The organism is Fictibacillus sp. UD, assembly GCF_043558025.1.
Lineage (GTDB): Bacteria > Bacillota > Bacilli > Bacillales > Fictibacillaceae > Fictibacillus.
Genome location: NZ_JARUHH010000002.1, coordinates 402508 through 460178 on the forward strand (window position 1 = coordinate 402508; position 57671 = coordinate 460178).

At 40.3% G+C, this 57671-nt stretch carries 59 protein-coding genes (2 of these 59 only partly in view); 16 read left to right on the forward strand and 43 right to left on the reverse strand.

All coding sequences use genetic code 11. From position 1 onward, the window contains the following. From P8610_RS05770 to P8610_RS05785, 4 genes are all read right to left on the reverse strand, one after another. On the reverse strand, nucleotides 1-410 hold the 5' portion of the coding sequence (locus P8610_RS05770) for an NUDIX domain-containing protein (protein ID WP_394603492.1). 73 nt of this gene lie to the left of the window's left edge; the window shows 410 of its 483 coding nt (coding positions 1-410); its start codon is at nucleotides 408-410; its stop codon lies off the left edge, out of view. A gap of 310 nt (nucleotides 411-720) precedes the next feature. Next, nucleotides 721-1938, reverse strand: a complete 1218-nt coding sequence (gene pepT, locus P8610_RS05775; protein ID WP_394603608.1) for a peptidase T — start codon at nucleotides 1936-1938, stop codon at nucleotides 721-723. A gap of 364 nt (nucleotides 1939-2302) precedes the next feature. Further along, on the reverse strand, nucleotides 2303-2725 hold the full coding sequence (locus P8610_RS05780) for a DUF1801 domain-containing protein (RefSeq protein WP_394603493.1): 423 nt from the start codon (nucleotides 2723-2725) through the stop codon (nucleotides 2303-2305). Between the two features lie 221 nt (nucleotides 2726-2946). Beyond that, nucleotides 2947-3471 (reverse strand): hypothetical protein, encoded by a 525-nt coding sequence (locus P8610_RS05785; protein ID WP_289496471.1) that lies wholly within the window; start codon nucleotides 3469-3471, stop codon nucleotides 2947-2949. A gap of 190 nt (nucleotides 3472-3661) precedes the next feature. On the opposite strand from P8610_RS05785, the gene P8610_RS05790 reads away from it, so the two are divergent. Further along, on the forward strand, nucleotides 3662-4786 hold the full coding sequence (locus P8610_RS05790) for a glycosyltransferase family 4 protein (protein WP_394603494.1): 1125 nt from the start codon (nucleotides 3662-3664) through the stop codon (nucleotides 4784-4786). Continuing rightward, a complete protein-coding gene (locus P8610_RS05795) occupies nucleotides 4783-5955 on the forward strand; it encodes a glycosyltransferase family 4 protein (RefSeq protein WP_394603495.1) in 1173 nt (390 codons plus the stop codon). Before P8610_RS05790 ends, P8610_RS05795 begins: the two co-directional genes overlap by 4 nt. Here P8610_RS05795 and P8610_RS05800 read toward each other — a convergent pair. From P8610_RS05800 to P8610_RS05820, 5 genes are all read right to left on the reverse strand, one after another. After that, nucleotides 5952-7100 (reverse strand): glycosyltransferase, encoded by a 1149-nt coding sequence (locus P8610_RS05800; protein WP_394603496.1) that lies wholly within the window; start codon nucleotides 7098-7100, stop codon nucleotides 5952-5954. The two genes, P8610_RS05795 and P8610_RS05800, sit on opposite strands and share 4 nt — an antisense overlap. A gap of 33 nt (nucleotides 7101-7133) precedes the next feature. Next, a complete protein-coding gene (locus P8610_RS05805; protein WP_394603497.1) occupies nucleotides 7134-7820 on the reverse strand; it encodes a glycosyltransferase family 2 protein in 687 nt (228 codons plus the stop codon). A gap of 12 nt (nucleotides 7821-7832) precedes the next feature. Beyond that, nucleotides 7833-9194, reverse strand: a complete 1362-nt coding sequence (locus tag P8610_RS05810) for a sugar phosphate nucleotidyltransferase (RefSeq protein ID WP_394603498.1) — start codon at nucleotides 9192-9194, stop codon at nucleotides 7833-7835. A gap of 156 nt (nucleotides 9195-9350) precedes the next feature. After that, the gene (locus P8610_RS05815; protein ID WP_394603499.1) at nucleotides 9351-10652 is read right to left on the reverse strand and encodes an Nramp family divalent metal transporter; all 1302 of its coding nucleotides are present in this window, start codon (nucleotides 10650-10652) and stop codon (nucleotides 9351-9353) included. A 138-nt stretch (nucleotides 10653-10790) separates the two neighbouring features. After that, on the reverse strand, nucleotides 10791-11360 hold the full coding sequence (locus tag P8610_RS05820) for a nitroreductase family protein (RefSeq protein ID WP_394603500.1): 570 nt from the start codon (nucleotides 11358-11360) through the stop codon (nucleotides 10791-10793). 185 nt (nucleotides 11361-11545) lie between these two features. Here P8610_RS05820 and P8610_RS05825 point away from each other — a divergent pair, with 185 nt between their 5' ends. Then, nucleotides 11546-11860, forward strand: a complete 315-nt coding sequence (locus P8610_RS05825; RefSeq protein WP_289496484.1) for a MerR family transcriptional regulator — start codon at nucleotides 11546-11548, stop codon at nucleotides 11858-11860. A gap of 36 nt (nucleotides 11861-11896) precedes the next feature. Here the strand turns inward: P8610_RS05825 and P8610_RS05830 are convergent, their stop codons facing one another. The 3 genes from P8610_RS05830 to P8610_RS05840 are packed head-to-tail and all read right to left on the reverse strand — an operon-like array spanning nucleotide 11897 to nucleotide 14934. Then, nucleotides 11897-12565, reverse strand: coding sequence for an exonuclease domain-containing protein (locus P8610_RS05830; RefSeq protein ID WP_394603501.1), 669 nt, complete (start codon nucleotides 12563-12565; stop codon nucleotides 11897-11899). Between the two features lie 56 nt (nucleotides 12566-12621). Further along, nucleotides 12622-13599, reverse strand: coding sequence for a DUF294 nucleotidyltransferase-like domain-containing protein (locus tag P8610_RS05835; RefSeq protein ID WP_394603502.1), 978 nt, complete (start codon nucleotides 13597-13599; stop codon nucleotides 12622-12624). Nucleotides 13600-13659: 60 nt separating this feature from the next. Next, complete coding sequence (locus tag P8610_RS05840) at nucleotides 13660-14934, reverse strand: ammonium transporter (protein ID WP_394603503.1); 1275 nt, start codon at nucleotides 14932-14934, stop codon at nucleotides 13660-13662. 306 nt (nucleotides 14935-15240) lie between these two features. Here P8610_RS05840 and P8610_RS05845 point away from each other — a divergent pair, with 306 nt between their 5' ends. Further along, entirely contained in the window at nucleotides 15241-16320 is a 1080-nt protein-coding gene (locus P8610_RS05845; RefSeq protein WP_394603504.1) for a peptidyl-alpha-hydroxyglycine alpha-amidating lyase family protein, read from the forward strand. Nucleotides 16321-16536: 216 nt separating this feature from the next. On the opposite strand, the gene P8610_RS05850 is transcribed toward P8610_RS05845, so the two are convergent. The 5 genes from P8610_RS05850 to P8610_RS05870 all read right to left on the reverse strand — a co-directional run bounded on the left by P8610_RS05850 (nucleotide 16537) and on the right by P8610_RS05870 (nucleotide 23540). Further along, nucleotides 16537-17511, reverse strand: coding sequence for a bile acid:sodium symporter family protein (locus P8610_RS05850; RefSeq protein ID WP_394603505.1), 975 nt, complete (start codon nucleotides 17509-17511; stop codon nucleotides 16537-16539). A 168-nt stretch (nucleotides 17512-17679) separates the two neighbouring features. Further along, on the reverse strand, nucleotides 17680-18552 hold the full coding sequence (locus tag P8610_RS05855; protein ID WP_394603506.1) for a hypothetical protein: 873 nt from the start codon (nucleotides 18550-18552) through the stop codon (nucleotides 17680-17682). Between the two features lie 175 nt (nucleotides 18553-18727). Beyond that, nucleotides 18728-20458: a ribosomal protection-like ABC-F family protein gene (abc-f, locus tag P8610_RS05860; RefSeq protein WP_394603507.1), complete on the reverse strand. Its 1731-nt coding sequence runs from the start codon at nucleotides 20456-20458 to the stop codon at nucleotides 18728-18730. Between the two features lie 336 nt (nucleotides 20459-20794). Beyond that, complete coding sequence (locus tag P8610_RS05865; protein ID WP_394603508.1) at nucleotides 20795-21079, reverse strand: hypothetical protein; 285 nt, start codon at nucleotides 21077-21079, stop codon at nucleotides 20795-20797. A 67-nt stretch (nucleotides 21080-21146) separates the two neighbouring features. Further along, nucleotides 21147-23540 carry a M14 family metallopeptidase gene (locus tag P8610_RS05870; protein WP_394603509.1) on the reverse strand — a complete coding sequence of 798 codons (2394 nt, stop codon included), beginning with the start codon at nucleotides 23538-23540 and terminating at the stop codon, nucleotides 21147-21149. A 318-nt stretch (nucleotides 23541-23858) separates the two neighbouring features. Between P8610_RS05870 and P8610_RS05875 the strand changes: the two genes are divergently transcribed. Both P8610_RS05875 and P8610_RS05880 read left to right on the forward strand, forming a co-directional pair. Then, on the forward strand, nucleotides 23859-25427 hold the full coding sequence (locus tag P8610_RS05875) for a hypothetical protein (RefSeq protein ID WP_394603510.1): 1569 nt from the start codon (nucleotides 23859-23861) through the stop codon (nucleotides 25425-25427). Nucleotides 25428-25445: 18 nt separating this feature from the next. Beyond that, a complete protein-coding gene (locus P8610_RS05880) occupies nucleotides 25446-26210 on the forward strand; it encodes a hypothetical protein (protein ID WP_394603511.1) in 765 nt (254 codons plus the stop codon). 238 nt (nucleotides 26211-26448) lie between these two features. Here the strand turns inward: P8610_RS05880 and P8610_RS05885 are convergent, their stop codons facing one another. Further along, complete coding sequence (locus P8610_RS05885; RefSeq protein WP_394603512.1) at nucleotides 26449-27357, reverse strand: SDR family oxidoreductase; 909 nt, start codon at nucleotides 27355-27357, stop codon at nucleotides 26449-26451. Nucleotides 27358-27442: 85 nt separating this feature from the next. On the opposite strand from P8610_RS05885, the gene P8610_RS05890 reads away from it, so the two are divergent. Together P8610_RS05890 and P8610_RS05895 are read left to right on the forward strand one after the other, a co-directional pair. Then, nucleotides 27443-28399 carry a helix-turn-helix transcriptional regulator gene (locus P8610_RS05890; RefSeq protein ID WP_394603513.1) on the forward strand — a complete coding sequence of 319 codons (957 nt, stop codon included), beginning with the start codon at nucleotides 27443-27445 and terminating at the stop codon, nucleotides 28397-28399. 113 nt (nucleotides 28400-28512) lie between these two features. Then, entirely contained in the window at nucleotides 28513-28767 is a 255-nt protein-coding gene (locus tag P8610_RS05895) for a YiaA/YiaB family inner membrane protein (RefSeq protein WP_066392185.1), read from the forward strand. Nucleotides 28768-28815: 48 nt separating this feature from the next. On the opposite strand, the gene P8610_RS05900 is transcribed toward P8610_RS05895, so the two are convergent. The 8 genes from P8610_RS05900 to P8610_RS05935 form a co-directional block, all read right to left on the reverse strand. Next, nucleotides 28816-29112: a putative quinol monooxygenase gene (locus P8610_RS05900; RefSeq protein WP_394603514.1), complete on the reverse strand. Its 297-nt coding sequence runs from the start codon at nucleotides 29110-29112 to the stop codon at nucleotides 28816-28818. 18 nt (nucleotides 29113-29130) lie between these two features. Continuing rightward, the gene (locus P8610_RS05905; protein WP_394603515.1) at nucleotides 29131-29766 is read right to left on the reverse strand and encodes a nitroreductase family protein; all 636 of its coding nucleotides are present in this window, start codon (nucleotides 29764-29766) and stop codon (nucleotides 29131-29133) included. Nucleotides 29767-29807: 41 nt separating this feature from the next. Beyond that, entirely contained in the window at nucleotides 29808-30239 is a 432-nt protein-coding gene (locus P8610_RS05910) for a MarR family winged helix-turn-helix transcriptional regulator (protein ID WP_394603516.1), read from the reverse strand. 157 nt (nucleotides 30240-30396) lie between these two features. Continuing rightward, nucleotides 30397-30579 (reverse strand): alpha/beta-type small acid-soluble spore protein, encoded by a 183-nt coding sequence (locus P8610_RS05915; RefSeq protein WP_066392178.1) that lies wholly within the window; start codon nucleotides 30577-30579, stop codon nucleotides 30397-30399. Nucleotides 30580-31020: 441 nt separating this feature from the next. Continuing rightward, on the reverse strand, nucleotides 31021-31917 hold the full coding sequence (locus tag P8610_RS05920; RefSeq protein WP_394603609.1) for an AraC family transcriptional regulator: 897 nt from the start codon (nucleotides 31915-31917) through the stop codon (nucleotides 31021-31023). Between the two features lie 291 nt (nucleotides 31918-32208). Then, on the reverse strand, nucleotides 32209-33840 hold the full coding sequence (locus P8610_RS05925; RefSeq protein ID WP_394603517.1) for a M4 family metallopeptidase: 1632 nt from the start codon (nucleotides 33838-33840) through the stop codon (nucleotides 32209-32211). Nucleotides 33841-34060: 220 nt separating this feature from the next. Beyond that, on the reverse strand, nucleotides 34061-34750 hold the full coding sequence (locus tag P8610_RS05930; protein ID WP_394603518.1) for an HAD family hydrolase: 690 nt from the start codon (nucleotides 34748-34750) through the stop codon (nucleotides 34061-34063). A gap of 15 nt (nucleotides 34751-34765) precedes the next feature. Beyond that, nucleotides 34766-35332 (reverse strand): GNAT family N-acetyltransferase, encoded by a 567-nt coding sequence (locus P8610_RS05935; protein ID WP_394603519.1) that lies wholly within the window; start codon nucleotides 35330-35332, stop codon nucleotides 34766-34768. A gap of 164 nt (nucleotides 35333-35496) precedes the next feature. On the opposite strand from P8610_RS05935, the gene P8610_RS05940 reads away from it, so the two are divergent. Further along, nucleotides 35497-35949: a universal stress protein gene (locus tag P8610_RS05940; RefSeq protein WP_394603520.1), complete on the forward strand. Its 453-nt coding sequence runs from the start codon at nucleotides 35497-35499 to the stop codon at nucleotides 35947-35949. A gap of 47 nt (nucleotides 35950-35996) precedes the next feature. Here the strand turns inward: P8610_RS05940 and P8610_RS05945 are convergent, their stop codons facing one another. Both P8610_RS05945 and P8610_RS05950 read right to left on the reverse strand, forming a co-directional pair. Next, a complete protein-coding gene (locus tag P8610_RS05945; RefSeq protein ID WP_394603521.1) occupies nucleotides 35997-36701 on the reverse strand; it encodes a polysaccharide deacetylase family protein in 705 nt (234 codons plus the stop codon). Nucleotides 36702-36748: 47 nt separating this feature from the next. Continuing rightward, nucleotides 36749-37243: a DinB family protein gene (locus P8610_RS05950; RefSeq protein ID WP_394603522.1), complete on the reverse strand. Its 495-nt coding sequence runs from the start codon at nucleotides 37241-37243 to the stop codon at nucleotides 36749-36751. 245 nt (nucleotides 37244-37488) lie between these two features. On the opposite strand from P8610_RS05950, the gene P8610_RS05955 reads away from it, so the two are divergent. Continuing rightward, nucleotides 37489-38250, forward strand: coding sequence for a class I SAM-dependent methyltransferase (locus P8610_RS05955; protein ID WP_394603523.1), 762 nt, complete (start codon nucleotides 37489-37491; stop codon nucleotides 38248-38250). Nucleotides 38251-38417: 167 nt separating this feature from the next. On the opposite strand, the gene P8610_RS05960 is transcribed toward P8610_RS05955, so the two are convergent. The 9 genes from P8610_RS05960 to P8610_RS06000 all read right to left on the reverse strand — a co-directional run bounded on the left by P8610_RS05960 (nucleotide 38418) and on the right by P8610_RS06000 (nucleotide 47189). Continuing rightward, nucleotides 38418-39065, reverse strand: coding sequence for a YrrS family protein (locus P8610_RS05960; protein WP_394603524.1), 648 nt, complete (start codon nucleotides 39063-39065; stop codon nucleotides 38418-38420). Between the two features lie 194 nt (nucleotides 39066-39259). Beyond that, the gene (locus P8610_RS05965; protein ID WP_394603526.1) at nucleotides 39260-39709 is read right to left on the reverse strand and encodes a GNAT family N-acetyltransferase; all 450 of its coding nucleotides are present in this window, start codon (nucleotides 39707-39709) and stop codon (nucleotides 39260-39262) included. 108 nt (nucleotides 39710-39817) lie between these two features. Further along, the gene (locus tag P8610_RS05970; protein WP_394603527.1) at nucleotides 39818-41071 is read right to left on the reverse strand and encodes an L-lactate MFS transporter; all 1254 of its coding nucleotides are present in this window, start codon (nucleotides 41069-41071) and stop codon (nucleotides 39818-39820) included. 246 nt (nucleotides 41072-41317) lie between these two features. Then, nucleotides 41318-41656 (reverse strand): RNA polymerase sigma factor, encoded by a 339-nt coding sequence (locus tag P8610_RS05975; RefSeq protein WP_394603528.1) that lies wholly within the window; start codon nucleotides 41654-41656, stop codon nucleotides 41318-41320. A gap of 144 nt (nucleotides 41657-41800) precedes the next feature. Next, nucleotides 41801-42049 (reverse strand): hypothetical protein, encoded by a 249-nt coding sequence (locus P8610_RS05980; RefSeq protein ID WP_394603529.1) that lies wholly within the window; start codon nucleotides 42047-42049, stop codon nucleotides 41801-41803. A 233-nt stretch (nucleotides 42050-42282) separates the two neighbouring features. Then, nucleotides 42283-43356 carry an NAD(P)H-dependent flavin oxidoreductase gene (locus tag P8610_RS05985; protein WP_394603530.1) on the reverse strand — a complete coding sequence of 358 codons (1074 nt, stop codon included), beginning with the start codon at nucleotides 43354-43356 and terminating at the stop codon, nucleotides 42283-42285. A gap of 84 nt (nucleotides 43357-43440) precedes the next feature. Next, nucleotides 43441-44712, reverse strand: a complete 1272-nt coding sequence (gene dctP, locus P8610_RS05990; RefSeq protein WP_394603531.1) for a C4-dicarboxylate transporter DctP — start codon at nucleotides 44710-44712, stop codon at nucleotides 43441-43443. A 202-nt stretch (nucleotides 44713-44914) separates the two neighbouring features. Next, nucleotides 44915-45598 (reverse strand): response regulator, encoded by a 684-nt coding sequence (locus tag P8610_RS05995; RefSeq protein ID WP_394603532.1) that lies wholly within the window; start codon nucleotides 45596-45598, stop codon nucleotides 44915-44917. Beyond that, entirely contained in the window at nucleotides 45591-47189 is a 1599-nt protein-coding gene (locus P8610_RS06000; RefSeq protein WP_394603533.1) for an ATP-binding protein, read from the reverse strand. Before P8610_RS06000 ends, P8610_RS05995 begins: the two co-directional genes overlap by 8 nt. A 99-nt stretch (nucleotides 47190-47288) precedes the next feature. Here P8610_RS06000 and P8610_RS06005 point away from each other — a divergent pair, with 99 nt between their 5' ends. Next, nucleotides 47289-48350: a DctP family TRAP transporter solute-binding subunit gene (locus P8610_RS06005; RefSeq protein WP_394603610.1), complete on the forward strand. Its 1062-nt coding sequence runs from the start codon at nucleotides 47289-47291 to the stop codon at nucleotides 48348-48350. A gap of 24 nt (nucleotides 48351-48374) precedes the next feature. Here the strand turns inward: P8610_RS06005 and P8610_RS06010 are convergent, their stop codons facing one another. Further along, nucleotides 48375-48560: a cysteine-rich CWC family protein gene (locus P8610_RS06010; protein ID WP_394603534.1), complete on the reverse strand. Its 186-nt coding sequence runs from the start codon at nucleotides 48558-48560 to the stop codon at nucleotides 48375-48377. Then, nucleotides 48553-48897: a winged helix-turn-helix transcriptional regulator gene (locus P8610_RS06015; protein ID WP_394603535.1), complete on the reverse strand. Its 345-nt coding sequence runs from the start codon at nucleotides 48895-48897 to the stop codon at nucleotides 48553-48555. Before P8610_RS06015 ends, P8610_RS06010 begins: the two co-directional genes overlap by 8 nt. 115 nt (nucleotides 48898-49012) lie before the next feature. Here P8610_RS06015 and P8610_RS06020 point away from each other — a divergent pair, with 115 nt between their 5' ends. Beyond that, on the forward strand, nucleotides 49013-49564 hold the full coding sequence (locus tag P8610_RS06020) for a GNAT family N-acetyltransferase (RefSeq protein ID WP_394603536.1): 552 nt from the start codon (nucleotides 49013-49015) through the stop codon (nucleotides 49562-49564). 192 nt (nucleotides 49565-49756) lie between these two features. Then, nucleotides 49757-50935, forward strand: coding sequence for an endonuclease (locus P8610_RS06025; RefSeq protein ID WP_394603538.1), 1179 nt, complete (start codon nucleotides 49757-49759; stop codon nucleotides 50933-50935). Between the two features lie 349 nt (nucleotides 50936-51284). Here P8610_RS06025 and mraY read toward each other — a convergent pair whose 3' ends face one another. Continuing rightward, nucleotides 51285-52235: a phospho-N-acetylmuramoyl-pentapeptide-transferase gene (mraY, locus tag P8610_RS06030; protein ID WP_394603539.1), complete on the reverse strand. Its 951-nt coding sequence runs from the start codon at nucleotides 52233-52235 to the stop codon at nucleotides 51285-51287. A 230-nt stretch (nucleotides 52236-52465) separates the two neighbouring features. On the opposite strand from mraY, the gene P8610_RS06035 reads away from it, so the two are divergent. Both P8610_RS06035 and P8610_RS06040 read left to right on the forward strand, forming a co-directional pair. After that, nucleotides 52466-54127 (forward strand): serine hydrolase domain-containing protein, encoded by a 1662-nt coding sequence (locus tag P8610_RS06035; protein ID WP_394603540.1) that lies wholly within the window; start codon nucleotides 52466-52468, stop codon nucleotides 54125-54127. Between the two features lie 86 nt (nucleotides 54128-54213). After that, nucleotides 54214-54582, forward strand: coding sequence for a VOC family protein (locus P8610_RS06040; RefSeq protein ID WP_394603541.1), 369 nt, complete (start codon nucleotides 54214-54216; stop codon nucleotides 54580-54582). Between the two features lie 88 nt (nucleotides 54583-54670). Here the strand turns inward: P8610_RS06040 and P8610_RS06045 are convergent, their stop codons facing one another. The 3 genes from P8610_RS06045 to P8610_RS06055 form a co-directional block, all read right to left on the reverse strand. Continuing rightward, nucleotides 54671-55126, reverse strand: a complete 456-nt coding sequence (locus P8610_RS06045) for a GNAT family N-acetyltransferase (protein ID WP_394603542.1) — start codon at nucleotides 55124-55126, stop codon at nucleotides 54671-54673. A 198-nt stretch (nucleotides 55127-55324) separates the two neighbouring features. After that, a complete protein-coding gene (gene fdhD / locus P8610_RS06050) occupies nucleotides 55325-56119 on the reverse strand; it encodes a formate dehydrogenase accessory sulfurtransferase FdhD (RefSeq protein WP_394603543.1) in 795 nt (264 codons plus the stop codon). Between the two features lie 18 nt (nucleotides 56120-56137). After that, nucleotides 56138-56482, reverse strand: coding sequence for a DUF2294 domain-containing protein (locus P8610_RS06055; RefSeq protein ID WP_289497675.1), 345 nt, complete (start codon nucleotides 56480-56482; stop codon nucleotides 56138-56140). Between the two features lie 346 nt (nucleotides 56483-56828). Here P8610_RS06055 and fdhF point away from each other — a divergent pair, with 346 nt between their 5' ends. Continuing rightward, nucleotides 56829-57671: the 5' end (the start) of a formate dehydrogenase subunit alpha gene (gene fdhF / locus P8610_RS06060; RefSeq protein ID WP_394603611.1), read on the forward strand. It continues 2085 nt past the right edge of the window; 843 of the gene's 2928 nt are visible here — the first part of the coding sequence; its start codon is at nucleotides 56829-56831; the stop codon falls past the right edge of the window.

Sequence of the window (57671 nt, forward strand, 5' to 3'; positions counted from 1 at the left end):
GCCAAAATCTGTTTCTGTACTCTTGGATATAACACGATACTATCCAGCTCACGTAACGGAATCCATTTCACTCCCGTTTGGTTCGGATCTGGCTGACAAGGCAAAGAAGGTTCTGTGTCCTCATCTCGCGTGCATTCAAACATGAGCCCTAACGAGTGTGTCTCTCCATATCGGTAATCCGCCAAGTGTGGCGCATATTCATAAACAAATGCGAGTGAACCGACAGTTACATCAATAGATGCCTCTTCTTTCGCTTCTCGTTTTACCGCTTCCTTCACGGATTCATGTGCTTCAACACCACCCGCAGGCAGGTTGTAATGAAGTCCATTTTGATCATCAAACTCAATCAACAAAATCGCGTCGTTTTCGATAATCAACGCGCCCGCTCTTACTCGGATAGGATAGCTCATCTACAGCGCCTCCTCATTCTTTCTTATAAGTTCAACAGTAGGTGTTGATACGCTCTTAAAACGCTCACCTCTTATACTAGGTGGGGTATATACTTCAATAATTCTAGAAATTTTTGAATGAATTCTAGAAATTTTGAAGTTTTTCCGGCGAGTTTCAGCTATAATCCGGCGACTTTTGCCCATATATCGGCGAGTCGACATTACTCGACAAGCATGAACCTGCCCTTTCCCCTCATCTCAGCTATTCGCTACCCAACACCCAGCAAAAACAACAGGAAAAGCTAACCTGAATCGGCTAGCTTTGTATCGTTTATGCTTCCTGCTCAAACAACTGCACAAGTTCAATAATAACGTGTGTTGCTTTGATCATGTTATCGACTGAGATGTATTCGTGGCGGCCGTGGTAATTTTCCCCGCCTGTAAAGATATTCGGCGTCGGCAGCCCCATGAATGATAACTGCGAACCGTCTGTACCACCGCGAATCGGTTTGATGTTTGGCTCGATATCAAGCTTTTTCATTGCTTTTGAAGCAAGATCAACAATTTCTTTTACCGGCTCAATCTTCTCTTTCATGTTGTAATAGGTGTCGTTCATTTCTAACGTAATCTTATCCTGACCATATTTTCCGCGCAGTTCATCTACAATCGCTTGAATCGTGTTCTTTCTTTTTTGAAAAAGTTCTTTGTCATGGTCACGGATGATGTAGTACATTTCCGTTTGTTCCACGCCGCCTTTTAATCCAGTCAGGTGATAAAACCCTTCGTATCCTTCTGTATGTTCTGGAGCTTCTTCGGCTGGCAATTTGCTTTGCAGTTCCATCGCAATTTTCGCTGAGTTCACCATCTTGTTCTTAGCTGATCCTGGGTGAATATTCTTACCCAAAATCCGAATTCTCGCACTAGCCGCGTTAAAGCTTTCATACTCAAGCTCACCTAGTGGCCCGCCGTCCATCGTGTACGCATACTTCGCTCCGAACGCTTCAACATCGAACTTATGCGGACCACGGCCGATCTCTTCGTCAGGTGTGAACGCTACTCTTAATTTTCCATGCTTGATTTCTGGATGTTGAATTATGTACTTCATCGCCGTCATGATTTCAGCGATTCCTGCTTTGTTATCTGCACCAAGCAGTGTTGTGCCATCTGTTGTGATTAAAGTGTGTCCCTTGTAATCTTTTAAGCTCGGAAAATCGCTTGGAGATAGTTCAATATGTAAGTCTTTGTTTAATGTGATCGTTTCCCCGTCATAGTTTTCGACGATCTGCGGCTTTACGTTCGTTCCTGTAAAATCCGTCGCTGTGTCGACATGGGCAAGGAATCCGATGACAGGGACGTCTTTTTCCGTATTGGATGGAAGAGTTGCCATTACATAGCCGTTTTCATCGACTGTAACTTCTTGCATGCCGATTTCCTTTAGTTCTTCCACCAGCATGTTTGCTAGCGTCCACTGCCCTTCCGTTGAAGGAGTCGTTTCACTTCTTCCGTTAGATTGTGTATCTACTTTTACATATGTGATAAATCGTTCCATAATCTCTTGTTTCAATATTCACTCAACTCCTATTGTTTTGTTTAATGATAGCATGTTTTTAAAATTCTATTGTTGAATTTTCATAAAAAACAAATGACTTGTTCATGCGTCTAAACAACTTGTCCACTCCGTGCATATGATGTAGTACCAGCACAGGTTAATCGTGTTGTGAAAATAAACGGGGTGATTTTGATGGGTTGTTGGAAAAAACACAAATGTGAATCTTCTTCTTCAAGCTATATCTATTTAAAATGTAAGAAATGCAAGAAAAAGAAGAAAAAAAGCTGCGGCTGCAAGAAAAAACACAAATAATAATTCCACTTAAAAAGGAGTCCATTTCGGGCTCCTTTCCTTCTTTTCTACACTACTCTTGGGGGTATGTTCTTAGCAAAAAGTCTACGGATTGCTGAATCATCGCTTTTAACACATCAACATCAACATCTGCCAGCTTATTTATGTACACACATGCCGCACCTGTTGTGTGTTTACCAAACTTACTCAGCAACTCTTCACGATTAGGATCTCCTGGTGCAAAGTAGAGGCTGATCTTCGCCTTTCTTGGCGAGAACCCGACTAGTGGCGCGTCCCCTTCATGCCCGGTTTTGTACTTATAATGGTACGAGCCAAACCCAATAATACTTGGCCCCCACATCTTAGCTTCAAAACCTGTTGTTTCCGTAAAGATATCAAGAAGCTTATAGGCATCTTCTCTCTTTTTCGGACTATCTACATTTTCAATAAACTCTACAACACTATGATTGGTTTCTTTTGTTTTTTGTTCGTACATACATAGCACTCCCTTTATTAAACGATTGACTTCTTTATTTTCTATTTTCTGCAAATCATTCTTATCCCCTCTAATGGAATTACCTTAATTGATTAAATAAATAAAGACAACTCCTGATTAGGAGCTGCCTGATTTATTTACATAGACTATTTTTCATACATTGTTGCTAAGTATGTGATTTCCGTTTCAGGATTCTCGCGCAATACGAAAAGAGCTTTATATTAATCGTAACTTTTGCATACTACAAAATTTCTGAAAGGAAAGAACAGCGCTGCATCTGCTTGCTCAAGTCCTGGCTCTTGAAAATTAAAAACACTTCCGCCGATTACAGAAATTTCAGCTAGACCACAAAGCACTGTATCCCCACGAGAGCAAACATTGAAATCACCTTTAGCTGTTATACGAAAAACGGCATTCCGCTCATCTTTACCTGCACCAAGATCTCGGGGTTTGTTTCTTTCAATTCTTGTGCACGAATGTGGTTTTAAATTGAACCACCCTAAACTTACTTCTTTTTCTTCAATGTCTTTATATACATTAAATAAGCCGTTGGGACTTTTTTTAGGTTCTAAGCAAATACCCAGTTTTACTTTTACTTTTAAGTATTCGTCTGTTGGGTTCTTAAGAATAATAATAATTCTGTCGTTTTCCCTGCCCCCTTGTAGTTCCGAATCCACTTCTTCTGGAACAAGAAAAGGTCCTGTTGTAATTTTAACTTTCCTTCTTTCTACTTTCTTATCACTCATCCATGTTCACTCCTTTATTTATTCTGCACCGACTGTCTTAACCTTCAACCATGATTAATGAGTGTGCTGATTAGAATGAATGGGCGCAATGTATTTTACGTTCTTAACAATGTATGCACACGTCATCGTATTCTTGAACATATAATTAGTTTGAAATTGAATAGGCAAATATGTAATGAGGAGGATACATATGAGAATAGGTGTGAACTTGTTATCACTTACCAATGACAGATTTGGCGGGGTTGAACAATATGTAACCCATCTTATTTCACAATTATTAACGATGGACAAGAATATAAAGTTATTCTTATTTCTTACAAGACCATGCAGAGACCTGTTTCCTGATTATCAGGATCGATTAAAAAAATTGATGATAAAAGAATACAAAGTTCATGACTCGATTTATCCATTAATTGCTGAGTGTCAACTCGATCTTTGGTTTTCACCTATACACAAATCGTACATTCCAAACGTACCAGTTCCTTCAATAGCAACTATTCATGATGTTCTCCATACTGCTTATCCACAATTCGTTCAGGGTGAGCTCATTGAAAACAATCGGTATTATCAACATTTTGCACCTTCGTTCGATGCCGTTTTAACTGTTTCGGAGTTTTCTAGAAATGCAATTGCAAAGAACCTTCACATCCCAAAGGAAAAAATTTATGCAGTATATCAAGATGCTCCAATGGTATTCCGTAATTTCCCTACTGATGTTCTTAAAGAGAAAATAATGAAAAAATACTCACTTGAAGAAGGATACGCGATCTACCCTTCCAGCTATAATCCACATAAAAATCACATCAGCCTGCTTAAAGCACTAGTTGTTCTCAGAGATACCTTTAAAAAGCGTATACCTCTAGTTCTTACGGGATATGCATCTAGCGATAACCGTGTTTATCAATCTGTACTAGATTTCCTGCAAGAAAATGAACTGAAAGAGCAAGTAAATATCTTAGGATACGTCCCACGAGAGGATATGCCATCTCTTTATTCCAACGCATCGTTCATGATCTTTCCCTCTCTTTATGAAGGTTTCGGTATTCCTTTAGTGGAAGCCATGAAAGCACAGTGTCCTATTGTTTGTTCCGATAGAGGAAGTATTCCAGAAATAGCAGGTCATGCAGCCATCAAATTTAATCCAGAAGATCCTGAAGATATTGCTTTAAAAGTGTTGAAAATTTCAGGTCCAGAGATCAGAAAAAAAATGATTATACAAGGAATCGAGCGCTCAAAGATTTTTTCGTGGGAAAACTGTGCAAAAGAGACACTGAATGTTTTTCGGCGTGTTGTGAAAAGGAATGAAAAACGATGAAAAGACTTTTGGTTTTAAATCATTTTCCAACTGTCACACCTCCGACGAGTGGCGGCACACTAAGGTATTTCCACATTTATGAAGAACTCAGCAAACATTTCGATATTACACTTCTTTCACAAACATTTGGCCACAAGCAGGGAGTTTTCCATCATTCTCCCACTTTTAGAGAATATAAAGTCCCTAAAGACCCTTACTACAATAAGGTTGTCCAAAAGCTACAACATAACGAATTAACGTATGAATTTGCAATGATTATACAAACCGAACTTTCAAAATACCCCACATTGTTCAAAAAGCATTTTGATACACTCTATCCTTCAAGTCATTTAATTGTTCATGAGTCACCATTTTTATTAGGCGTTGATTCGTATATCGGAAAAGACCATAAGCCAAGGATGTATAACAGCCACAATCACGAATATAGGCTAGCTGAACAAATTTGGAAAAATGAGAAGGCACGAAACTATCTACCCACCCTTTTCGACCTGGAAAAGAAATTGGTTACGGGTGCCGATCTTGTTTTCTCAACTTCTGAAAATGAAAAAAATCATTTCACTAAAATGTATCAAGCCAACCCTGCTAAAGTTAAAATCGCTCCTAATGGGATAAATCCTTATGGATGGCTTCCGCGAAAAGAAGAGTTCGATAAAAAACCTGTTGCATTCTTTATTGGAGCAGATTATCCGCCAAACATTGAATCTGTAGATTTTATCGTGCATCACCTTGCTGAAAGGTGTACACAAATTAACTTTGTAATTGCTGGAGGATGCTGTGCTCCTTTTTCAAACTCAACTGCCAAACACAACATTAAACTTTTAGGAAGGGTTCGGCACAAACAAAAAATAAAACTCTTTTCAGAGTCTGATATAGCGATTAATCCCATGTTTACAGGAGCTGGCGTAAACATAAAGACACTAGAGTACTTATCTGCAGGAATACCTCTGTTCTCTACTCTTTGCGGTGTGCGAGGTTTAAATCTGACTAACATGAAACACTATATTCATACAGAAAGAGAAGACTTTGCTTATAAACTGAATCGTTATTCAAATGATCCAAACTTATTAAAAATAGTGGCTGCACAAGGACAGCACTATATTAACAAGAACTATTCTTGGAACAGCATTGTAGAAAATATGAAGACCGAAATTGATAAGCTCATACATTAGGAACCTATTATCTTCTCAACCATTTGTTTTAGTGAGATGCCTGCTCGATCCCATGTCATTTGTTGCATATCTCTCCTGCCTTGTCTTCCTTTTTGTCTGCAAAGATCGGGGTTTTCATAGGCGAATCTCATTTGCTTTTTAATATGCTCAACATTTGCTTCAGCCCAAAGCTGTCCGTCTTCTGCAAATTCTCTGTAGATGGTGGAGATGGCGTGATCACTATTCATGCTGGTGGAAGGATTCATTAGCTCGTAGTCAATTAAAAACGAGTTGTGTTTGTTTAAGAAATCCATCTGTCCGCCCCACCCAGTTGCAATAACAGGTATGCCGCTTGATAATGCTTCAATAAAAGGCAGTCCTACACCTTCCCCTCTTGTTGGGAGGACAAACGCATTTGCTGCGGTGTAAATTCCTTTTAGTTCAGTCTCGCTGCATATTCCAGTTATTATATAAATCGGTGCAGTTTCAACAAGCCCCAATTTCCTTTTATAGTTCATAATGGCTGTTCTTATTTTTTTACGTGAACTGCCATATGTTTTGATCACTAGCAGTACACGGTCGTTCGCTGTGAACTCTTCCCAATAAGCACGCAGTAAACTTTCAGGATTCTTTCGATGCTGAAAATCAAAGATGGATACAAAAACAAATTTGTCATCTGCTTCATTCAGCGTAATTCTATTATTGTCTGGGTTAAACAACTTCGTGTCCGCTCCATGCGGCACCAGGAATATCGGAATACGAACACCGCTGTTCTTCAGAGCATGTACATTATGCGTACACGGAACAGAAATGGCATCAAATGTGGAGAGGATAGGCAGCCATGTATCAGGTATCCGAGTGGTTTCCCAAACGGTATTAAGAATGCAGAAGTCAAATTCCTTTTTTTCTTTTTTACAAATAACTGCGGGTGGAGAATGATAGATTAATATTTTTTGTTTTTGGTTTGAAATTGGTTTATCAATGAGTTGCTGCAGCCTTTTCTTTTTCTTTTCATCTTGCATGTTATAAGGAAAATTCCAAGTATAGGTTTCAATTTTCACATCTATTCCCTGCCTGTCTAAAGCGAGGGCGTATTCCCTGCTTGCCGTTCCATAACCTGTGGCATCCAGCACTGGTCCTCTCCACACCACTTGATAGCTTTTCATCGCAATCTCCTTTTTAGTAGATTCGTTTACTTGTTATTCGTGAATGATGGACTTGTAATCTTCCGTAAAGCAAACGCTTGATGATTTTCTTTTGAGTGCGGTATTGCTGACATTCCAGGTGTGATGATTTGAATTTGAAGAACGTAAACAAACATAATGTCTTTTGTCACCAGAATACAATTTAAGATTTTTATTCACACACTGATTCAAAAAAACAGTATCTTCACCAAGGTTTAATTTGGGAAACTCGATACTCTCGCATATCTTTTTATGAAAAAAAAGAGTTGCTCCTTTCAAGCCTTGTCTAACGAACATGTTCTCCCGATTCGGGTTGTTTACGACGAGTAGCTTTTCATTTTTGAAATACATATAAACTGTTCTTTTTCCCACAACATCAGCTTTTGTCTCATGCAATGTTTCCATGGCGTGATTGAGGTAAAGCGGAGCATAATAATCATCATCATCAAATTTTGCCACGTAATCATACTTTGCTTTTTGAATGGCTGCATTTAAGCATTCACCTAATGTGTGAGATTCAGGCAGCTGATAGACTGAGACATGTTTGTAGGATTCTGCTTCCTTTTTCCATTTATTTATATTTAAATGATCTTTGTTTAAAATAATGATAAGTTCTTTTTCACTCCACTTTTGATTGCTATAGTTTTGAAACACATTGTCCATAAATTGTGGTCTCATCGTGCAGCATATCACTGAAATCATAAACAACCCGCCTTAATTACAGAGTTGTACTGCCTCTTCCCATGAATAAGTAATTCGTGTAATGTCCTCTTCGGATAGCAAGGAACCGAGTTGAACTTCTATGATTTGTAGAGGTGTAACAGCCTTAACAGCATGTTTGGAACCTTGAGCAATTTGAAGAACATCTCCAGCTTTGATGCTAGTTAATTGATTATTTAATATAAATTCCCCTGTTCCAGAAACGATTGTCCAAATCTCTTGTCTTTCCTTATGCCATTGATAGCTTATGTTGCAGCCTGGCAGGATGTTTATCATTTTCGTTATAGACTGTTTGCCTTCATTCGTTATCGACTTTTCTAAAACTCTATAATTTCCCCACCGTTTTTCTACATAACGTGGAGGTTCATCAGTTATGAACTTCTTAACATCAGAACTTCGTTTTTTTGGGGCAACAAGAATTCCATCAGGTCCTGCTACGACCATACTATCTGATATACCGATAACACAGATGGGTTGGTGCAGCTCGTTAATAATATGTGTATTTACCGAGTCTTGTGATAGTTTGCATGGACCTATTTCATGTGACTTCATATGTCTACTTAATGCACCCCATGTTCCAATATCATCCCATTGTCCTTGATAAGGAATAACTATTGAACGCTTGCTTTGTTGTGCGACCATTTGATCAAAACTTACATCAGGCAGTTCACGATAAATCTTTAGCATTTGGTCGTAGTCTGTAGGAAAACTTAGATGTTTTAAAAATTGAATCATATACCTGATTGAAAAAACATAGACCCCGCAATTCCACAAGGCATTCTTTTTAATCAGTTGTAACGCTATATTGGTACTTGGCTTTTCAATAAAATGACTAATTTGATAATTGTCATCCGTCTTATTCGTATTACGATCAGGAACAATATAACCGAATTGATCAGAAGGAAATTGTGGCTCTACACCTAAATGTGCAAGGTCAGCTTGTGATTTCTGGAGAATATGAGGTATTCTTTTTAACAAATGATAAAAAGATACTTCCGCAAAAGTATCAACAGGTAGTACACAAACCAAGTCTTCAACATTGGTTTTCGGCAGTGAGTTAAAAGAAGTGATTGCTAGTGAGATTGCAGAAAACGTTCCTTTTTGTACAGGTTCAATAATTAGCGGCACCTTATTTTCAAGCTGATTATAAATCATATCCACTTGATCTTGACACGTAATAATGGAAGTAGACGAAAGAAGCCCAACAGAATCCAAGTGTCTGCATACTCTTTGGAGCATGGATTCATATTTGTTGTTCTTTGTACTTAAGAGTTTCAGAAACTGCTTGGATCTGATCTGATTCGATAATGGCCATAGTCTTTTTCCAGAACCGCCAGATAACAGAAGAATTTTCATACGTCTCCTCCGCACACTATATAATAATCAGGCCTCTGCTATTCTATGAAGGTTTGAATGTTGATATGCAGTATCCACTTAACCATAACTACTTGTGAATAAAGAGGTTCTTGAAAGCAAAAAGCCCACCGTTTAGTACGAGGGGCTTTCTTCCATTTAAAACAGCTTTTGGAGTTCTGTTATTCCAAGATAAGCGAACATTACGAGACAACCAATTAACACAGCGTTTGTTACCAACTTGTTGCGGTATTCTGCTTCCACTTTTTTAGAGTTCAATAAAATAATAAGGGAGAGCGCTAGAAAAGGCATGAACAATGCACCTAATACTCCGTAAATGATGATAAGCTGAACAGGTTTTCCCAAAAAGAAAATTAGCATAGGAGGGAATGTCAGCCAAGCCAGATAAGCACGGTACGACTTATCTTTTTCCGTTACAGGTTTAACGTTATTTAAGTCTGCCTTTTTTGTCCGAATGGTTCTTAAGAAATCAGCAAACAAATAAGGTACCCCGTTCCAAACACCGAGAAGTGAAGTAAAGGCCGCTGACCAAAAAGCTACTAAGAAGAGCCATCGTAAAGGTGTTCCGAACTCTTGACCTAGCAGATCTGCTAAATTAAGAAGTCCTTGGTCCCCCTCAAGTTTCACATCGGTTCCGAATAAAAACTTAGCTCCAATTACAAGAGCAGCCATCGTGAAAATCCCCGTAATGACATAAGCCGCTTTAGTATCCAGTCTCATAATCGGAATAAAGCCATTTCCTTTCCAGTTCTTTTCTCTAAGCCAATATCCATATGAGGCCATCGTAATTGTTCCGCCAACTCCCCCAATCAATCCAAGAGCAAGCATGAGTGAACCCTCTGGCATTCGAGGCACAAATCCACCCGCAAACTCACCGATTGAAGGTAAAAAGAGCAATGATGTCCCAATAATCGTAATAAACATTACGCCGATCAAGACAGTCATAATTCGTTCAAAAAGTAAGTAACGGCCTGTCCACACTAGCGCAAAGCCTAATAATGAATGTACGATGGCCCACGCCCAAATCGGCATAATCGGAAGCATCGCATGCATGCCTAAACCGCATGTCATGGCTGCCGTCGCACCGTATATGTAACCCCATATAACGGAGTAAACACCGAAGTAACCAGTTGCCCATTTTCCTATAGAATGCCACCCTTGCAGGATGGTTTGTCCTGTTGCAAGGTACCAGCGGCCAACTCCTTCGTTCAAGTAATATTTTAGAATAGCCCCAAGTATGATTGCCCAAACAAACGTCATACCAAATGAAGTACCGATTACGATCGCTGTAATCATATCTGCTGTCCCTACTCCAGTAGCAGCTACCACGAAACCTGGTCCAATCATTTTTAATTTTTGTCCGAGTGATTGCGGAGGTGACACATTGTTACCTATTGATGCGTGTTTAAGTTCGTTGTTTAATTTCAGTTCATTGTTCAATTGCAGCTCCTCCTTCTCCCTTACATAAAACGCTTTCAAAATAATATTTGTCTATTATGTCATAGTTCAGAATATTTATTCAACTCTATTTTTACCTATTAACCTTAAAAAGAGAGAGCAGCTTTAATAGCTGCCCTCTCAATCCATCCACACCGTATGAGGCTCAAATCCTGTTTTCTTCACTGGTTTCATACTCATATCCGGATAACCAACATAGATAAATCCCGCAATTGCGCCGTTCGTACTCAATCCAAAGAATTCTTTTACCTTTGTATGATACGTTACAGCACCTGTTCTCCAAATTGTACCTAAACCTAACTCATGCGCGGTGAGCAGCATATTTTGGATACCGCTATGAACTGCAGCATACTCTTCTATTTCAATCACGTTTTTCTTATCACTCGGCTCCACCCCTACTGCGATAATGACAGGTGCTCGCAGTGGATTGTTTCGTGCTCTCTCCGCTTTCTTTTCTAATTCATCAGGTTCTAAACCAGTGTTATCTGCTCTCGTAATTCCCTCTAACACTTCACCCAGTTTCTTTCTGCTATCACCAGTTAACACAAAAAAGCGCCACGGCTCTGTTCGGTAGTGGTTGGGAGCATAAGTTGCGGCTTTTAACATTTTTTCAATGAAGGATTTTGGGACGGAATCATCTTTTACTTTCCCGATACTTCTTCTGTTAATGATGGCCTCGAAAGTCTCCATTTCTCGCCCCCCTTTCTTAACAGATATTCTAGGACAGTGATGAATAGAATAAAGTTGTGCTCACCATCATTTTAAACTGGAATAAAATATATGTAAGAAAACCTAACATAAATATGATACAATAAATAACAATATTTCATAATCGTCCGGTTAGGTTCTTTATTCACATGTTTAGGAGGAGCGGTATGTCTGTTGATAAAACATCCTATAAAGATAAAAAAGTCATGTCGATCGGCATCATTAGTGAGCTGACCGGATTATCCGAGCGTAAGATCCGGTACTACGAAGAGAGAAAGCTTATTTTTCCCGAAAGAACAGGAAAAGGAACCCGTAAGTATTCGTTTTCCGACGTCGAACGGCTTATGGAGATTGCCGATCAGATTGAAGATGGTGTACAAACCTATGAAATCAAAAAGGAATTGACGAAGAAACAGAAACGTGACGAACGAAACAAGATGATTCGCGGTCAGATTAACGCACAATTTAATATGAGAAACTAAAACAGCTGGCTCCTTAGCGATAAGGTACCAGCTGTTTTATCGAGATAGCCGTTCATAGACTTCTCTTAAGTTTTTCATACCTAATGTTTGTATTCTCTCAACATAAATACTCCATAGCTCCGCCGTCATCTTCGCATCTCCTAATGCATGATGCCGATCAACAACCTGAATTCCGCAGTGATCACAGCAATCTTCTAAACGAACAAGGCTCACATTTGGTTCTGCGAGTTTTAATAAAAATGACGTGTCTACGATCCGATGTTTGAACTGACTTCGGAAAAGCTTCCAGTTGTAGTGCTGCAGAAACTTCTTTTCGTGACTGGCGTGGTGCGCTACTAACACGGCTCCTTTTACAAAATTATAAAAATCGACCAGTACCTTTGAAAGCTCAGGTGCTGATTCAAGATCGCTTTCTTCTATTCCCGTAAGCTCTTTAATTTCTGGAGTGAGTTCACGGGTACAACGAACAAGAGAATAGAAGGTATCCTCTTGCTGGACCTTACCACCTCTCACCTTTATTGCTCCGATTGATAGAATTTCATCACCTTGTTCCGGAAAAAAGCCAGTCGTTTCAAAATCGAACACGACGACGTTCAATTCTTTTAGCGGAACAACTAAGCTCTCTTCCACTTTTAACTCTTTTTCAAGCTGTCTCAAAAAAGCGACATGCTGCGGACTCGATTGTCCTTGTAACGATGCATACACGCTTGAGTTTATTTTCCCCTGAACTTGTTTCATAAATTGTATGAGCGGATTCATCCTCATCTGTGCATCGTTCCTTTAATGACAGACTGTGTATAGTCTTGTAGTTTTTGACCGTTTAACAAAATATGTTTCACGTCTTTTCGTTCTTCTTTGCTGAGTTCTTTTATATTTAGATAGTGAATATCATCATAGTTTTCCGTCATTTTCTTATGATACTGAAGTCTGTAGTGAAGAAGCTTTTTAAATTCTGCGGCGCACCAACTGAGCTCTTGCTGATATTTCGGAAGCTTTGTAAGCTCCTCAATTCTTGAGAGCGTTGAAGTGGCATCGACACTTTCTTTCATCGCTAAGAGCCGGACATTGTTTACGTACGGAAAAAAGCCTGATTGTTTCAAATCGATGCTGCCTGCATGCGAGCCGTGTGTTTCTGTTAAAAATTGATGAAAAAATCCTACTGCCTTCTTTACATGCTGGGTGTTTTCTAGCAGCCTCTCCAGAAAAGACGGATTACTTCTGATATAGTCGTGTACCGTCTGTTTAAGTTCAGCAATATATTCCTTCTCTCCTCTGAGCATACGCGCATCATAAAAAATCAATAGGAATCGTATGCTTTCAAAGCTTTCTTCTCTTAACCACTTTGAGAGCTGCTCGTTCCACTTTGTTTTCGATTTGCACCACACTGAATTGGAACTCATCACATTGCCATCACAATACGGATAGCCGACTTCGTTCAAGCCATCTGCCAGCTCTTTTCCGAACTTCATAAAATATTGAAACGCTTCTTCGGTATCTTTTTCATAGATTAACCCGTGGTCTTGGTCACTGATGATCGCTTGCTCGGAACGGCCTGCACTACCCATAACAAACCAAGAATAGCTGCAAGGCGGCGGTCCACATGTACTTGACTGTTTTTCTAGTGCTGCATCAAATACTTTTTTCATGATCTCATCGTGAAACTCATTTAACTCTTGTGACGATTGATCATGATTATCCCACTCACTGTCACGCCATTTTTTTATTGATGAATAAGTCATTTCCACACACCCTATGTGACAAAAGCATTGAGGAATGATCCCCAATGCTGTTTATCACGATTAATTTGCAATTCTGTTTTTCTCTTCATTCGTAATGAACGCTTCTGGATATCCGTAGTTTCCGTGTTCACTAACATCCAGGCCGATAATCTCTTCTTCCTCAGATACACGAAGTCCTTTCATCACTTTTTTCATCGCGTATAATAGAACGAAAGAAACGACAAACGCGTAAAGCGCTGATACGGAAACACCCATCGCTTGAACACCGAGCTGTGAGAAGCCGCCGCCATAGAACAAGCCTGGCTTACCAACCGTTGCAAGTTCTGGTGTTGCAAAAAGCCCCGTTGATAACGTTCCCCAAATACCTGCTGCTCCATGAACACTTAGCGCATAGATCGGATCATCCACTTTTAATTTATCGAATAACTTCACAGAGTAGAATACAAGAATGCCTGCAACGAACCCGATGAGAACTGCCGCCCACGTTTCAACAAAAGCGCATGATGCTGTGATCGCAACAAGTCCTGCTAAAGCACCGTTTAGAATCGTAGGGATATCTGATTTACCTAAAACCATCCACGAAATAATAAGTGCAGCAACCGCTCCTGCTCCAGCAGCAAGGTTCGTGTTTAACGCAACAAATCCGAAGAAACCATCATCTACAACAAACGTACTTCCTCCATTAAAGCCAAACCAGCCTACCCAAAGAACGATAACACCCAATGCCGTATATACTTGGTTGTGACCAAAGATATTGTTCGATGTTCCATTTTTATTGAATTTCCCTATACGCGGCTTCAGTAAAATGGTTGCCGCTAAAGCAGCCATCGCACCTGTTAAGTGAACAACCGTCGAACCAGCAAAATCTTGTTTGCCGTGTTCCGCTAACCATCCGCCGCCCCATATCCAGTGAGCAACAACCGGATAAACGATCACTGAAAATAGAATCGCAAACACAAGGTATGCAGATAATTTCGCACGTTCCGCAAATCCGCCGAACGCGATCGTTAACGAGATGCCTGCAAATGCAAGCTGGAATAAGAAAAATGCAGCCGTTGAATACGGCATACCATCAGCTTGATCACCTGAATAGAAAAAGTCAGACAAACCAATAAAGAAATTAGAATTCCCTCCAAAAATAAACCCATAACCGACAGCCCAGAATACGATGGATGCCAATCCAAACGTAAAGACCGTTTTACCTGCAATATGCCCGGCATTCTTCATTCGTGTCGAACCTGCTTCAAGTAAGATAAACCCACCTTGCATCAAAATGACGAGAAGTGCACCTAGCACAAGCCAGACACTGTTTAACGAAAACATAATTTCTTCCATAAAGAACGCCCCCTGCTTAACTGTTTCTTTTCATTCTATACAGTTTCGGCGCAGATTCTACACCCATGTTAGATTTTCTGACATGGTTTTTAAGTGAGGGTGGCGGATGAGAAAAAGCTAACCCTTTTTTCTTAAAGGTTAGCTTTCACGTCTACTCCGTTTAGGTCGCTCGCTCGGCTCACCTCCGCACTCACATGCAGTATACGTCTTAGGTTGTATACCGAATATATCTAGAGTCTATTTTAGCTTAAGTTCAATGGAGGTAAGATTAAACACGCAACTTAATTTAATCAGGAGGATTTTAGTGTGAAAAAATTTAAAATTATATTTTTGGTTCTATTATTAACATTTTCCCTCATTGTCATCTTCAGTTTTGGAAAATCAACTGTAGTTTATAAATCGCATCCTAAGGAGATCGTAAAATCTGCATCTTATAAGGCAACAATCCTTTTAGCAGCAGATCGAGAAGCTACTGGTGAAGGAAGTGGAGTTGCTGTTAACTCTAAGGGGGACATATACTATTTACATCGTGCGAGTGGACAATATGGAAACAGCAACTACATTGCAGAACCTACAATAGTTGTTTTAGATGGAAAAACGAAGAAGGTTAAGAATACTTGGGGAGAGCATTTGTTCAAATCTCCTCATGGTATCGACATTGATAACAAGAATCAAATTTGGGTAACAGATATCTCATTAAATAAGGTATTTAAATTTAGTCCAGAGGGGCAACTTCTCCAAACGTTTGGCGATGATTATTCATTTGGCTTGGAATGGAGTTTACGGATTCGAAATAAAATGCCCCATTTCCCTACTTTTATAAATGATAATACATTCGCTAGACCTACAGATGTAACAGTCTTGAATGATGGTTCATTTGTTGTATCAGATGGTTACAGAAATCATAGAATAGTCAAATTTGATTCAAATGGAAAATTAGAATGGCAAGTAAATAAGCTTGGTGATAAGCTAGGTGAGTTTAATTTACCACATGGAATTAGTAGTGATGACGAAGGTAATATTTATGTAGCTGATCGCAATAATGCCAGAATCCAAGTGTTCGACAGTCAAGGAAATGCTATTGATGAGTGGGATAATGTTGCGATTGGCAGACCGTTTGGTGTCGAAGTAGGAAAGGATAAAAAGATATATGTAGTAGATGGCGGTGATTATTTAAATGGTTCAAGAGACAATCTTACTAGCCAGATTATTATTTTAAATAAGAATGGTGATGTTATAGAACGCTTCGGGTCTTGGGGGAAAGAAGAAGGACAACTTAAAATCCCTCACGATATAGCAGTTGATGAAAAGGGAAACATGTATGTGGCAGAACTTAAAAATAAGCGGCTACAAGAGTTTCGTCTAATGGAAGTTTCCTCAAATTGAAATTCCTAAAGTGAGATGTGTTAAAGGGAGTATTTATATATAAATACTCCCAAATATATTATTGGTAGGCATTAACTACAAATAGAGCTTTTTATCCCTCGATTGAGATCTAAAGAAGATGGACACCACGCTTCAGACTGCGCGGAAAAGCTATTTATTGCACGGAAAAGCTAGCAAACTGCGTGAATGAAGACCGAAAACATTGAATAAATAACTTTAAACCACCTTAGATGGAGTGGTGTGAGTACTAGTTTGTGCGGCATCACGGTCAGCCCTCTTCCCCCACCATGTCGCAAGCAGTGGTCCTGATATGTTGTGCCATACACTAAAGATCGCACTTGGCACGGCAGACAATGGTGAAAAGTGAGCGATTGCAAGTGCTGCACCTAAACCTGAATTCTGCATCCCAACTTCAATAGAAATCGCTTTTTGATCAGCAAAGTTCAGCTTTAGTGCTTTTGCGATCAGGAAACCAATTAATAGACCCAGTACATTGTGAAGAACAACAATAGAAAAGATCAATAATCCTGTCTCTGCAATTTGTTTTGCGTTCGCTGCTACAACAGCAGATGCTACAGCCACAATTCCAACAACAGAGATGAGCGGAAGTGCTGCAACGCTTTTTTCCACTTGTTTACGGAATAAAAGTTTAACAACAAGACCTAATACAATGGGAACGAGTACAATCTGAACGATCGATAACAGCAAGCTGCCCGCAGATACGGGGAGCCATTTGCTCGCAAACAACAGCGTTAGTGCTGGTGTTAAGATTGGTGCGAGCAGTGTTGCCACTGATGTTACCGCAACCGATAGGGCTGTGTTTCCTTTTGCTAAGTAAGTCATAACGTTCGATGCCGTTCCGCCTGGACAGCATCCTACTAAGATCACTCCAACTGCTACCTCTGGCTGTAATTGAAATGCCGTTGCAAGTCCAAATGCAAGAAGCGGCATGACCGTATACTGTGCTGCCACACCGAGCAATACACTTTTCGGGGCTTGAAACACCGCTTTAAAATCATTTAGTGACAGGGTTAGCCCCATGCCGAACATGATAATTCCCAGTAACAATGGAATGTGGGGAGCGATCCATGTGAAGCCTCCTGGAACAAAAAATGCTAAAATGGCAAAAAGAATCACCCAAACCGCAAAGGTGTTGCCTGCTGCTTTACTAACTTTCTCTAGAAATCTCATGGTTGTCACTCTCCTTTTTAAGAGAGTATAAACTAATTATCTGAAATTTCAATGTTTATTGATGAAAAATTTAGAATTATGTGATTATAGTCCTTTTTTATGTGATGAGGTCGATTTTTTATGTGATCGTTACTCTTTTTTATGTGATGCGCATTAAAAATTATGTGATTAGTCATTTTCATGGTCATCCAGCCAGTTGTATCGAGGTACTTTCGCCATATGTTCGCGTCTTTTCTCCACGGTGAACATCCCTTTTAGCGTTCCATAAAAATATTGCATAAATGTCGCCTTAATTTTTCTATTTTTGTAGTGAAAAACGGTTGTTTTGAAGGCGTCGATCACTATGGAGACCATAAATTCCAGCGGACGTTCAAAACAGAACTTGTTATATGCTAATTTCGCTTTCTCCCAAAAGGTATAGATCTCTACAGCCGTGTTATAAAAAGGGTTTACCGTATGTATAAAGTCTTTTGGAACAGAATCTGGCGTGAAGGATTCGTCGAGGTCTTCTAAAGAAGGCTGATTTGGTGAGTTGTCCGATGAGACGTTCTCCTTACGTATCTTTAGATCTTTATTTTTTAGATTTTTAAAGAGATTTATAGTTTCCTGCCCAATTTCCACACGCTCGTCCTTACTCTCACTAGTGGTTTCACTATCTGCACGCTGGGTCACTTTCGTTCCACACGCTGGATCAAACCGCTGAAAGACAAATACATTATGTGCAAACCCTCCGCTTGCACGATACGTTTTATGTACAACTAAAATTCCAGTATTCTTCGCTTTACGCAGCATTCGGATAAACGAAGCGCGCGATATGCCACCATCTTTATCCGCACTCTTCTCAACAAGCGTATCGATTTTTGCGTTCGCTACGCCTGGGACGACCACACTATATTGGCTGAGCAACTCAAATGCCATGAACTCTGACTTTGTAAACAAACAGGCGTGTTGCTCTAAAAAGCATCGTTTATGTTCGTTGAATTCTTTTACATTTTCAAACTGGCTAAGTGAAGCAAATTGACGAATGTTCCCTGCTCTCAACTTCTTCTTCCCCCTTATACGATTGATACATCCTATAAGTGTTTTAAAAAAGGGAAAAAGAGCTATGAAGAATAAAGTTTTTTTTGAAAAGTAAGAACCACTAGAAGGAATCGCTCATAATTACATATTTCATACTTAAAGCCAAGCGGGTTCATCCACCTGGCTTTGATAATCCTTAACCTTTTTGTTTAAGCTCTCGTTTTCTTTTCATTAATTGCTGCAAATCCTGATCGACCTCAGCATATTCATCCGTCCCCGTCTTACAAAAACTAATCTTCCCGAGGAGTTCTGTGATCTTATTATCTACTAAAGCTAATTCTTCTGCCTGGTTCTGATCGTCGCCATTTGACATACGCAGCTTCTGTTCTTCGTATTCCCTAAGTCCCATCTCAATTCTCTTGATCTGCTGATTTTCAATAACTAGCAGCTTATCACACAGTTTTTCAACGAAAAAGCGGTCATGAGAAACAATGATGAGTGTTCCTGAAAACTGTGACAATGTTTCCTCCAGTTGCTCGCGGCTCGGCAAATCCAGGTGATTCGTCGGTTCATCCAGAATGAGTACATCGTATTCCTGTAAAATCATCAGCACCAGTTTAACGCGCGTCCGCTCACCTAAACTTAAGTGTCGGATCGGCTTTGAGAGTTTTTGATCCTCGATTCCCATGTTCGCAAAGATCGTCCTCGCCTGCGTTACTTGATGCTTCTCTTCTAAATCAAAGTATTCATACACCGTTTTTTCTTCTGGCAGATCACTCACATCCTGCGAAAGATAAGCAATTTTCATGGAGTCACTTTTCCAAATCGAACCGTGCGTGATCGGCTCTATACCAAGCAGCATTTTTATAAAAGTAGTCTTACCCGCTCCGTTTGCCCCTTGCAACGCTATTCTTTCACCATGCTTAATATAAAAGTGACTTTTATCAAACAACGTACGGTCACCAAAATGCTTCGCTATTCCGCGTGCTTCAATTAGTCGTTTGCCTCTCTTACCAGCAGCATCAAACTGAAAAAAGACATCTGTCTCTTCTTTCGGTTTATCAATGCCACTCTTTGATAATTCCAGATTCAATCGCTTCAGTTTCGACTTCACCTGATTATCTTTTTTCTTAGCTTTTGCCCGTTCGAATTCACGAAGTCCCATCTGCCGATTTTCAGATAGTGACCCTCCTTTTCCAGCTTCACGGTGTGCTTTTTCAGACCAAGATTTTAATGTGTTCACTTGCTGCTCAATCATCTCGATCTTTCTTTGCTGTTTATCATAGTCTCGTTTTTGCTGTTCATAACGACGCTGTTTTTCTGCTCGATACGCCGAATAATTTCCTTCAAAGATCGTCAGTTTACCATCTTCAAGCTCAAAGATTTTGTTCACCGTCTGATCTAGAAAATGACGGTCATGCGAGATGATGATGCTGGCACCACTATAACGCCGTACTTCTTCTGTTAGCCATCTGATGCCTTGTAGATCCAGATGATTGGTCGGCTCATCTAAAATCAAGAATTCTGGGTGGTTCGCCCAGATCTTAGCGATGGATAGCTTTAGTCGTTCGCCGCCACTTAAGCGCCCAAACTCTCCCGATTCCAAAAGGTGCTTCTGAAGCCCAAGCTGTTTACTCGTTTTCAACAGATCCTCAGCTGATTTACGCATTTCTTCTTCCACATTCAGCATGTAATCCGTTGATTGCGGCAGATATCCCATGTGTAGATGGGCTGGCCATGTTGTAATCGATCCTTTATCTAATTCAACAGTCCCCATCAGCATATTGACAAGCGTTGTTTTACCGCTGCCGTTCCATCCGACAAGGCCGATCTTCTCGCCTTGCCGTATATCAAATGAAATTTCTTTCAATAGTTCTCGTTCACCAAATTTTTTCTGCAATTTTTTGACTTGTAATACAATCGTCATGCAGCTCACCTCTTTTATCTGTATGGATGCAGGAGGTCAACAAAAAACCTCCCTGGAGCCCAGAGAGGTTGGTTAGCACAAATATGCATTTACACGTATCCAAATAAACACAAAAACAAAAAGTTCTTTGTGTGAAATCATATTGGATTTGAAGGTACGTGTGTACGCAAAATGGGCAGACTTATCCTATTCTCCAGGTCTCACTAGTTTAGAGTTAGCCTAAGAAAATAAGAGTTTTCCACATCAGCGTAGTACCGTTCCTTTCCCAAATGACTTCTAATTACAGTATTAGTATATTTTTACCAACGAAAAATGTCAATCAACTTTCAGTAAAAATCAATTCATTTCATTCGCTTTCTTTTCTGCCATTCGATAGACCTTCATATACAGCATAACAAGAGCTATAGCAATCATGGATGAACCAGTGACAAAAGATAGCAGCGCCCAATCAACAATCCATGAACGGTACCATAGATAAAGTGAAATCAAGATATATGAACCTAAAACAATGAGATACAGTTTTACGCGTGGGAAAAGGTATTGCAAAGCGGCACTTACTAAGAATGCAACAAGACAAAGTGGAATTAAATAAAGCATCAACACAAATTCGATGCTGCTCATCACCCAACCCCCAAACCGTTAAAGTGCAAGAGGAAGACACATGAAGATGCACCTTCCCCTCCTTAAGTTATTTAATAATAAAAGTCTTACTGTTGTACTTCTTGTTCTTTCCAGGTTCATACTTATTCTCAACGTTTCTGCTTGCATCAACCGAGAACCAGTTTAGGGTCGTAGTCTTATTAAAGGTCAATGTTTCTGCTCCTTCACGCGTTCCGCTGAGCTGCAGCTTTTGAGACTCATAAGTCGGACGGCTGCCATCGAGCGTGTAGTAGATTGTTGCAGGTTCACTCGTACTGAAACTCACTTCTACTATGTCATCATGCTTGCCGCCGTTCGGTGTAATGCTTGATTTTGGCGCCTTATTGTCTCTAGAATACTCGTAAGCCACATCAATCAATCCTAATAAACCGTTCGAGAATTCCATCGCCTCTTCATGTCCTTCTTCAAAAGGCGGCTGGAATCCAACCAGCTCCCATCGCTGTGTCTCTTTGTTCCAAAGATCTGCACCTACTTCAAAGTTCCATGCGTAGATCCCTTTTTCATACCAAAGGAAGTCTGCGGAATTTCCGGCAGCTGAATAAAGAACATCTGGGATCGGTCCCGTTCGGCTTGGCAGGATAACCGTACCTCTGTGCTTTTTGATTTCTTTTAAAATATGATCTGATGCTTGCCAGTAGTACGCCTCTTCACCAGCTGACGGACGCGGCAGTGTTTCTCGCTCTGGTGTATACGCTCCTGGTGACCACATGAAATAACCGCCATAGCTGTGAATATTCATCGCGAACTTGATGTTAGGATTTTGATTTGCCAGCCATACAAGGTTTCGGCTTTCTGGTTCAGAGTGTTCACTAGGTCCTGCGTATGTTCCACTTAAGCAATTAGTTGTAGATGCTCCAACATATCCATCAAACGCAGATCCAACATTATGGTTTCTGTTTAAGTCAACGCCCCACGAATTTCGGTACCCGTTATCGGACTGAGCTGGTGAACAGTGATTTGTCATGTTTTTACGCTGAGAGTTGAAATCATAGAAACTATAATGCGCACCGTCTGGATTCATAGACGGAATGATAAAAATGTCGAGATTATCGACGAGTTTCCTAGTGTCCTTATCATGGGCATAGTTTCTGAGCAATCGTTCGGCTGTTTCAACTGACACTAGAGGTGTCACCCATTCACGCGCATGTTCTTGTGAATAGCCGAGAACTCCAGGCTTTGATCCATCACGATGTTTTCCAATTCGAATCGCTTTTACAGCAGCAGGTTCACGCGATACAGAAGCTGGTGCTTTTAAGTTATCAGATAGATTAGCAGTCGCTGGCTCCACGATTCCATTACCCGCGTTATTACGATAAGTTGTGGCCGTTACTAGATTGCTAGCTTCTGCATTTAATACGTCCACCACTTCTTTAGCCGTACTTCTTGCATTACCGTCTGGATCCGTTGCAAGGGTAACTATTATTTTACTTCCGCTTGTTCCAACGGATAGTGGCGCATCTGCAGCACCAGCTTTCTTCAGCTCGAGAGATATCGCATTACCACCTTCATGCCCCCATGCTTTTGATGTTACAACTACTGCTGCATTCTGCATGGTTCCAATTGTTGCTTGAGCTTGACGGCGGTATCCGTTCGTTTTGTTTGGCATTTCAACAATCTCAGCAAGTTCGGGATATTCTTTCACCAAGTTCTCAATTCGTGCATTGATTTCGGTAGGATCCATATAATGATCTACAAAGTTCTTTACATAGTGTTTCTTCGGCTTGTCCGGTTTATCTGCACCTAGCCATTCTGTTACTTTAGATGTTGAAGTGCCTCCGAGTGAGCTCTCAATTGTCACTTCACTTGGAATTTCTGTAACGGGCAGCATGAATGAGTGATACAGATATTCACCTGCATCTTCAATTTTTTGTAATGTTGCTGTTTTCTCAGCACCATTTTCTGTCCATTTTGCTGTTAAGATTGTACTTGATGTCGCACCTGATGTGGATTTTGCTTCTACATAAAGAAATGTGTCGGATTGATTCGTGAAGTGATTTGCTCGGAGAAATGTGACTGTTTCCTCGGCTGAGGTCAGTTGTTTTTCTTGTTGTATTGCCGTTCTTCTTTCTGCAGCGCGCTGGTTAAGCTGACGTTCTGTGATGAGGGTATCTTTTACTGTGATGCCATAAAGCTTAAGCATGGCCATTTCGGATGGTGTTACAACTGCATCTACCTCTAGCATCCCGTTTTCGTAATGCACTCTGTGGGTGAGGTCGATGCCAAGTTCACTCAGCTTGTCCAACGCTTTCTGGTTGTTCGGCACTGATAGCTGAACGAGAGAAACCGACTCTAGAGGTTGAATCTTTAAAGCTGAAGCTTCAGCCCTTTCGGAATGAAATCCTGGTTCTAACGTGGAAAGAGTTAGACCTGCTATCGTGGAAAGTACGAGTGCTGACGAGATCCATTTTTTCCTCCCTAACATAAAAAAGCACACCTCCTATGTAATAATAAGGTAAGTGTAACTTTATTATCAGAAAATTCAATCATACTTAAGGATGGTCATTTTATAAAGTAAAGTACCTAATTATGTAATAGAATACCGATTGCACTCAGATAAAAGGAAATTTATAGTAAATATGGAATAGATAGAAAGTCTAGGTGATGCTTGATTTAGGATTTTCACATTCATTGAATACACTTTGAAATCATGATGCTTCACATTTGCAAACATCTTCTTATCACCCTGAAAAAGGAAAATTATGGACAGATGTCGAATTTTTGCATTAAGGGGGAACGGTTCATGAAAAAATTTGCTATTAAGATAAAACCACTTTTGATACCTTTCATCTTTTTTGTATTGATATTTTCAGCTTTCACCATGAAAAATTTAGAGATAGAATTAATGCTTCCTGATGAGGGCTGGAGTCGATCATTGCCACTCGCAACCGAAAGCGTCGGTGAAGTAAAGCCTGTTTTTCAAGAAAAGAATGGAGCACAGCATGTTTATGTTCCGAAAGATAATGAAGTATTGAGTTTTAAAGTAACAGACAACCTTCAGGTAACAGATAAAAAAACAGTGCCTGTATCCATACCAAGTCCTCAAAATTTCTGGGTTAATGGAAATGATTATGTCTTTGTAAAGAACAAGCAGCTTATTCATTATGACGGCAAAAAAGAAAACATATTGGATCAAGATGTTATGGGAATAGATTCCAATCAGAACAACATCATTTATTTTAAAGAAAATGAAATTCTTAAAGTAAATATTGGCACATGGGATGTAAAATCCATTGATATAGTAGATGAACGTTTAAAATCTATTGCATTAAACAGTCAATCCGATTCTTTTATGACCACCGGAATTACTTCCGCACAATCTAAGAATGTTAAAGTAATTTTTTATGAAGCAGATAGCCGCTCAGGGTACAGAACTCACCTCATTTTGAATAAAGATGAAGCACTCAATGAGAGTCATTTTGGCTTTTATTTTATTGAAAACGGTAAAGATTTAACGATTTATTATTCCTTTTTTAAAAATAGTTCTGGCGGAAAATCGTATTCTGTGTATCAAGGAACGAATCAATTAGGGACGAATAAAGAGTGGAAATTTAACAAGATGACGTTCATGGATAAAAACGGTGTAAAGCTGGCGAACCCGAAGTATATTGAATACGGTGTTGATGAAAACAATTCCGCAAAAATTTTATTTACAACCCGAGCGCTTAAATCAAATGAAAAAGAGGCAGTGAATGTTTATGAAGCTCGTCCTGATGGGGATGTTTGGATGACAGAGCTTCGCAGTACAACAAATCATCAGTCCATTTACGCACATTGGCTTGGCGACGAATCCATCATGTGGATGAACATGATCGGCAACAAAGAGTTTTCGTTTAGTGCGGCTTCAACAAAACAGGACGTAATTGAAAAAAGCCAAGCGGTAACGAAAGAGGATTTTAAACAAGCTGCATCTGCAACAATACTTTCTTTATTCCAAGCTATGATCTTTGCGATGAGCTCTATCTATTGGATTGCTCCTTCTGTTCTTTTTACGGTAGTTATCTACATGACAAAAATAAAACTCATGGAGGATGAGGATAAACGCGTGATGTACACCATTCTTGCTCTGTTTCTTGGTGTGCAGGTCATCTTTATTCAGAAGTTATTTAATACTCACTATTATATGTATGCCCCTGACTTCTTAACCTTTTCGGGAAGTTCATTTGCTATACCGATTGCGCTTGCTTTTTTTAGTGGCGCAGCTGTTTGGTTCGGAAAAAAACAAGATTGGAGCATGCTAACATCAATTTGTTATTTTGCTGTCCTGAATACCTTTTTCCTATCATTAGTTGTTGGACCTTATATGTTTTAAGTTTGGAGGAAGTTCAATTTGAAACCAGTTATACTTAAACCTGTTACGAGACCCTTAATACTTTCATTGGATGATCAGACTGTTCAGCTATCACCACCATTTCAAGCTGAAGTTGAAGATTTTTGGACCCGATTTAACTCAGACTCCCGCTTCACCCGAGGCGAAGTTTTTCATGTGGATGTGCTTGAAGAAACGGATAAAGAACTTAAGCTAAACTTAAAAAGTACTGATTACGCCCATTATCTTTTTTCTGTTAAAAATGCTCCAGTTGGTGATGAGGGCTGCAAAGTCATTTACGGGGCAGGCTTAGTGGAAACCTCAGATTCTTACTTCGTATTTGGTGAGATGAATGATCATACTGCTTATCCAGGCAGGCTGCAGTGTGTTGGCGGCGGCTTAAGCAGAGAAGATCTTCAAGGAAATCAATTTGAATTAAGAAATAGTGTCTTACGAGAAATGACTGAAGAACTGGGGATTGAAAATGAGAACGTGACAAGTTGCTCTGCTTGTTTTGTGAAAACAGGCGGAAATTATGATTTTATCACGGTCCTCTATTATATTCAGCTCGACTTAACACTTCACCAGCTAGAAGAAAGGTATAAGACGTTTTGTGAGGAAATGATGGATAAAAATGAGGTCCCAGAGTTTGCACAAATGGTTAAGATTAAAAACGAATCACAATACATTATGAACTTCATTAATAATGATAAACGCAGCTCGGTTGATTATCTGATTCCACTTCTTAAGACAGCAAGTGAGCTTTCATTTGTACATTCAAACTAGAATAGAGGGTTCAACTTTTGAAAGAGAAAACTGGCCCCTTCACTTCTCAAATTTGTTAGCCCTTATCCTGATCGTTGTAAACTCAATAGAAAAAATATACCACATCGACTTATTTAAGTGGACAATCGTTATTTATATCGTCTGTTTTTGTTGGTTGAGTTTTGTCATCTATATGATAATTAAAAGAGGGAAACGGTAAGGTGCCTATGCGCCTTTTCTGTTTCCCTCTTTTCTTTCATTATCTGTATCCTTTTGTATCTGCGGGTTTACCAGCATCCACTACTTCCACTAAATATCGCCAGCAATCTGGTTGCGAGCCATCCACATCAAAAAAATGATATTTCTTTGCAAGCTCACCGCTTGAAAATGATTGACCGTTTAACTCATGTCGAGCTTCATCCACGGCGAGTGCAGCAACCGCTCGTCCGACAAAGCGCGGTGTTTCTGAAATACCAAAGTGAGGATCTTTCTCTAAAGCATCTCGCCAATTTTCCTCAGTTACGCCAAACGTCTCGAGCATAATTTCTGAACGCATCCATCCAGGAGTCAATGAAACTGCCGTACACTTGTAAGGTTCAAGCTCATGCGATAATGATTTTGCCATTCGTATTACCGAGCTTTTCGCCAGATCATAGTACATAGACACCCTATATTTTTCATTATACTTCTCGGTTCCATCTGTCATCTCGACAACTAATCCACCCTCACTTTTAATTAAAAGTGGAAGAGCAAAATGACTTGTTACCAGGTGAGTATCGATTGACAAACGCAGCATGCGCAACCCTTTTTCAAGAGAGTGCTCCCAGACTGGTGCATTCCACTCGATCAAGTATTCTCCTCCCCAAATGTCATTCACAAGAATATCTAACCTTCCCTGTTCTCTTTCAATTTTTTCAATTAATGATTTGACTTGCTCTGGAACAAGATGATCCACTTGAACGGGTATACCAACCCCACCAAGTTCATTCACGAGTTCTGCTGTTTCTTCAATCGTTTCCGGTCTGCCGTATTCAGATACTTCCTTGCTTGTGGTTCGACCTGTGATATAGACCGTTGCACCTGCCGCTCCTAACTCCATTGCAATTCCCCGTCCTGCTCCTCTCGTTCCTCCAGCTACCAGTGCAACTTTTCCTTCTAAAGGTTTCATTTGCATTCGCTCCTTTTTTGAATTATCTTAAGTATAATTCGAAAAGTTGACACCTAATGTCATATTTAAATTCAGGAGAAAAAAAATGCGAGCAGACCGACTTATCAGCATTTTATTGCTGCTTCAAAATCATGAAAAGATGACAACAAAAGCTCTAGCGACTGAACTAGAAGTCACGGAACGTACCATACACCGAGACATGGAAGCGTTAAGTGCAGCGGGTATTCCTGTTTTGGCAGAACGCGGAAAACATGGCGGTTGGAAACTTCTTGATCAATACAGAACAAGACTAACTGGGCTAAAAGAAAATGAGATGAAGACGCTATTTCTTTCTCCATCCTTTCAGCTGCTCAGTGACCTCGGTTTCACAAAAGACTGGAAAGAAGCGCGGCAAAAGCTTTTAGCCACCGTTCCAAATGCCTTACAAACCCAAGCCAACGATATGTGGAACAGAATCCATATCGACACAGACACTTGGAGACAATCTTCTCAAGAAGTATCCTTTCTCAATATTCTGCAGCAAGCGATCTGGGAAGAACGAAAACTGCAAATGAAATACGAAAAAGGAAACAAAGAAATATCAGAAAGAGTCGTTGAACCTTTGGGATTAGTCGCAAAAGGCCGAACGTGGTATTTGATTGCGGTGTCAAACAGTACGATTAAAAGCTTTAGGGCATCGAGAATAAAGACTGCTTCATTAACGAACGAAACATTCAATAGACCCGCTGATTTTCAGCTTGCCGACTACTGGGAACAGTCTAAACAAAGCTTTGTTAAAAATCTGCCTACATTCGAGGTGGATGTCGAAGCTTCCCCGTCTATCATTCAGCGGCTTACATTTACAGGACGCTTCGTTCAAGTTCTTAACATTGAATCTCCCTTAGAGAATGGTTGGACTTCTGTAAAACTTAAATTTGATACCGAACAAGAAGCAAAAGAATACATTTTAGGTTTTGGTGATCAAATAAGAATCATTCATCCCACTTTTTTAATAGAAGATGTAAAGAAAATGGCTGAATCAATCCTTACTATGTACGAGTAAGCACAATAAGATAAATAGCGAACAAGAAAATTAAGGAAATTGATTATAATGAAGTTAGCTTTTGGCATATATATGTTTATCTATTTATCAAAAAAGTAAAGGAGGTTCTACATATGCAACGACACAGAAGAAGAAACACGCCGGCATTTACCGTTTTGGCGTACTTCACGTTTATTGCGGGTGTATCCATGTTCTGTATCGGACTTTACAACGCGGACAATCTGCAGTTGAACGAAAAAGGGTATTATATTGCGGTTATGATTCTGGTAGCAGTTGGTGCGATTCTTACTCAAAAAGTTACACGCGACAATGCTGAAGATGACGAGCTGATTGCTGAACAAGAGCGCAAATACACAAAAGCTGAATAACGGCATAATAAAAGGAAGGCACATCACATGCCTTCCTCTTGTCTTAAGTTATCTTTTTACTTGCTCACCTGCGTAGATCTTCACATCTGTTGGAGCAGCCATAAAGCTTGGTGCCTTTTCACCGAACGCCACAAAGTGCTCGCTCGTGTTATGATTTTGAACCGCTTCTTGGTTCTCCCAAACTTCAACCATCATATACGTTGCTTCTTTTTCCGTGTCTTTCATGAGATCGTATTGAATGTTTCCGCTCTCCGCACGCGAAGCTTCAACTAATGTTTTTACTTCTTCCAAAAATGCTTCTTCTTTTTCTTTTAAAACAGTTAAACCTGCATGAATGATAATCATCTCATTCGCTCCCCTTTCTTATCTCCACTCTGTTGTTTCTTCTACGGATAGACGAACGGATTGATAGCCTTGATCCGCAGCTTTTCCGATTGAAAGCAGCATCACAGGGAAATAACGTTCTTTATCCAAACCGAAAGCTTCAGCAATTTGAGCTTTTTCATAACCGCCAATTGGATTCGTGTCATAGCCATGTGCACGAGCTACTAACATAAGCTGCATGGAAACAAGCCCTGCATCGATTAAATTCATATCTTTAAATTGTTCTGGAGTCATTTGTTCTAAAAGTCCACGAATCGCTGGCACTTGCTGATTTCTAACATCTTGAGGCATAAGCCCTTCATCTACCGCTTTGTCATAGATTCTTTCTAAATAATCCAGACTGTTGTTGTCAGCAAATACAGCAATGACTGCAGCTGAAGTTTCTACTTGTCTTTGGTTGAACTTCGCAAGTGGTGCTAACGTTTCTTTTCCTTCTGGTGTATCGATCACGACAAAACGCCAAGGCTGTAAGTTAACAGAAGATGGAGCAAGAGAAGCTTCTGTCAGAATCTCTTTCATCTCTTCCCTAGAGATTTTTACTGTTGGATCATAATTACGAATAGAACGGCGTCCTGTGATAATTTCGTTAAAGTCATTAATTTTAGTTTGTAACATGTTTCATTCTCCTTTATGTCTTCGTCTTAGGTGTATTGGAGTTACTCGTATTTTTCGATGTTGTGCTGTATGCGCGTTAACATGTCGAGAAGTACTTTTCTCTCCTCAGCTGAAAAGTCATGTAAGACTCCTGAGATAAACCTCTCTTTTTCTTCTCGATAGTGAATGATTCTCGTGCGGCCTTCCTCAGATAAAGAAACGTACGTAAACCGCTGATCCTTAGGGTCTTTCCGTCGAATAACCATCCCTTTTTCTTCGAGTTGCTTAAGATGTCTTGTGACCGCAGCATGGTCGATGTTCACTTTCTTCTGAAGAGCTCTTTGGCTGATCTCTTCTACTTCATACAGTTCATGTAAAAGTTCCAGACGCGTTTGGCTTATGCCGGTACAGCTTTCAAACTTTGGTGCTGTCTTGCGATGGATCTCGTACAACCTGGTAATAATTTTCTCGTCTTCTATATTTGAGTTGGACAATAACATCCCCCTCCTTTAATTAATTGATAGCTCAATAATTGATACGTCAACTAATATAAAATACTTCATCTTTAATGTCAAATAGAAGAGTTTCTTATGTAAAAAACAAAAAGGCTATCTGCTATTAACAGATAGCCGAGCCATGATATTAAATTAATTAGCGCTTTCCGCCAAGAGCTTGAGCAACTAGACGTTTTGTGATTTCTCCACCTACAGATCCGTTAGCACGAGAAGTGCTGTCTGGTCCAAGGTTTACACCGAACTCAGAAGCGATTTCATACTTCATTTGGTCGATAGCTTGTTGTGCACCAGGTACTACTAATTGGTTTGTGTTAGCCATTTTGTTTTCACCTCCTAGTTGAATTAAGATTATAATTCCACATTGAATCGTTCTTATGCGTTACAGGGATAGGTAGTATTTGTTAATAAAAAATAAGGACGATTAATTAAAATCGTCCTTGTGTGAAACAAGTGGCAAACCTTTATTTGTATGATTTTAGGCTTACCTCAAATTGAGTAATTATTCCATTTTTCTTTAAAAATTTTACAGGTATTAATTTTGTATAAGTCATTTATCTGCACGAGATACTATTTACAGATAAATATTGGTCTTTTAGAATGCTCATTCTCCACTAATAACGATCATTTGCATCTTTTATCTTCAGCTCTCTATGTTGTACTTTTGACAATTGTTTTTTGCATGATAATCCCCTTTTATGTTCTATGTAGTTTGATTTTAAAAACCCTTTCTGCTGACTTTAGCAAAAAGGGTTTCACGACATTATTTAACTTTTACAGCTTTTTTTACAACAGGGATGTAGATATCGATCTGTTTGTTTTCTTTCCCATAGCAGCGCTCATCATACAGCTCGAACTCTACTGTGCCATCATGCTCATAGCCAGAGTCCGGGAACCATTTCGAGAAAATCTCCACCCATGTTTGTTGGATGGATTGCACGAAGTTTTCCTCTAATGCTTTTGGTGTTGTGAAAACAGCATACTCCATTTCAGGGAACGTTCGATAGGACATGCCTTCTGGAGCTGGTGTACCTTTTGCCACTTCCATCCCGATCATATAAACAAACTCACCTGTTGTTGTGTTGTATTCTGTGCACAATCCGAGTTCTTGGTTTTTGTAGAGTGGGTTTGGAATCTTATCACCGAGATTATTTTGAATATAATGCTGCCAAAACTTCGGAATCTCTCTATTGTTTTCACCGTCTGTGTTGCGTGTATTTAAGTCATAGCCAATGATGTGGAGTGCTGGTTTTTTAATAAGTTTCATTTCCATATTTATTCCTCCCAAATTGTGATTCATATTCAGGTAAGCTTTCTGATGAAGAGAGACAGGATGAACTGTTGCACTGCGATACTCCCGTGGTGATTTGCCATAATGTTTTTTAAACGCACGGTTGAACGACTCATGATATTGAAACCCTAGATCAAATGCGATATCAATTACTTTATCGTCGGATTGCAATAAACGTTGTGCCGCGTGCGAGAGCCTTCGCTTCCGCACATATTCCATGACGGATTCCCCAACAAGAAACTGAAACACCCGATGATAATGAAAAGGTGAGAAGCAAGCGAGCTCTGCAAGCCCCTCTAATGTCATGCGTTCATGCAAATTCTCTTCGATATAATCCAGTGTCCGCTGTATGCAAACTTCATATTCCATCTCATCACCTACCCTACATCTATCATATCCACGAACATTCATTCGTTCTTAACCTTTTTTGCTAAGTTATCGCTTTTACTTATTCTATATCGGTGTAATTAGCCCTTCTGATGAGAGGCAATCCACTAGTTTTGGCTTCCAATCCACGAGTTTTTGCCCTCAATCCACGAGTTTCAGCCTCCAATCCACGAGTTTCAGCCTCCAATCCACGAGTCTACAATCATCGACCTTCTTCCAAAGCTAACTATTGAAAAAAGCTAGAACCACAATCTGGTTCTAGCTTTTAACAACTTATTGAATGCCCACTGCATTAAACGCCTGATTCACTGATGTTACTTCTTGTGAAGATGAGCCGTAAAGATCAGATGCTGCACGAACAGCCGCTGCTCTCGCTTGGCTGAAGTTAGAGGATGACGTTAAGTACACCGTGTTCATGCGGTAAAAGATCGCCCCTAGCTTTGCTCGTCCAATTCCAGTAACGGAAACGCCATAATGACTGCCACCCTCACTTAAGAGATACGCTGCTTTGTTGATAATTCCACTGTTGATATGAACGCCTCCGTTGTCACCAGTTCCTGTATAACGAACCGAATAGTGGTCTGGATCTTGGTATTTTGCTGGATCTGACATCGAACGAAGTGCATCTCCCGCTATCACAGGTGTGTACACATCTTCCCCGATTTCAAAGTCTGGATTCTTGCCGTCATAGTACTCTACTAATGTTCCAAAAATGTCAGACATCGCTTCGTTCAGCGCCCCTGATTCATTCTGATAAACGAGGTCAGAACTTGTATCGGTTACAGCATGAGTCAGTTCGTGGGCTACTACGTCAATCCCCCCAGAGAATGCGATAAAGTTTGTTCCATCACCATCACCGTAAACCATCTGCGAACCGTTCCAGAACGCGTTGTTGTAGTTTTTATTAAAGTGAACAGATGATTTGATCTGTGCTCCCTTATTATCATAGGAATTTCGCCCGTGCGTATTTTTATAATAGTCGTACGTCAAACCGGCAAAGTAGTGAGCATCAACAACGGCTTGGTCGTACGAACTGTCAAATACATTGTCTGTGCCGCTGTAAAGAGTTCCTGGCAGGAAGAGCTCTGGCAAGAATGTACGGTTCTTCATATCGTATGTAAAGATCCCGTTTCCTCGCGTGTTGTCTTGCATATAGTACTTGCCGCTTGATAGTGTAAGGTTCAGTGTTTTCGAATCGCCTAGAACTCCTTTACCCGTTCCAGTAGCGTTCGTTCCCGTTACTTCGTGCATGTCGTTGTAACGGTGAAGGACTTTACCAGACGCTGCATCAATAAAATAATTCCAGTTACCTGGCTCAGGTGTGAGGAAATTTAGATTTACGAGATACGCATAATGCGCCGTACCATCCCTCATCAGCACCACTTTGTCCGCTTTAGGTGTTTTCTCGAACTGAGGATCGAAGCCAAGTGCCGCTGTTGCAATTCCCACAGCTTTTTTACCGCTAATTTGTTTTGTTTTTGTGAGATTGGCCTGCTTGTCCAATTCAGGAGCCACTTCACCTGAGATGACCGTTAGTTCTCCTTCTTTATTGATGTGCGCCACTTGCGTGTAACCCCAAACGGGAACTCCGTTGTATTCCTGCTGAAGTCTCAGCACCGTGTTGCCATCGTCTTCTTTCGTACTTTCTAAGATTGAGAACGACTCTTCTGCTTTTTTGTTTCCTAGTTTAAAAAGAGATTTATGACCGTTCATGTAATCAAAGAGTACTTGTTGTGCTGATGCTTTTGATGGTGCTGATAAGTTACCTGCCAAGAAGGCTGGTGTTCCAGATTCGCTGTTCACTTTCACCTTCACATCTTCTGACGCCGCCATAGCTGGCGATCCTAATGCTCCAGCAATTAAAGACGCCGCAATCCCCATCGCAACCCACTTCTTTGTTCTCATCGTTATTCCTCCATTTTCCTTTTTTTGTCTAAGTAAGCAACATCTTATCACCTATCCAAAACTATTTATACGAATTTTCAGAAAGTTAAAGAGTTCTTACTAGAGCAAAAAATGAAAAACAGAATTATAGAGTCTGATGGCATATTTTTGTTGTAGTTCTTTGTTACCTAAAAAAGAAAACTAGCAAAGTTCATGACCTATGCTAGTTTTCTGTATCTGTTTATTCCCGCAGAGTAGACTTTACCCTGTCTTGTTTTAAAAGGTCTAAAGGGTTTTTAAGTTTCGGAAAGCCTGTAATTTTGTCACTGATTGAATCTGGCAAAAACCATGTCGCTTGGTACGCCTTCATGTCAAATTCGGCCGCACCAACTAATTCATTTGCTCCTCCATCACCTATAAAAATTGACTCTTGAGCTAATGCTCCCAGTTTTTCGCAAGCTATTTGATAGATTTTTTGGGTTGGCTTAGCAACTCTTACTTCATATGAAAAGATGACTTCATCAAAATAGTTTGCCAGATTGCATGATTTCCAAGCATTAACTTCTTCTGGCGCTGCGTTAGAGATAAGGCCTAGCTTTAATCCTCTGTCTTTTAAGGATTGCAGCAGTTCTAGCACTTCACCACTGATCTCTTGAAAAGCCGCTGCCTTTGCTGAAACTCTTGCTTGGTGGACTTTTTCAATAACCTCTGGATTCGGTGACATCCCTTGTGAACTTAAAATATCCCTTAAGACACTTTGGTGATCAGGAAAAGTTCCGTCCATGCGAAGCTCTCTGCGGCTATCCCATTCACTTTTAAACTTACTTTGATCCAATCCCAGCAGTTTGGTAGAATAGGTAGCTTTTTTCTTCCCATCTTCCCATTCTGTAATGAGCGTTTCATACAAATCGAAGAATACAGCTTTTATCAAGAGAAAAACCTCCTGCTATTCAAATACCTTTGCATAAACGCTCGTATCCCGTAGTTTCGTAGTTGAACCAATTTCTAATGAGTCGTTTCGCAGCACACCTTCTAACATGAATCCTAGTCGTTCGGGAATGGCTGCACTTTTAACATTACGGGTATCACAACGAATCTCGATGCGGCGTGCTTTTAATTCGTTTACCGCAAAATCTGTGATTCCTTGAACGGCTTCTGTCATGTATCCCTTACCTGTATAACGGGAATCGATCCAATACCCAATCTCGAATTTCGGGATGTCCCAGTTAATACGGTGCAATCCAGATGATGCAATCAGTTTTCCTGTTTTCTTTAAAAACACGAGAAGGCGCAGATCTTCTCTGCTTAAAAACTTTAAGTGTGCCTCGCGAATATTGGCTTCCACATCCTCTTCACTTTGATTCATGTGGGCAAAAGGCAGCCATGGCTTAAGGTCTTCGATTGAAGAGGTCAAGGAATCATACATTTCTTTTCCGTCTCCTGGCATTGGCATGCGGATAAGCAGGCGATCGGTTGTGAATTCTGTTGGGAAGTCAAGTAGGATTGGTTTCATTGTTACCTCCGTGTAATTAGAGTAAGTGTTTTTTTTCACCGATTTATAGTCGTAATCTTTATGACTGTCATTCTATTTGTTTACATAAAGCTCCAAGGGGTACTGTTTTTATAAGGTAACCTTTTAATAAAAGGTACCAAATCTGCATGAAAGGAGATCAAATGATGTTATATTCCAAGATCCTTATTGCTGTTGATGGTTCAGAAGGAAGTTTTTTAGCATTGCATAATGGAAATGAAATTGCCCGGTACATGGAGGCCGAGTTAACATTGCTATATGTAACCAACGAAGTGACTCTTCCACTGTATGGCGGTGTTCACCCAGGCGGCGCAGCTAGCACGACTGTAGAAATAAGAGAAGCCGAAATTGTGGAGCAAAGTCATGGTGAAGAGACGATGAACAGAGCTTTAGGAAGAGTTGATCCTGATATAAAAACTACGACAGCCATACTGCACGGTGACCCACCGGCCACAATTTGTGGATATGCGGATAGCCATAACATCGATCTCATCGTCATCGGTAACCGAGGCCATAGCGGATTCAAAAAACTAGTACTAGGAAGCGTTAGTCAAAAGGTTGTTTCTAACGCACATCAACCTGTACTTGTTGTTAAATAATAATTATTTATAAAAGGAGCGCACTCGATTAAGTGCTCTCCTCTTTTTTATTTCACTATTTCAGATACGCTTTTAAAGGTGTATCCCTTTGCCTTCAATGCATGAATTATGCCTTTTACTGATTTCATGGATTCTGCTCGGGTGTCATACATGACGTGCAGCAGTATGATGGAGCCTGGCCGAACCTTATCATTGACATGTTTCACGATTTTTTCTGAATCTGCCGCAATCTCCGGATATGTTTCAGGTTCGATGTCCCATAAAATGGTCTTTCTATTGTTTTTGTCTAGATAGCGAGGCAGTCCGATTAACTTTTTGCCAAACGGCGGCCGGAATTGGATGGTACCTTCGTATCCTGCTTTTCTAATGAGTTCGTCTGTTTGTTCAATTTCTTCTTTTATAAAAGATGGAGTCTTCAACACCATCCGTTTATGTGAATACGAATGGTTTCCAAGTTCATGTCCTGCAGCAACCAGTTTTTGGGCATTTTCAAAGTTTTCTTTGACTTCCCGCCCTGTTACAAAAAAGGTAGCTTTTACGTCTTCCTCTTTTAGAATGGATAGAATTTCATCGGTGTTATCAGTAGGACCATCATCGAATGTTAGCGCGACAACCTTTTCTGTTGTTTCCGCTCTTGTTACCAATCCACCGTAAAATTGAAAGTCTCTTGAACTGCTCAATTTCAAACCCCCATATGCGAGGGCTAAAAGTATAAAAATAGAAACGATTATGTATAAAACGATTTTTTTCATTGGTTTCTCCTCTGTGCTGTTTAAGGCATGGAGCATTTTAAGTCAAATTAATGAATATACCAATAACTTGTTAAATCTGTTGTGACAGAAGCATGCCCCATTTGACGCAGCATAGCTGTGATGTTTCCACGATGATAGGACCCGTGTGTTACAATATGCGTTATCATTTCAGATAAACTTGTTTCTCTTCGCCCTGCCCATGGCGTATCTAATATTAACATTTTGTCCATTTCTTCTTGTTGGCGCAAAAAGGTTTTATATCGTCCAGTCAAATGCAAAAACAGCATATCCATATCTTCAATTGTTTTTGTATCCGTATCCACTTTTTCAATAGTAAGTGCTTCACTCATACTCATTCCAGAAATGATATGAAACCATAATTGATCAACAATATACATATGTGAGACTACCTTTGAAACAGAAGGAAAAACACTTTGAATTTCTTGATGATATACTGCATTTCCAAGTTCCAATAATCGATTAAACAAGGTTTTATTTGCCCAAACGTGATAATCATACATGTTCATCGCATAATGGGTCATCTTTTTGCCTCCTTATATATACTATTCGCTACTCTCAGTCTCCTCTAATTTTCGACAACTTAGCTTATCACCCTCTTTTAAGAAGGAAAAAACGAATGTAAAAGAGAATACATCACAAATAAAAAGATTTAACTGAGGAGAACATGATGAACACTTTCGAACACGACATATAAAACCGCGTTTCATGCAGAGGACCTCCAAAACAGAAGTACGTTCAGTGCCAAAAAAATTTCGGAGGTGTACGTATGAAACATGATTTAGAATTTGAAGTGTATGTAAATGATGTTGAAAAGCCTTTTTCAGGATGGGATTTTTCTTATATTACTGATTCGGGTCGTATGGCAAGTGGCATGCTATCGTGGTCTTATGGCAGTTTAGTGATTCCGCTGATTGGAAAAGTGTCGTCCATGTTGGATATGGGTACAGGCGGCGGAGAACTTTTGTCAAAACTTCAGCCATTCCCAGCAAAGGTTTGTGCAACAGAAGGATATTTGCCTAATATCTCAATAGCTCGTGAACGACTTGAGCCGCTTGGTGTGAAGGTGTATCAAATCGGTGAAGATGATGTTCTTCCATTTGAAGATGACACGTTTGACCTCATCATTAATAAGCACGAATCGTATTCTCCTGTTGAAGTGAAGCGTGTCTTAACGAGAGATGGGCTTTTTGTAACGCAGCAAGTGGGCGGTTCCGATTGCACGGATATAAATGAAGCGCTTGGAGCACCCAACAATGGTGAGTTCTCACACTGGAACTTAGCTTTTGCTGAAAAGGAACTGCGTGAAAATGGGTTTGAGGTATTGGAGGCAAAAGAAGAATATCCGGTTCAGCGTTTTTACGATATCGGCGCTCTTCTCTACTATTTAAAAGCGATTCCTTGGCAGGTTCCCAACTTTAAAAGTGATAATTCTTTAGATGAGTTGTATGCAATTCATGAGATGATTCAAGCTAAGGGATATTTTGAAGTGAAACAGCATCGGTTTTTGTTAAAAGCGAGGGTAAAATAAGCGAATTTAAAAAAAGCTGGCTCTGAGATCGTGTGTGCACGATGATTCAGGCCAGCTTTTCTGTTCGTAAAGATGAAATCTGTAAGACATTAGAGTGTTACTGTCCACTTTCGGTAAAATAGTGTCGACTTATTGAAATTTACTGTCCACTTGAGATTATCACCAGTTTACTTCTGCACACTCGTGACCATCCAGCCCTTTTGATCTACCCACTCGAGGTTAACGGTATATCTCTCATTTGGCTGTTTGTTCGGGCTTACTTCTGCCACTGACTTCTGCGGGCCGCCGCCATTTGCAATTTTCCATACGGTCATGTTTTCATCAAGTCCTGTTGCAAGTCGAATGGCTTTCAGTTTTTCGTTCCAGTCCACACTTCCTTCATCATAGCTGGATGTATGAGGACCTGTTTGCGAGGTTACAATCGGTTTGTTCAGAACAGGCTCGCCACCAGAAGCTTGCTGCTTTTTCTTTTCTGCTTCAGCTTTCTTCGCTTTTTCTGCCGCTTCTTTTTTATCCGCTTCTTTATCAGGATCTATGCCAATTTCTTTAGAAGGCTCTTGTTTCTCAGTTGTTTCCTCTTCAGCAGATTCTTTAGCATCTTTCTCATCTTCTTCATATGCACTCTCGTTATCTGGCTGAAGTTTTACGACTTTATGTTTTGGTTCTTTACTTACTTTTTCTTTAACAGGTTCCTCTTCATTACCCATTAGTAATGCATCTTTCGGCAAAAACAATAGAGCTAAAAGAACGGCACCTAATGCGCTGAACAGTACTACATTTCTCTTTTTTGACTTGTTGCGCTCTGATCTTCTCATCTGTATATTCACTCCTTCTTAAACAAACGTTCCCTCTATGGATGAAACCAAACAAAAAGAACTCCATTCATAAAATGAAGTCCTATCATTTACATATATCTCTTGTACTCAACATTAATTATTCGAAGAGCAATAGTAGAAACTTGAGGGTAACATAAGATTTCAGAAGTTTTCGTCAAATCATTAAATATGCTTTAAACCTCTAACACAACAGCCATCTCTTTTCCGAATCGGTCTCCGTTATCGACAAATCCTAAACTTCTATACAACTCGTGAGCCCCTGTATTTTCAGGGTGATATCCAACAACAATTCTTTTCGCTTGCAGCTTCGTTTTCATTTCATCAATCATTAACTGTGCAGCCGTTTTTCCAATACCTTTATGCTGGTGGTTCTTATCGATCATAATGCGGTAAATCCAATAGCCATCGAGCTCTTCTTCCACTGTATTAAACATAAGAAATCCTACTGTTTCACCACCATAACGGATGCTATAAGGCTTTAAGTTCGGCGCGAATTTTGATTGTGCGATTGAAACAGCATTAGGTTCAATATGACTCGCTTGATTTTCTTCAACTTCTAATGAACAGCATTCGTACCAATTTTCTGCGTTTAGTTCTGTGATTTCTACAGATTTGTTTGTCATGTTTTCCCCTTGGAATGTATTTTTGTTCCAGTATCAATTTTACCATAAATCAATAAAAAACAGCGCCTTTCCGTTAATGAAGACACTGCATTTTTATCTCATAAAAAGTTACGCCACTGACTTTTCTTGTTTCGCTTCAAGCCGTTTCATATCAAAGCGGACTAAAATTGAGACGACAAGAGCGACAACAAACAGGCCTGAGAAGAACGTTAAGCTGTTTGCGTAAGAACCCGTAGTGTCTTTAATCCAAGCAGCGAAAAGTGGACCTGCAAGACCTGCTGCTGCCCAAGCCGTTAAGATGTAACCATGAATCGCACCAACTTGTTTCGTTCCAAACAAATCGCCGATAAAGGCTGGGATAGAGGCAAATCCTCCTCCATAGCACGTGTAAACGACCGCTAGCATCACTTGGAAAAGAATCGATGATGATGTTTGCGGCAATAAGAAAAATAGAGCAATCTGCAATACAAAAAACGTTGTGTATGTGTTAGGCCGTCCGATATAATCGGATACTGATGCCCAGCCGATACGTCCAAAACCGTTAAACAAACCTAATACCCCAACAAGAGCTGCAGCTTCGGCCGTTGTTAGCCCGATACTTTCTTCTGCAAGTGGTTTTGCTGCAGAAAGAATAGCAATACCGCACGTTACGTTGATAAATAACATGATCCACAGATAATAGAAACGTCTTGTTTTTACGGCTTCGTTTGCCGTAAGCTGTGAAAGATCTTTCTTTATTTTCACCTTGCCGCTTTCTACGTTCTCTTTGAATCCAGCCGGCAGCCAGCCTTCTTCTGGTTTTTCTAAATAAAGTGACGATAATGTCATGACTGCAAAATAAGCAATACCTAGAATAAAGAACGTGTTTGCTACTCCAACAGATTTAATCAATGCATCCATGATCGGAGAACTGATTGCTGCTGCGAACCCAAACCCCATGATAGCAAGTCCAGTCGCTAAACCGCGTCGATCAGGGAACCATTTTATAAGTGTGGAAACGGGAGCGATATATCCAACACCAAGACCAATACCGCCGAGCACTCCATAAAATATGTACAGCATCGTTAAGGAGCCTATGTTGACTGCTATTCCTGAACCCGCGATACCAAGTCCAAAGAAAATGGCTGCGAGCAATCCTGCTTTTCTTGGCCCATGTTTTTCAACAAAGTGACCTAGAAAGGCGGCCGATAAACCTAAGAATAAAATCGCAATACTGAACGTCATCTGTACTTGTGAAGCGGACCAGCCGAACTTTTCAATCAATGGATTCGTGAAGTTGCTCCATGCATACACAGAACCGATGGAAATATGAATTCCAACCGCTGATAACGCAATGAGCCAGCGATTCTTTGTCTTTCTCATCCGTACATCCCCCTAAAAAGTTAATAATGTTAAACTTTCATGAAACTTACCCTAATGCAAACCAAATAAAAAGACAACATCCAAAAGTACTTATTCATTAAATAAGTCCTTTAAGAATGTTGCCTAAAATCTCTACATACTCGTGCAGAGAGTTCATTCACCATTAATATTGAAATAGAAAATGTGCAGATCATGCATGTTTTCCATTTATCCTATTGGCATTAGTTGTAAGCGATATTAATGTTATCAGATGGTTGCATTATTCGCAATATAATTTTTAGACTTTTTAGACAATAATTTTGTGATGTGTAATTCTTCTCGATTAACACACTTTAATTTACAAAGTTTTATTAGATAGCTAGATAGAAAACTATCCTTCGATTTCTCATAATGAAAGGGATTCTCCCAAAGCTCACGAAAAACTTCGCATAAAACTTGCTCAGCAGCTCGCTTATCCCCTGTAATCCGAAAGGCAACCTGAAAAAGTAATGTGCTGTATGAATGGACCATTTGCTTTAAGGCTTCGGGATCTTTTTTCAATAATTGTTCTAATACATTTCCCTCAATGTCTCTTCTTATTTTCATAACAGCATCACCCTTTATCCTAGATTAATTTTACAGTACCCCTATAAGACGTATGTTAAACACTTGTATAATATTTGTTTATGTAATTACCCTTTGTTGTATAACAAAAGGCAATGCCGATTAACAGCACTGCCTTACATTTGCTTACTTTGTTAGTTTGTTTTCTATAGAATATTTAATACCTGCGACCGTGCCTATCCCTAGCAGCGCATATTTTAATCCGACCAATGTAGCTTCTGGTGTTGCACCGCCTGCTTCCCAAAAGGCGTACAGAACACCGAGCACGACTGCCACTATGGGGATATACTGATTTGAAAATCTTTCTGTCTGACGAATCGCATATAAAACCACAGCTAAACCAACGTACGGCGCAAAATCGGTCATAAAATCCATGATTTCCACCCCAGTCCTTAAATTTTGTAGGCTTATACAAAACTTATTCTGAAATGGATGAATAAAGACCAGATCTGTCTCCGTTTGGCTTAACTCTAAAGAATGAATACAAAAGTTTATCTGTTGAATCCACATGAATCGCATTTCATTCCACGAGATTGGTGCACATATCCAGAAGTTTTATTGAAATATCCATAAGTCTACAAATTCAGACATAATCGACATCGCTAAGTTTATGTTTGATTTAATTTCAATGCCCCATTCCTGAGCGCACCATCAAATTCTTCCACAAGACTTTCCACCAACTCACCTGCTGATAGCACTTGAGCTAACGTCGATGCCTGCCCCGCCCACATGGAGATCATCTCTTTATTTCCTTGCCGACCAGCTTCTTTTCTAATATCAGAAGTTAAAACGTGCTGGATGGGATACGGCGGCAATACATCACCATGATCCTCCAACTCTAGCATTATCTCATTCTTAAACCCTCTCGCACTTTTGCCTGAAAAAGCTTTCGTAATCTTAGTATCTGTGTCAAAACTCGCTAAAACAGCTTGTCTATGAATCTCGTTCGCACCGCTTTCCTTTACAGTTAAAAATGCTGTACCGAGTTGAACGGCGGATGCACCTAACGTCAGTCCTGCTGCCATTCCCCTGCCATCCATAATGCCACCAGCGGCAACTACTGGACATCTCACCGCATCAACAACTTGCGGAACCAATGCCAGAGTCCCAATCAATGCTTCATTTTTCACATCTAAAAATGTCCCTCTGTGACCACCCGCTTCACTTCCTTGCGCGACGATTACATCCACCCCACACGATTCCAGCACGACCGCCTCTTTTACTGTTGTTGCAGTCGCAATCACGGTAATGCCTGACGTGTGAAGCTGATCTACTAAACTCTTTTGTGGTGCATCAAACGTAAAACTAACAATCTTAACACCAGATGCCACTACTACTTCTAGTTGTTTTTCAAAGAGATCCTTTATTTTTGGGACTGTGTTCACTTCTGGAATTCCAAGTCTCGACCGGTATTTATTCAGATGTTGCTGCATCTTTAAAATAGATTCCTCATCCATTTCGTAACTCTGTGGAAGAAACAAATTTACTGCAAAAGGTGCCTCTGTTAACTGCTGAATATCACGAATGGCTTCACTTATTTGTTGAGGAGTCATGTATCCAGCACCGAGCGTTCCTAGGGCACCCGCCTCACTGACTGCCGCGACTAATTTCGGTGTCGTCGGCCCGCCTGCCATACCAGCCTGTATGATCGGATACTTGATATTGAGCATTTTACAAATCATACGTCATCTCCTTCCACCTACATTTTTCTAAATCATATCAAAAAGAAAGAGCTTTAGTCTGTTCTGACCAAAGCTCGTTTTGTGTTAGACCGCAATCTTTCTGTTTTCGTACATTTCCTGAATTGCTTCTTCACTTTTACCCTCATCAAATTCATTCTCACTTTTTGAAACAACGATTGTAGCGATTCCGTTACCGATCAAGTTTACAATCGCACGGGCTTCACTCATAAAACGGTCAACTCCCAATAGCAGCGCCAATCCTTCAACTGGAATAACCTGCATGGCTGTTAATGTTGAAGCGAGGACTATGAATCCGCCACCTGTAACAGCTGCAGCTCCTTTGGATGTTAGCATCAATACAGCAATAATCGTTAGCTGCTGCGTCAAACTCAAGTCAATGCCGAAAACTTGTGCTAAGAATACAACCGCCATCGAAAGGTAAATCGATGTTCCATCTAAGTTGAATGAATATCCTGTTGGAATAACAAGACCAACAACTGACTTCGAGCAGCCGAACTTTTCCATCTTATTCATCATTCGTGGCAGCACAGACTCTGAAGAGCTTGTACCTAAAACGATTAAAAGCTCATCTTTTATAAACTTCAAATACTTCCAAAGACTAAAGCCGTACATCTTACAGATCAAGTTCAATACGATGAAAACGAAGAAAAACATCGTCGTATACACAGCGACCATCAATTTACCGAGCGGGACAAGTGACTCAAGGCCATAGTTTCCAATTGTAAATGCCATTGCACCGAATGCGCCTAGTGGAGCAGCTTTCATGATGTAACCGACGATTTTGAAGAAGACGTTAAGCAGTTTATCGAAAAACTCAATGATGATTTTTCCTTTATCACCAAGCGCCGTTAAACCTACTCCAAAAAGAATGGAGAAGAACAGAACTTGCAGAATATCACCTTTTGCGAACGCATCAACCATATTGCTCGGAACGATGTGAGTCACAAATTCAATCCAGTCAATCTTTCCGCCTTCTTCAGACGTGTATTGTGATACATCCCCTTTTTCAAGCTTATCAAAGTCTAAGCCAGCTCCTGGTTTTAACACGTTAACAACAACTAGACCAATAACAAGAGCAAGCGTTGTGACGATCTCAAAGTAAATAAATGCTTTTCCTCCGACCTTACCTACTTTTTTCATATCACCCATTTTTGCAATACCGAGTACGATCGTTAAGAAAATGATCGGTGCGATAACCATCTTAACAGCGTTAATAAATGTATCTCCTACAGGTTTCATCTGTTTGCCGACTTCCGGCCAGATGAGTCCAACAAGCACACCAACTGCAATTGCGGTTAATACCTGAAACGTTAAGTTCTTAAATATCCTTTTCATTATTCTTCTCCTTTCGAATTCGAAAATGAACTTAAATTGTATGGGGTCTGACCCGGGGTCAGACCCCATACAATTCCCACACAATTTACACACAGCTCACACATAAAAAAAGCGTTATCATTTGTAAAGTAATGATAACGCTTTCATACTATTGTTAGAATATTACGAACTTATTGGACGTTTTGGTCTTTTTGGTCTCGAGCTATTTTTTAAGCAGATACCGGTTGACTGGCCTGCCTATTGTCCCGTATTGAATGTCCATAGTGATGCTTCCGTTCTTCACCAAATAATCCAGGTATCTTCGTGCAGTGACTCGTGCGATTCCGATTCCCTCAGCTACTTCCTCTGCCGATTTCTCTTCCGTTTGATTTTGTAAAAAGCTCTGAATTTGTTTTAAAGTAAGTTCATTTAGTCCTTTGGGAAGATCGACGGAAGCCTTCAGCTGCTGTTGTTCAGAAAAGAAAAGATCGTCTAAATCTTTTTGTGTAACCGAGCCTGATGGTGAAATGGTTGAATGATAAGCTCGGTATTTTTCCAAAGCCTTATGGATACGCTCATAATTAAACGGTTTGATGATGTAGTCGAATGCACCGTTTTGCAGCATTGACCGTATCGTTTGAAGATCATTGGCAGCTGTAATCACAATCACGTCAACTTGGATTTTTTCCATTCTGATCTGTTGCAATGTTTCAACCCCGTCTTGTTCAGGCATGTAAATATCTAGCATGACAAGATCTGGTTTCTTCTTCTTAATTTGCTTAAGACCTTCTGTTCCGTTAGATGCTGTAGCTATCACTTTGAACCCTTTTACTTTTTCTATGAATGCCTTGTTGATTTCCTGTACCATCGGATCGTCTTCAATCAACAGAACCGTAATCTCACTCATCATCTTCACCCCTGTCATTCATCGGAAATGTAATAACAAAGCTTGTCCCTTGGTTCTTATGAGACGTGACTTCGATCTCCCCTTTTCCTTTTTCCACAATCTGATGAATCAAATACAAACCGATGCCGGATCCGTGTTTCCCTTTTGTCGTATATCCTCTTTCAAAGATATGATTTTGAACTTCTTCACTCATTCCGCTGCCGTTGTCTTCAACAAGAATGGCACAAATCTCTGAGTCTTGCGCAATGGAAACATCAATTCTTGCATCGTCCATTCCTTTTAAAGCATCATAAGCGTTCTCGATTAAATTCCCTAAAATCATCACAAAGTCATGCTGATCAAGCTGGTCAGGAAATTGTTCAAGCCGACTCCCGCTGTCGATTACTACTTTGATGCCAAGTTCTTTCCCACGACCGACTTTACTTAATAAAAGCCCTGCCAAACTTTCATTCTTAATACGCTGATTGAGAAAACGAGTAAGAGAACCTTTTTCTTCTGATATTTGAAAAACATACTGCATCGCTTTTTTTATTTTACCAAGCTGTAAAAGTCCAGCAATCGTATGTAGCTTGTTCATATGCTCGTGGTTCTGTACACGCAAAGCTTCTACAAACGCCTTTACCCCCGTTAGTTCCTCTGCCATTTTCGCCACTTCCGTTCTGTCTTGGAAAATAGCCACTGCCCCAACAATTTGGTTTTGTACTTTAATCGGCACTCGGTTACTCATTATAATTTTCCCGCTGACCCGTATTTCCTGATTGTACACAGGACGGCTAAGTTCAATAATTTCAGGCAGACGAGTATCTGGTATGACCTCTCGAATTGGTCTTCCTACCACATCTCCTGTTACGGAAAAAATACTTTTCGCTTTCTCATTAAAAATTGAGATCTGTTCCTGATTATCAATCGCAATAACACCTTCATGCATAGAGTTGAAGGTAGCCGTTCGCTCCTCAAGCATCCTAACGATTTCGTGAGGTTCTAAATAAAACATCTGCTGTTTTAAGTGACGTGCTAGCAAGTATGAGCCGATCACCCCGAATGAAAGGACGAGTAATAAGATAAGAGTCATCTCATCCATAAGGTCATGCACGACTTCATTAAAACCGGGTATAACATGACCCACTGTTACGACGCCGATCTGTTCCAAGTTATCATTTTTTATTGGAACAAATGCCCTGACGGCTGTCCCCATCTCACCCTTCGCTTTTGATATAAACGTATGATCAGCAAATGCTGCTCCTTCGTCATTGCCATCCGACTTCGTGCCAAGCATGTCCTTCACCGGATGGGAATAACGAACATGGTCCATATTCATCGCCACTATATAGTCAGCTTCGTTAATGACGCGTATTTTTTCAACAGCTGGCTCTATTTCGTTCCAGCCTTCTTTTTTCTGTATGTATTGTTTCACTTCTGGAAGCTGTGCTATCGTTCGGGCAGTAATCATCGCCCGCTTGCCAAGCTCTTCTTCCTGTATGTCGAGGATTTTTCCGATAATGACGATTCCGCCAATCATAATGGCATAAAATACGATGCCAAATGTGAGTATCATGATTTTTGTCCGTATTGGTAATCGTTTCATCGTCATCTTCAGACTTACCTCCTCGCATACCTTTTGTCCCTATTGTATCATTCCAACTTCAATATGTTAGACTATTAAAAAAGTGTCGGATATGGGGTATGGATGATGAAAGCCTTTATGGGGATTGTGCTCATACTGCTCGCCGGATTGGGAGCATCTGTCTGGATCGGGTTTCATACGAAATTGTCAGAAGGAAAGCTTCCCTATGACGATGATCAAAAAGGCATAAGTGAACAAGTGGTAATTAAGTTCAGTCATGTCGTGGCTGAAAATACCCCAAAAGGCCTTGCCGCACAGCGGTTTGCCCAACGAGTAAACGAAAAATCAGCCGGCAAGATCAAGATAGAAGTTATACCAAATGGCGGTCTTTATTCAGACCAAGAAGAGCTTGAAGCGCTGCAGCGTGGTGATGTTCAGATGATCGCTCCAGCAACAACAAAGCTAAGTTCTTTTTCTTCCAAGTGGCAAGTGCTTGACCTTCCTTATATGATGCCAACGCGAGATAGCATTATCGAAGCTTTAAACGGAGAAATTGGTGAGACTTTGCTTGGATCTTTAGAAGAGAGAAACATGAAAGGTCTAGCATTATGGACAAATGGTTTTAAACAGATCACTACCAATGATGGCCCTATCGTTCAACCTTCTGATTTAAAAGGACAACGTCTAAGGATCATGCCAAGTCCAGTTCTTGAAAGACAATTCGAGTTAGTAGGTGCCAAAGCAATAGGACTCGATTTTAATGAAACATATCGATTGTTGGAATCAAGAGAATTGAACGGTGAAGAAAACACTATCTCAAACATTTATTCTAAAAAGTTTTTTGACGTTCAAAGTGACCTCACCATCAGTAATCATGGATTTCTAGGATATGCAGTTATCATGAATGAAGACTTCTGGACAAAACTTACGAATGATCAGCAAACCATTATCTCAGAAGCTCTAGATGAAACAACACGCTGGAATCAAACACAGTCATTTGAAATGAACGATGAACAGCTTTCTTTGATTGAAGATAACTCTTCTATTGACATTCATTACCTGACAAATGAAGAAAAGCGAGAGTGGGCAAAGCGGTGGCAGCCCCTATATCGGGAATTTGAAGAGGAGATCGGAAAAGAGTTATTGTCAAAAATGATTAAATTACGGAATAACAACAAAGATTTTTAATAGAGAACAAGGGACGCTTCTTTATCAGAAGCGTCCCTTTTCATACCATTCATCCACACATGTTTGGCAAATGCATGTGTTGCTTTCTGGAGCAGCTTTCTCAAGAAGTTGTGGAGCGATGGTGACGTTCATACACCAGCATGTTTCAGGTTTGTTGCCGTGTGCAATCGCGCAATTGTTCGTTTCATTACACAGAGGACATTCAGACATCGTTTTTCACCTTCCCTTGCATTCTCTTCCCCCATCTTGCCAATGATTCTAGGGATGGAATCAAATCCTCTCCAGCTTTTGTTAAAGAATATTCCACTCGTGGCGGAATCTCCATGTACTGTTTACGAACGACAAGCCCCTGATTTTCCATTTCTTTTAATGATTGAGACAATACCATGTTAGTAATACCCTCAACATGTCGTTTCAGTTCGTTATAGCGCAGCGTTTTATTTTTCCACAAAGCCCATATGATCGGAAGTCTCCATTTGCTCCCGATTAAGGTAAGTGCGAATGTTAACGGACAATCTTCTTTCCTCTTGTATCCTGTATCATTCATCTCGAAACTCCTTTAATCAGTTTTTACTGACTTAGTAAGAAATTACTGCATACTTGTTTTCTCTTTTCTATGTAATAAAATTATAGCGTAATTAACTATTCGAATTCCAAGGAGGGTGAAAAAAATAAATTTAAAATATGAGATTCTTCCTGATCATGACATGGAGCTTTGTCGAGACCTCTGCAATGAACTAATGGTTTACCAAAAATCAAAAGCCAGCATAACTCCTGAACTCTTTGACACGATGAGCTTTGAAACACGCATGGTTCCTTCTGTATATAAGGCCCTACATAACTTTATTGTGGTTGTAAAAGATGGTGATGAAATTGTGGGTTATGTTTATTCAAACATCTCACCTAAAGAAGTATACTCGAATGAGTTTGCTACCTTTTTTGATATGAATTCAGTTGATAAAGAAGTGGTCGGCTGTCTGTCTCAGTTTTATATCAAGAAAGAATACAGACAATATGGAGTTGGATCTACCCTCTTTAACATGTCTATGAATTGGCTGCGTGAATTTGTAGATGTAGAAGATTACTTTATCTATGTTTCGAATGGAAATGATGATGCATTGGAGTTTTATAAACGTAAAGGGTTTTCAGTTAGCCATGAAATATTGGGTGGTTTCATTACGGTTTTACGCAGTAAAAAAGTAATTCAAAGTTAATTCTTTTTTATATTTTGGGCATATCTAACTGTTTTTGCGCCTTCATTAGTTCCTCCCTTTGTAGCTAGTTTTGTAGTTTTACATATCTGTAAAATGAAGTTAATAAAAAGATTGTACAATAAAACCTGTTTCACCAGGATTTAGTAGTTTGTGCTGCAAGGGATAAAAAATAAAATAATGGAGGCGTTGATGATGAAAAGGCACCGGAACAAGAATTTTCTATCGCTTTTTTCAGTTGTGATTGCTCTTGTCGTAAGTTCTTTAGCATTCATCCCCACTCTTCAGGCTGCCGGTGACGGTACCTGGTCGAGTCCGTATTCTGTTTCTCAAAGCATTTCCAATCAAAACAATTCTTTAAAGACCGTACAGGGTTATGTCGTGGGACAACCAACTGCAACAACAACGGTTGTCACGAGCAATTATCCTAGCGATTATGCACTGGCTTTAGCTGACAGTGCATCTGAAACAAACACGGCAAACATGGTCTATGTTCAGATTCCTACTGCATTCCGTTCACAATTCGGATTAAAAACCAACCCTAGTTTAAAAGGACAATCTATTAAGGTAACAGGCTATCTATCTTCCTACTTTTCACACCCTGGTTTAAAAGATCCAACGGCTATGGAAAAGACATCGGGTACTACACCAACTGACCCGCCTACTGATCCAACCGATCCGCCTGCATACGATGAGTCCTATTATGATTCAGCTCAAGGGAAAACGGGTGCCGCACTAAAGACCGCTCTTCATAACATCATTGACGACCACACAGAGCTTTCGTATTCTGCCGTTTGGGAAGCGTTAAAAGTAACCGATCAAGACCCTAACAACAGCAATAACGTCATTTTGCTCTATACTGGCCGTTCACAAAGCAAAACAACAAACGGCGGCAACGTAAACGATTGGAACCGTGAGCACGTGTGGGCAAAATCTCACGGTGATTTTGGAACGACAATGGGTCCTGGCACTGACATTCATCACCTTCGCCCAACCGATGTGAGTGTAAACAGTTCCCGCGGGAATCTAGATTTTGATAACGGCGGTACACAGCACTCTGAAGCACTAGGAAACTACTATGACAGTGATTCATGGGAACCTCGTGATGCGGTAAAAGGTGACGTGGCGCGTATGCTGTTTTACATGGCGGTTCGCTATGAAGGAGACAGCGGTGAGCCTCAGCTTGAACTCAACAACAACGTGAATAACGGAACCGCTCCTTATCACGGAAAAATGTCTGTATTGCTGCAATGGCACCAGCAAGATCCCGTTGATAACCGGGAGCGCAACCGAAATAACATCATTTATGAACAATTCCAGCATAACCGCAATCCATTCATCGACCACCCAGAATGGGCTGAGGAGATTTGGTAGGAATGTGTTAGGAAGGCTCACTTCGGTGGGCTTTTTTTGGTGTTTAGTAAGTTGATAAGATGCGAGATGCGGTTGGGGGTGGAGGTATCTAGCTGGTTATTTTTATCGAATTGTGTCGACTCGCTGATATATGTTAAAAACTCGCCGAATTATGGGTAAAACTTGCGGAAATAACTCCTAAATTTCAGGGATTAATCCGAAAATTTCTTGAATTAACAGTATATATACCCCGCCCTGTATATGTGATAAAGAGCCGTGTCTCTACTGCATCTACATATAGATTAGAAATCCTCCCCAAAAACACACACTAACTAAAAAAAGAATGACACATCAAATTGTGTCACTCTCACTACATAAATACCTCGTAATACATTAAACAAATGCCGCATGCTGCCCAAGAAATCATGGCGAATACCGTTACGATCATGTTTTCCGACCATCCGTACTTGATGCCATAATGATAATGAATGGGTGTAAAACGGAACAGCTTTTTTTTCGTTCGTTTAAAATATGCCACTTGAATGATGACGGATAGCTGTTCTGCGAGATAGATGATAAATAGAATTGGAATTAAGATCTCTACGTTTTCGATGATGGCAAGAAATGATAAGGTTCCTCCAATAGCGAGTGATCCCGTGTCACCCATGAACGCTTTTGCCGGATACAAGTTATAGATTAAGAATCCTAAAATGGTCGCAATCATCACCAAGCAGAAAACTTTTACTTCTGTATAATCGCTAATGACAAAGAAAAAGAAATACGTAGGAATAGCGACCATCCCTAACAGCCCGTCCATTCCATCGGTAAAATTGATCGCGTTTGCTGTTCCGACGATAAACAATGTGATTAAAATAAAATAAATGAAATAAGGAAGAACAATGTTCAATGATTCCGTCACCCGGATACTTGTATCAATGTTGAAAAGATCGATGCCGACATATAAAAGTAGAATGGTGAACGCGAACTGAAATTTAAGTTTCGTCTTTCCTGAAACCCCGCCTGGGTCTTGTTTAGAAGCTTTCCAAAAATCATCGAGAAAACCTATAAAACTAAACAGGATGAACGTTCCCACAAGAAAAAGCATAACAGGACTTGTCGTGTAATAAAGCGCGACAAAAATCCCTACAAAAAACACACTTCCAGCCATTAAAGGGGTTCCCTTTTTTTCCTGATGATCTGCGGGAAGTTCCACTCGAATGGGCTGCGTGAGTTTCAATTTTTTTAATGTGAAAATTAACAGAGGTGCTAGTGTAACAGTTAACAAAAACGTGATAAATGCAGGGGTTAGCTGTAAATACACGACTGTAGTCTCCTCTCTTGTTTATCCACTGTAAGTATTCGATAAAAGGTGAAATCTTCCTTTATTAAATTGTTTGGGGTCTGACCCCGGGTCAGACCCCAAACAACTTAAAAACAATTCTGACAATTTAATAGGTCCTTGTGCTGTGGGACTTCCGAGTGATAGACACCTTTTCCATGGATTGCTACTGTTGTAAAGTGTAAGAATTTTCAGAATAAGGAGACTAACATATGAAAGGAAAACGCGTTTTAGTTTGTACCATGCTAAGCACAGCCATGCTTTTATCCAGTATAACGCCAGTCATTTTTGCTGAAGGTTCTTCAAAAGAAAACCATGTGCGGCCAGGTGATTGGAACCGCCCTGTTCCCTCTTCAGCAGTTCTTCATCCCGGCACTCCTGAAAGCGCTTCATTAAAAAGAGAGCCGCTTAAACAGATTGATGATTTCATCTTACAAGAGATGGAAAAACGCACGATGCCTGGTGCTGTTGTACTCGTTGCGCGCAGCGGGAGTATTGCAAAACATGATGCATATGGCTTCTCAGCTCGTTACACCGATGACAAATTTACCGAGATGGACAACCCTGTTGAAATGAAGAAGGATACGATCTTTGACATCGCATCCATCTCCAAACTCTTTACCACCACCGCCGCAATGCAGCTGTATGAACAAGGAATGTTTGAATTAGATGATCCTGTAGGCAAGTACATTCCAGAGTTCAACGAGAATGGAAAAGAAAATGTAACGATTAGACAGATCATGACGCACACTTCTGGCTTTGTCGCTTGGATTCCGCTATATAATATGGGAACGAATCGTGAAGATCGCCTGCAGATCGCACTTAAGTACAAACTCAATAAACAGCCTGGTACAACATATACATACAGTGACCTTAACTTAATCACACTTGGCGTTTTAGTTGAACGTCTCACTGGACAGCGTCTTGATGAGTATGTAAAAGAAAACATTACAGAACCACTTGGGATGAATGACACCATGTACAATCCTCCTGCTGAGCTTCGTGAACGTGTCGCAGCAACAGAGTATCAGCCAAACATTGGCCGCGGCATGGTTTGGGGAAGCGTTCACGATGAAAATGCCTGGAGTCTCGATGGGGTTGCTGGACACGCTGGCGTTTTTTCAACCGCTCGTGATCTCGCAGTTTTCGGCCACATGATTCTACAAAAAGGGAAATATGGCGGCACGGAAATACTAAAGCCAGAAACCGTTCGCTTATTAACAGAAAATCAGCTTCCTCAGTTCCCAAGCAACTCCCACGGACTTGGCTGGGAATTAAATCAGGGTTGGTATATGGATTCTCTTGGAAATGAAGAAACACTCGGTCACACCGGATATACCGGTACGTCTATGGTCGTGTCACCGAAAAATCAAACCATTGTTCTGACGTTAACGAACCGCGTCCACCCTTCTCGCGCCACGGTCTCCATGAACCCGATCCGCCGAAAAGTCGCACAGCTGACTGGTGATGCAATCTCTGTACCAATGGAGCGAAAAGATAGCGCATGGTTCGCTGGATACGGTGACAATTTGAAGAAAAGTTTAACGTTTGCTGTAGGTGAAGAGCAACGTGCGCTTCATTTTAATAACTGGTTCAGCATCGAGGATGCTAGTGATAAAGGACTTCTTCAGGTTTCTAGTGATGGCGTAACGTGGACGACTCTGCCAGACACTTTTACCGGAAAAGAAGAAAGCTGGACTCATGAGAAAGTAGAATTGCCTGAAGGAACTAAGTTAGTTCGATTCCTCTATCAAACCGATGCATCTGTAAACGGCAGAGGCTGGTATGTGGATGATGTATATGGCACAGATTCTAGCGGTGAGATGAAACCGTTAGCCGTAGAAGAAAACCAATGGGAGGCACGCAGCTGGTAGTCTTTTATTAATTCTAATGGTCTTTTAGAAGGTTTTTACGGGTTTATAGAGAATGAACGGGTAAGAAACATTTGGAGGAATTTTAGATGAATCAGCCACTTATTCAAGAAATGCATTATTTTAGAATGCCCGTTACAGATCTCCAAGAATCTGTTAAATGGTACACCGAACATTTAGGATTTCAATTAAAACATCGTAACGAGAACTTGGCCGTTGTAGAATTACAATCAGGTCCTCTATTAATCTTAGTAAAAGCAGACCAAAACTCTCGAGGACATTTTACGGTAAACGGACAGAGTGAATTTTCTGTGGCATTTACCACTTCTGACATCCGACAGCTTCACTCCTCTTTCAAAGAACAAGGAATACAGGTCGATGAGATGAAGGAAGACAATGGCCATCTCTATTTTCACTTTTTTGATCCTAGCGGAAACAAACTTCAAGTACATAATTAGGAAGCAGAAGAGCAGTTCTTTAGAAAAAGAACTGCCTTCTGTGCCTAGTTTTTGTCTCTTTCGGCTTGTTGTAACCCGCAATCATAACCTATTCTTGCTTTTCCATGAATAAAAAGACAGTTTCTTCCCTATCTAACTTTTGAGTTTTATAACCCTTATAGCCTAACTTCTCATAAAAAGAGATGTTTTTCGTACTTTTACTGCCGGTAAACAATTCATAGCGACAATGAGCAAACATAAGCTCTACTTCTTTCATTAACTTTTTTCCAATCCCTCTATTTTGGAAATCTGGATGGACCATTAATCTTCCTATATAACAAATTCCTTCGTTTTCATACGCCCTCACTGAACCGACAATTTTTCCGTGATACATGTATTTTAAAATAATATTGTGTTTAAATGCTTTTTCTACATCCCCAACAGATTGTTTAAGTGGTTCTATCTCGTAATTATCATACAATTCGGCTTCACTTATATAAGCTAATCTTTGCAACGAGTGGATTTCAGAAGCATCTGAAACATTGGCTTTAGTAATAGACTCCATGTGTTTAGCTCCTAACTTAGTTAAAATAAATCAGCTAAATTGGATAATTCTTCATAAATACCATATTCCCTTTAAAAGTGTGAACTACGAAATAAACTTTTTAAAATGCAAAAAAACAGCCCTGAGATTACAGAACTGCTCTTCTCTTTATATTCTGTTACCTCTAAGACTAACCATCGATATTGCACAACAGCAGCTTCAATCCGTAATAATCCTCTCAGGCCGCGTATACACATTCATAGAATCACCGCGGATAAACCCAACCGTCGTAATTCCGAGCTCTTCTGCCGATTGCAGTGCAAATTCCGTTGGAGCGGATTTTGACAGCACGATCTCACAGCCGATTTTCGCTACCTTCAACAAAATCTCCGACGATATTCGACCGCTAAACACAATAATCTTGTTCCCTATGAAAATATCATTTTTTAAACAGTATCCGTATATTTTATCAAGCGCATTATGCCGACCGATGTCCATCCGGCTCAGCACGATTCCGTTCACATCACAAAGTGCTGCGTTATGTACACCGCCTGTTTCTTGAAAAACACCTGCTCCATTCTGCATCTCTCGCATCAATCGAAAACAATCCTGAGGTGTTACCTTAACTCGGACTTCATTCATCGATTTTGCCGTCAGTGCGTCATTCGCGAACACAAATCCTTGTCGGCTCATTCCGCAACATGACGTTATGTATCTTTTATTCTGCAGATTTTGAAAGAGTGGATTCAGCCGATCGGTCGTCACATGTACATAGCTTCCGTCTTCTTGCACCCATATGTCTTTAATATCTTTATAGTTTCGAATGATGCCTTCTGATGCGAGGTAACCAACCACCATGTCCTCAATGTATTCCGGGCTGCACACCATCGTTACGAACTCTTCTCCATTGATCTTAATGGTTACCGGAAGTTCGGTTACGATTGTATCTTCCGCACTGGCACTCTCCCCATTTTTAAACTGCAGAATTTTACGCTTTGTTACAACAGGCTTCATGATGAGATCACCTCCACTCTATGCAATCGGTTTATCAAATACAAACACGGAAACGGCCATGTCTTCATCCACTTTAAAGTCAGAGAACAGATGAACAAACTTTGCTCCTGTTACATCTTCTAACCCATCTGGCGGTGCTTTTGCGTAAACGTCTTGAATGAGGCGTGTTCTTGCAGCATGCACCATTTCTTTGCCCTCTGCCGTTCTGGCAATAAACTTTTCAGTCGGTGTCAAATTCCCGTACATGGTTGAGATCGCCATGTTTTCTACAAAGACTGTATGAATTTTTTCAGGTCCTTTTCCTAACAGATTCTTTCGCAGTTTGCGGATAATATCATTGAAGTCATGCACTTTCTTAGACATTTGAATCATCACCACAGTTTCTCCATTTTTTACTAATCATACATGATGCACTTCCTTTTCGCACGTGATTAAAATCGAATGCAAGTTTACAAGTCTTATTGTTCTTTCACATTGTAAACGCTATAATAAGAAGAGAAAAGTTGGAAGAAATCTAGTTGTTGCTGTTTTTCTTCTCTCTTACCGAATTAAATAATTTGATGGATTGGCAAAATAGTCAGCTTTAACATGCTCTGCTATTCAACTATTCCACCATGAACTCGCATTTTCTGTACGTGTATAGAATTTGTGCTTTCGTGGTGGATTTTTTTTATATCTTCAAACGAAAGGAAGATTCAATATGGATAAAATGATTTCAATTTCAATAGACGGAAAAACGTACGAAGCCCCGTCTGGTACGTCTATTCTTGATATCATCAATAAAAACGAACTCCCTCATCCTCAAATCTGCTATACACCACAAGTAGATCCGATTGAAACGTGTGATACGTGTATCGTTGAGGTGGATGGCAAGCTGATGCGTTCTTGTTCTACGATGGCACTCGATGGCATGAGTATTGAACGAGCATCAACACGAGCGAAAGATGCGCAAAATCAGGCGATGGATCGGCTGCTCGAAAACCATCTTCTCTATTGCACGGTGTGCGATAACAACAACGGTAATTGTAAGCTGCACAACACAGCTGAGCTGATGGAGATCGAGCATCAAGCGGTTCCTTACTCGCCAAAAGAAGAGCCGGTTGATATTGACATGTCTCACCCGTTTTATAGATATGATGCAAATCAATGTATCACATGCGGTCAGTGTGTGGAGGTGTGTCAAAATTTGCAGGTGAACGAGACGCTCTCGATCGACTGGGAACGAGAACGCCCTCGTGTGATCTGGGATGCTGGATCGAGTATCGACGATTCCTCATGTGTCAGCTGCGGACAGTGTGTGACGGTTTGTCCGTGTAACGCCCTGATGGAAAAATCGATGCTTGGTGAAGCTGGGTTTATGACGGGATTAAAAGAAGATCTGCTTGAGCCGATGGTTGAACTTGTAAAAGAAGTCGAACCTGGCTATAGTGGTATTTTTGCTATCTCTGAAGTGGAAGCGGCCATGCGTGAAACACGTACGAAAAAGACAAAGACCGTTTGTACATTCTGTGGTGTTGGCTGTTCGTTCGAAGTATGGACAAAAGGCAGAAAG

Coding starts and splice junctions, on each gene's coding strand:
- P8610_RS05950 (WP_394603522.1), bottom strand. CDS start 37,243: ATGACCCATTATGCGATGAACATGTATGATTATCACGTTTGGGCAAAT.
- P8610_RS06005 (WP_394603610.1), top strand. CDS start 47,289: ATGAAAGCCTTTATGGGGATTGTGCTCATACTGCTCGCCGGATTGGGA.
- P8610_RS05795 (WP_394603495.1), top strand. CDS start 4,783: ATGAAAAGACTTTTGGTTTTAAATCATTTTCCAACTGTCACACCTCCG.
- P8610_RS05875 (WP_394603510.1), top strand. CDS start 23,859: ATGAAAAAATTTGCTATTAAGATAAAACCACTTTTGATACCTTTCATC.
- P8610_RS05865 (WP_394603508.1), bottom strand. CDS start 21,079: ATGAGCAGCATCGAATTTGTGTTGATGCTTTATTTAATTCCACTTTGT.
- P8610_RS05895 (WP_066392185.1), top strand. CDS start 28,513: ATGCAACGACACAGAAGAAGAAACACGCCGGCATTTACCGTTTTGGCG.
- P8610_RS05940 (WP_394603520.1), top strand. CDS start 35,497: ATGTTATATTCCAAGATCCTTATTGCTGTTGATGGTTCAGAAGGAAGT.
- P8610_RS05840 (WP_394603503.1), bottom strand. CDS start 14,934: ATGGAAGAAATTATGTTTTCGTTAAACAGTGTCTGGCTTGTGCTAGGT.
- P8610_RS05825 (WP_289496484.1), top strand. CDS start 11,546: ATGTCTGTTGATAAAACATCCTATAAAGATAAAAAAGTCATGTCGATC.
- P8610_RS05790 (WP_394603494.1), top strand. CDS start 3,662: ATGAGAATAGGTGTGAACTTGTTATCACTTACCAATGACAGATTTGGC.
- P8610_RS05885 (WP_394603512.1), bottom strand. CDS start 27,357: ATGAAACCTTTAGAAGGAAAAGTTGCACTGGTAGCTGGAGGAACGAGA.
- P8610_RS05780 (WP_394603493.1), bottom strand. CDS start 2,725: ATGTACGAACAAAAAACAAAAGAAACCAATCATAGTGTTGTAGAGTTT.
- P8610_RS05850 (WP_394603505.1), bottom strand. CDS start 17,511: ATGAGATTTCTAGAGAAAGTTAGTAAAGCAGCAGGCAACACCTTTGCG.
- P8610_RS05960 (WP_394603524.1), bottom strand. CDS start 39,065: ATGAGAAGATCAGAGCGCAACAAGTCAAAAAAGAGAAATGTAGTACTG.
- P8610_RS06000 (WP_394603533.1), bottom strand. CDS start 47,189: ATGACGATGAAACGATTACCAATACGGACAAAAATCATGATACTCACA.
- pepT (WP_394603608.1), bottom strand. CDS start 1,938: ATGGAACGATTTATCACATATGTAAAAGTAGATACACAATCTAACGGA.
- P8610_RS05810 (WP_394603498.1), bottom strand. CDS start 9,194: ATGAAAATTCTTCTGTTATCTGGCGGTTCTGGAAAAAGACTATGGCCA.
- P8610_RS05920 (WP_394603609.1), bottom strand. CDS start 31,917: ATGGAATATGAAGTTTGCATACAGCGGACACTGGATTATATCGAAGAG.
- P8610_RS05925 (WP_394603517.1), bottom strand. CDS start 33,840: ATGAGAACAAAGAAGTGGGTTGCGATGGGGATTGCGGCGTCTTTAATT.
- P8610_RS05970 (WP_394603527.1), bottom strand. CDS start 41,071: ATGAGAAAGACAAAGAATCGCTGGCTCATTGCGTTATCAGCGGTTGGA.
- P8610_RS05955 (WP_394603523.1), top strand. CDS start 37,489: ATGAAACATGATTTAGAATTTGAAGTGTATGTAAATGATGTTGAAAAG.
- P8610_RS05820 (WP_394603500.1), bottom strand. CDS start 11,360: ATGGAGACTTTCGAGGCCATCATTAACAGAAGAAGTATCGGGAAAGTA.
- P8610_RS06040 (WP_394603541.1), top strand. CDS start 54,214: ATGAATCAGCCACTTATTCAAGAAATGCATTATTTTAGAATGCCCGTT.
- P8610_RS05800 (WP_394603496.1), bottom strand. CDS start 7,100: ATGAAAAGCTATCAAGTGGTGTGGAGAGGACCAGTGCTGGATGCCACA.
- P8610_RS05975 (WP_394603528.1), bottom strand. CDS start 41,656: ATGAAAATAAGAAGAGACATTGAGGGAAATGTATTAGAACAATTATTG.
- abc-f (WP_394603507.1), bottom strand. CDS start 20,458: ATGACGATTGTATTACAAGTCAAAAAATTGCAGAAAAAATTTGGTGAA.
- P8610_RS05980 (WP_394603529.1), bottom strand. CDS start 42,049: ATGGATTTTATGACCGATTTTGCGCCGTACGTTGGTTTAGCTGTGGTT.
- P8610_RS05935 (WP_394603519.1), bottom strand. CDS start 35,332: ATGAAACCAATCCTACTTGACTTCCCAACAGAATTCACAACCGATCGC.
- P8610_RS05870 (WP_394603509.1), bottom strand. CDS start 23,540: ATGTTAGGGAGGAAAAAATGGATCTCGTCAGCACTCGTACTTTCCACG.
- P8610_RS06055 (WP_289497675.1), bottom strand. CDS start 56,482: ATGTCTAAGAAAGTGCATGACTTCAATGATATTATCCGCAAACTGCGA.
- P8610_RS06010 (WP_394603534.1), bottom strand. CDS start 48,560: ATGTCTGAATGTCCTCTGTGTAATGAAACGAACAATTGCGCGATTGCA.
- P8610_RS05805 (WP_394603497.1), bottom strand. CDS start 7,820: ATGATTTCAGTGATATGCTGCACGATGAGACCACAATTTATGGACAAT.
- P8610_RS05835 (WP_394603502.1), bottom strand. CDS start 13,599: ATGACTTATTCATCAATAAAAAAATGGCGTGACAGTGAGTGGGATAAT.
- P8610_RS05890 (WP_394603513.1), top strand. CDS start 27,443: ATGCGAGCAGACCGACTTATCAGCATTTTATTGCTGCTTCAAAATCAT.
- P8610_RS05900 (WP_394603514.1), bottom strand. CDS start 29,112: ATGATTATCATTCATGCAGGTTTAACTGTTTTAAAAGAAAAAGAAGAA.
- P8610_RS05985 (WP_394603530.1), bottom strand. CDS start 43,356: ATGATTTGTAAAATGCTCAATATCAAGTATCCGATCATACAGGCTGGT.
- P8610_RS06045 (WP_394603542.1), bottom strand. CDS start 55,126: ATGGAGTCTATTACTAAAGCCAATGTTTCAGATGCTTCTGAAATCCAC.
- dctP (WP_394603531.1), bottom strand. CDS start 44,712: ATGAAAAGGATATTTAAGAACTTAACGTTTCAGGTATTAACCGCAATT.
- P8610_RS05945 (WP_394603521.1), bottom strand. CDS start 36,701: ATGAAAAAAATCGTTTTATACATAATCGTTTCTATTTTTATACTTTTA.
- P8610_RS05965 (WP_394603526.1), bottom strand. CDS start 39,709: ATGACAAACAAATCTGTAGAAATCACAGAACTAAACGCAGAAAATTGG.
- P8610_RS06025 (WP_394603538.1), top strand. CDS start 49,757: ATGAAAAGGCACCGGAACAAGAATTTTCTATCGCTTTTTTCAGTTGTG.
- P8610_RS05995 (WP_394603532.1), bottom strand. CDS start 45,598: ATGAGTGAGATTACGGTTCTGTTGATTGAAGACGATCCGATGGTACAG.
- P8610_RS05785 (WP_289496471.1), bottom strand. CDS start 3,471: ATGAGTGATAAGAAAGTAGAAAGAAGGAAAGTTAAAATTACAACAGGA.
- P8610_RS06015 (WP_394603535.1), bottom strand. CDS start 48,897: ATGAATGATACAGGATACAAGAGGAAAGAAGATTGTCCGTTAACATTC.
- P8610_RS05915 (WP_066392178.1), bottom strand. CDS start 30,579: ATGGCTAACACAAACCAATTAGTAGTACCTGGTGCACAACAAGCTATC.
- fdhD (WP_394603543.1), bottom strand. CDS start 56,119: ATGAAGCCTGTTGTAACAAAGCGTAAAATTCTGCAGTTTAAAAATGGG.
- P8610_RS06035 (WP_394603540.1), top strand. CDS start 52,466: ATGAAAGGAAAACGCGTTTTAGTTTGTACCATGCTAAGCACAGCCATG.
- P8610_RS05905 (WP_394603515.1), bottom strand. CDS start 29,766: ATGTTACAAACTAAAATTAATGACTTTAACGAAATTATCACAGGACGC.